This is a genomic window from Affinundibacterium fentianense (assembly GCF_018139545.1).
GTDB lineage: Bacteria > Pseudomonadota > Gammaproteobacteria > Burkholderiales > Burkholderiaceae_D > Undibacterium > Undibacterium fentianense.
Window position 1 is genome coordinate 288,357 of the sequence record NZ_JAGSPJ010000003.1, and the last position, 57,671, is coordinate 346,027.

Annotated in this window: 47 protein-coding genes, 1 tRNA gene and 1 other RNA gene (2 of these 49 cut by a window edge); 28 read left to right on the forward strand and 21 right to left on the reverse strand. The window is 46.5% G+C overall.

All coding sequences use genetic code 11. The annotated features are described in order from the left end of the window. Window positions 1–455: the 5' portion of a ubiquinone anaerobic biosynthesis protein UbiV gene (ubiV, locus tag KDM90_RS08990; RefSeq protein WP_212675265.1), read on the reverse strand. Its footprint begins 454 nt before the window's first position; the window shows 455 of its 909 coding nt (coding positions 1–455); the start codon lies at window positions 453–455; its stop codon lies beyond the left edge, outside the window. A 74-nt stretch (window positions 456–529) separates the two neighbouring features. Further along, a complete protein-coding gene (gene ubiU / locus KDM90_RS08995; protein ID WP_212675266.1) occupies window positions 530–1,534 on the reverse strand; it encodes a ubiquinone anaerobic biosynthesis protein UbiU in 1,005 nt (334 codons plus the stop codon). A 230-nt stretch (window positions 1,535–1,764) separates the two neighbouring features. Between ubiU and KDM90_RS09000 the strand changes: the two genes are divergently transcribed. From KDM90_RS09000 to KDM90_RS09010, 3 genes are all read left to right on the forward strand, one after another. After that, on the forward strand, window positions 1,765–3,159 hold the full coding sequence (locus KDM90_RS09000; protein ID WP_212675267.1) for a hypothetical protein: 1,395 nt from the start codon (window positions 1,765–1,767) through the stop codon (window positions 3,157–3,159). A 170-nt stretch (window positions 3,160–3,329) separates the two neighbouring features. Further along, on the forward strand, window positions 3,330–4,307 hold the full coding sequence (locus KDM90_RS09005) for an MBL fold metallo-hydrolase (RefSeq protein ID WP_212675268.1): 978 nt from the start codon (window positions 3,330–3,332) through the stop codon (window positions 4,305–4,307). Between the two features lie 255 nt (window positions 4,308–4,562). Further along, complete coding sequence (locus KDM90_RS09010; RefSeq protein ID WP_212675269.1) at window positions 4,563–5,108, forward strand: GNAT family N-acetyltransferase; 546 nt, start codon at window positions 4,563–4,565, stop codon at window positions 5,106–5,108. A gap of 75 nt (window positions 5,109–5,183) precedes the next feature. On the opposite strand, the gene KDM90_RS09015 is transcribed toward KDM90_RS09010, so the two are convergent. Both KDM90_RS09015 and KDM90_RS09020 read right to left on the reverse strand, forming a co-directional pair. Further along, window positions 5,184–5,855, reverse strand: a complete 672-nt coding sequence (locus KDM90_RS09015; protein ID WP_212675270.1) for a sensor histidine kinase — start codon at window positions 5,853–5,855, stop codon at window positions 5,184–5,186. After that, window positions 5,852–7,498 (reverse strand): tetratricopeptide repeat protein, encoded by a 1,647-nt coding sequence (locus KDM90_RS09020; protein WP_212675271.1) that lies wholly within the window; start codon window positions 7,496–7,498, stop codon window positions 5,852–5,854. Before KDM90_RS09020 ends, KDM90_RS09015 begins: the two co-directional genes overlap by 4 nt. A 389-nt stretch (window positions 7,499–7,887) precedes the next feature. On the opposite strand from KDM90_RS09020, the gene KDM90_RS09025 reads away from it, so the two are divergent. Genes KDM90_RS09025 through KDM90_RS09035 form a run of 3 tightly spaced genes read left to right on the forward strand, consistent with a single transcriptional unit; the run spans window position 7,888 to window position 11,197 of the window. After that, on the forward strand, window positions 7,888–9,828 hold the full coding sequence (locus KDM90_RS09025) for an ATP-binding protein (RefSeq protein ID WP_212675272.1): 1,941 nt from the start codon (window positions 7,888–7,890) through the stop codon (window positions 9,826–9,828). 13 nt (window positions 9,829–9,841) lie between these two features. Then, window positions 9,842–10,588, forward strand: coding sequence for a class I SAM-dependent methyltransferase (locus KDM90_RS09030; protein ID WP_212675273.1), 747 nt, complete (start codon window positions 9,842–9,844; stop codon window positions 10,586–10,588). 39 nt (window positions 10,589–10,627) lie between these two features. Further along, window positions 10,628–11,197, forward strand: a complete 570-nt coding sequence (locus KDM90_RS09035; RefSeq protein WP_212675274.1) for a hypothetical protein — start codon at window positions 10,628–10,630, stop codon at window positions 11,195–11,197. A 390-nt stretch (window positions 11,198–11,587) separates the two neighbouring features. Here the strand turns inward: KDM90_RS09035 and KDM90_RS09040 are convergent. From KDM90_RS09040 to KDM90_RS09050, 3 genes are all read right to left on the reverse strand, one after another. After that, window positions 11,588–11,672: transfer RNA gene (locus tag KDM90_RS09040), tRNA-Leu, on the reverse strand. Window positions 11,673–11,742: 70 nt separating this feature from the next. Beyond that, window positions 11,743–13,518 carry an ArnT family glycosyltransferase gene (locus tag KDM90_RS09045; RefSeq protein ID WP_212675275.1) on the reverse strand — a complete coding sequence of 592 codons (1,776 nt, stop codon included), beginning with the start codon at window positions 13,516–13,518 and terminating at the stop codon, window positions 11,743–11,745. Between the two features lie 95 nt (window positions 13,519–13,613). Further along, a complete protein-coding gene (locus KDM90_RS09050) occupies window positions 13,614–13,886 on the reverse strand; it encodes a type B 50S ribosomal protein L31 (RefSeq protein WP_212675276.1) in 273 nt (90 codons plus the stop codon). A gap of 262 nt (window positions 13,887–14,148) precedes the next feature. Here KDM90_RS09050 and KDM90_RS09055 point away from each other — a divergent pair, with 262 nt between their 5' ends. Next, the gene (locus KDM90_RS09055) at window positions 14,149–14,781 is read left to right on the forward strand and encodes a trimeric intracellular cation channel family protein (RefSeq protein ID WP_230409703.1); all 633 of its coding nucleotides are present in this window, start codon (window positions 14,149–14,151) and stop codon (window positions 14,779–14,781) included. A gap of 41 nt (window positions 14,782–14,822) precedes the next feature. Here the strand turns inward: KDM90_RS09055 and KDM90_RS09060 are convergent, their stop codons facing one another. Then, window positions 14,823–15,449: a TetR family transcriptional regulator gene (locus KDM90_RS09060; RefSeq protein WP_212675277.1), complete on the reverse strand. Its 627-nt coding sequence runs from the start codon at window positions 15,447–15,449 to the stop codon at window positions 14,823–14,825. A gap of 148 nt (window positions 15,450–15,597) precedes the next feature. Between KDM90_RS09060 and KDM90_RS09065 the strand changes: the two genes are divergently transcribed. The 3 genes from KDM90_RS09065 to KDM90_RS09075 are packed head-to-tail and all read left to right on the forward strand — an operon-like array spanning window position 15,598 to window position 21,610. Next, window positions 15,598–16,914, forward strand: a complete 1,317-nt coding sequence (locus tag KDM90_RS09065; RefSeq protein ID WP_212675278.1) for an efflux RND transporter periplasmic adaptor subunit — start codon at window positions 15,598–15,600, stop codon at window positions 16,912–16,914. 47 nt (window positions 16,915–16,961) lie between these two features. Further along, on the forward strand, window positions 16,962–20,165 hold the full coding sequence (locus KDM90_RS09070; RefSeq protein WP_212675279.1) for an efflux RND transporter permease subunit: 3,204 nt from the start codon (window positions 16,962–16,964) through the stop codon (window positions 20,163–20,165). After that, the gene (locus KDM90_RS09075) at window positions 20,162–21,610 is read left to right on the forward strand and encodes an efflux transporter outer membrane subunit (RefSeq protein ID WP_212675280.1); all 1,449 of its coding nucleotides are present in this window, start codon (window positions 20,162–20,164) and stop codon (window positions 21,608–21,610) included. Before KDM90_RS09070 ends, KDM90_RS09075 begins: the two co-directional genes overlap by 4 nt. A gap of 303 nt (window positions 21,611–21,913) precedes the next feature. On the opposite strand, the gene rho is transcribed toward KDM90_RS09075, so the two are convergent. Together rho and trxA are read right to left on the reverse strand one after the other, a co-directional pair. After that, window positions 21,914–23,176, reverse strand: a complete 1,263-nt coding sequence (gene rho, locus KDM90_RS09080) for a transcription termination factor Rho (protein ID WP_212675281.1) — start codon at window positions 23,174–23,176, stop codon at window positions 21,914–21,916. 229 nt (window positions 23,177–23,405) lie between these two features. Then, window positions 23,406–23,732: a thioredoxin TrxA gene (gene trxA / locus KDM90_RS09085; protein ID WP_212675282.1), complete on the reverse strand. Its 327-nt coding sequence runs from the start codon at window positions 23,730–23,732 to the stop codon at window positions 23,406–23,408. 339 nt (window positions 23,733–24,071) lie between these two features. On the opposite strand from trxA, the gene KDM90_RS09090 reads away from it, so the two are divergent. The 8 genes from KDM90_RS09090 (at window position 24,072) to KDM90_RS09125 (ending at window position 34,317) form a co-directional block, all read left to right on the forward strand. After that, window positions 24,072–26,966 (forward strand): PD-(D/E)XK nuclease family protein, encoded by a 2,895-nt coding sequence (locus KDM90_RS09090; RefSeq protein ID WP_212675283.1) that lies wholly within the window; start codon window positions 24,072–24,074, stop codon window positions 26,964–26,966. Then, entirely contained in the window at window positions 26,966–30,382 is a 3,417-nt protein-coding gene (locus KDM90_RS09095) for a UvrD-helicase domain-containing protein (protein ID WP_212675284.1), read from the forward strand. The genes KDM90_RS09090 and KDM90_RS09095 overlap by 1 nt, the downstream gene beginning before the upstream one ends. A 272-nt stretch (window positions 30,383–30,654) precedes the next feature. Next, window positions 30,655–30,867 (forward strand): DUF904 domain-containing protein, encoded by a 213-nt coding sequence (locus KDM90_RS09100; protein WP_212675285.1) that lies wholly within the window; start codon window positions 30,655–30,657, stop codon window positions 30,865–30,867. Then, complete coding sequence (locus tag KDM90_RS09105) at window positions 30,864–31,190, forward strand: cell division protein ZapA (protein WP_212675286.1); 327 nt, start codon at window positions 30,864–30,866, stop codon at window positions 31,188–31,190. Before KDM90_RS09100 ends, KDM90_RS09105 begins: the two co-directional genes overlap by 4 nt. A gap of 78 nt (window positions 31,191–31,268) precedes the next feature. Further along, a non-coding RNA gene (ssrS, locus tag KDM90_RS09110) (6S RNA) lies at window positions 31,269–31,447 on the forward strand. Window positions 31,448–31,561: 114 nt separating this feature from the next. Continuing rightward, window positions 31,562–32,152 (forward strand): acyl carrier protein phosphodiesterase, encoded by a 591-nt coding sequence (locus KDM90_RS09115; protein ID WP_212675287.1) that lies wholly within the window; start codon window positions 31,562–31,564, stop codon window positions 32,150–32,152. Between the two features lie 159 nt (window positions 32,153–32,311). After that, on the forward strand, window positions 32,312–33,544 hold the full coding sequence (locus KDM90_RS09120) for an MFS transporter (RefSeq protein WP_212675288.1): 1,233 nt from the start codon (window positions 32,312–32,314) through the stop codon (window positions 33,542–33,544). A 320-nt stretch (window positions 33,545–33,864) separates the two neighbouring features. Beyond that, window positions 33,865–34,317: an EVE domain-containing protein gene (locus tag KDM90_RS09125; RefSeq protein WP_212675289.1), complete on the forward strand. Its 453-nt coding sequence runs from the start codon at window positions 33,865–33,867 to the stop codon at window positions 34,315–34,317. Between the two features lie 30 nt (window positions 34,318–34,347). On the opposite strand, the gene KDM90_RS09130 is transcribed toward KDM90_RS09125, so the two are convergent. Genes KDM90_RS09130 through KDM90_RS09150 form a run of 5 tightly spaced genes read right to left on the reverse strand, consistent with a single transcriptional unit; the run spans window position 34,348 to window position 38,746 of the window. Continuing rightward, on the reverse strand, window positions 34,348–35,868 hold the full coding sequence (locus tag KDM90_RS09130) for a malonate--CoA ligase (protein ID WP_212675290.1): 1,521 nt from the start codon (window positions 35,866–35,868) through the stop codon (window positions 34,348–34,350). Window positions 35,869–35,884: 16 nt separating this feature from the next. Then, complete coding sequence (locus tag KDM90_RS09135) at window positions 35,885–36,658, reverse strand: enoyl-CoA hydratase/isomerase family protein (protein WP_212675291.1); 774 nt, start codon at window positions 36,656–36,658, stop codon at window positions 35,885–35,887. Between the two features lie 33 nt (window positions 36,659–36,691). After that, window positions 36,692–37,543, reverse strand: coding sequence for a prolipoprotein diacylglyceryl transferase (gene lgt / locus KDM90_RS09140; protein WP_212675292.1), 852 nt, complete (start codon window positions 37,541–37,543; stop codon window positions 36,692–36,694). Window positions 37,544–37,546: 3 nt separating this feature from the next. After that, a complete protein-coding gene (locus KDM90_RS09145; protein ID WP_212675293.1) occupies window positions 37,547–38,431 on the reverse strand; it encodes a LysR family transcriptional regulator in 885 nt (294 codons plus the stop codon). A 57-nt stretch (window positions 38,432–38,488) separates the two neighbouring features. Beyond that, window positions 38,489–38,746, reverse strand: coding sequence for a TIGR04438 family Trp-rich protein (locus KDM90_RS09150; RefSeq protein WP_230409704.1), 258 nt, complete (start codon window positions 38,744–38,746; stop codon window positions 38,489–38,491). 172 nt (window positions 38,747–38,918) lie between these two features. Between KDM90_RS09150 and KDM90_RS09155 the strand changes: the two genes are divergently transcribed. After that, entirely contained in the window at window positions 38,919–39,227 is a 309-nt protein-coding gene (locus KDM90_RS09155; protein WP_329605313.1) for a c-type cytochrome, read from the forward strand. 116 nt (window positions 39,228–39,343) lie between these two features. Further along, window positions 39,344–39,853, forward strand: coding sequence for an Lrp/AsnC family transcriptional regulator (locus tag KDM90_RS09160; RefSeq protein WP_212675295.1), 510 nt, complete (start codon window positions 39,344–39,346; stop codon window positions 39,851–39,853). 49 nt (window positions 39,854–39,902) lie between these two features. Here KDM90_RS09160 and KDM90_RS09165 read toward each other — a convergent pair whose 3' ends face one another. The 5 genes from KDM90_RS09165 to folD form a co-directional block, all read right to left on the reverse strand. Continuing rightward, the gene (locus tag KDM90_RS09165) at window positions 39,903–40,400 is read right to left on the reverse strand and encodes a hypothetical protein (protein WP_212675296.1); all 498 of its coding nucleotides are present in this window, start codon (window positions 40,398–40,400) and stop codon (window positions 39,903–39,905) included. Next, the gene (locus KDM90_RS09170) at window positions 40,397–40,834 is read right to left on the reverse strand and encodes a DNA polymerase III subunit chi (protein WP_212675297.1); all 438 of its coding nucleotides are present in this window, start codon (window positions 40,832–40,834) and stop codon (window positions 40,397–40,399) included. The genes KDM90_RS09165 and KDM90_RS09170 overlap by 4 nt, the downstream gene beginning before the upstream one ends. Window positions 40,835–40,906: 72 nt before the next feature. Then, on the reverse strand, window positions 40,907–41,557 hold the full coding sequence (locus tag KDM90_RS09175; RefSeq protein ID WP_212675298.1) for a glutaredoxin family protein: 651 nt from the start codon (window positions 41,555–41,557) through the stop codon (window positions 40,907–40,909). A gap of 27 nt (window positions 41,558–41,584) precedes the next feature. Beyond that, window positions 41,585–43,663, reverse strand: a complete 2,079-nt coding sequence (locus KDM90_RS09180) for a M3 family metallopeptidase (protein WP_212675299.1) — start codon at window positions 43,661–43,663, stop codon at window positions 41,585–41,587. A 13-nt stretch (window positions 43,664–43,676) separates the two neighbouring features. Continuing rightward, window positions 43,677–44,522 carry a bifunctional methylenetetrahydrofolate dehydrogenase/methenyltetrahydrofolate cyclohydrolase FolD gene (gene folD / locus KDM90_RS09185; RefSeq protein WP_212675300.1) on the reverse strand — a complete coding sequence of 282 codons (846 nt, stop codon included), beginning with the start codon at window positions 44,520–44,522 and terminating at the stop codon, window positions 43,677–43,679. Here folD and KDM90_RS09190 point away from each other — a divergent pair. The 5 genes from KDM90_RS09190 (at window position 44,521) to KDM90_RS09210 (ending at window position 52,304) form a co-directional block, all read left to right on the forward strand. Continuing rightward, window positions 44,521–44,829 (forward strand): hypothetical protein, encoded by a 309-nt coding sequence (locus KDM90_RS09190; protein WP_212675301.1) that lies wholly within the window; start codon window positions 44,521–44,523, stop codon window positions 44,827–44,829. The genes folD and KDM90_RS09190 overlap by 2 nt on opposite strands. 292 nt (window positions 44,830–45,121) lie before the next feature. Then, window positions 45,122–47,815, forward strand: a complete 2,694-nt coding sequence (aceE, locus tag KDM90_RS09195) for a pyruvate dehydrogenase (acetyl-transferring), homodimeric type (protein WP_212675302.1) — start codon at window positions 45,122–45,124, stop codon at window positions 47,813–47,815. Between the two features lie 177 nt (window positions 47,816–47,992). Further along, complete coding sequence (aceF, locus tag KDM90_RS09200) at window positions 47,993–49,324, forward strand: dihydrolipoyllysine-residue acetyltransferase (RefSeq protein WP_212675452.1); 1,332 nt, start codon at window positions 47,993–47,995, stop codon at window positions 49,322–49,324. Between the two features lie 15 nt (window positions 49,325–49,339). Continuing rightward, window positions 49,340–51,448: a dihydrolipoyl dehydrogenase gene (lpdA, locus tag KDM90_RS09205; protein ID WP_212675303.1), complete on the forward strand. Its 2,109-nt coding sequence runs from the start codon at window positions 49,340–49,342 to the stop codon at window positions 51,446–51,448. A 229-nt stretch (window positions 51,449–51,677) separates the two neighbouring features. Continuing rightward, window positions 51,678–52,304 carry a DUF4395 domain-containing protein gene (locus tag KDM90_RS09210; RefSeq protein WP_212675304.1) on the forward strand — a complete coding sequence of 209 codons (627 nt, stop codon included), beginning with the start codon at window positions 51,678–51,680 and terminating at the stop codon, window positions 52,302–52,304. A 21-nt stretch (window positions 52,305–52,325) separates the two neighbouring features. Here the strand turns inward: KDM90_RS09210 and KDM90_RS18295 are convergent, their stop codons facing one another. Further along, complete coding sequence (locus KDM90_RS18295; RefSeq protein ID WP_212675305.1) at window positions 52,326–54,782, reverse strand: sensor histidine kinase; 2,457 nt, start codon at window positions 54,780–54,782, stop codon at window positions 52,326–52,328. A gap of 303 nt (window positions 54,783–55,085) precedes the next feature. On the opposite strand from KDM90_RS18295, the gene KDM90_RS09220 reads away from it, so the two are divergent. The 3 genes from KDM90_RS09220 to KDM90_RS09230 all read left to right on the forward strand — a co-directional run. Continuing rightward, window positions 55,086–56,045 (forward strand): sulfite exporter TauE/SafE family protein, encoded by a 960-nt coding sequence (locus KDM90_RS09220; protein WP_212675306.1) that lies wholly within the window; start codon window positions 55,086–55,088, stop codon window positions 56,043–56,045. A gap of 411 nt (window positions 56,046–56,456) precedes the next feature. Beyond that, complete coding sequence (locus KDM90_RS09225) at window positions 56,457–57,602, forward strand: efflux RND transporter periplasmic adaptor subunit (protein WP_212675307.1); 1,146 nt, start codon at window positions 56,457–56,459, stop codon at window positions 57,600–57,602. A gap of 9 nt (window positions 57,603–57,611) precedes the next feature. After that, window positions 57,612–57,671: the 5' portion of an efflux RND transporter permease subunit gene (locus KDM90_RS09230; protein ID WP_212675308.1), read on the forward strand. The gene runs 3,057 nt beyond the window's last position; 60 of the gene's 3,117 nt are visible here — the first part of the coding sequence; its start codon is at window positions 57,612–57,614; its stop codon lies beyond the right edge, outside the window.

Sequence of the window (57,671 nt, forward strand, 5' to 3'; positions counted from 1 at the left end):
GCTTGTAAAGCGCTGAGATCGTCTGCGCTCAATTCGATCGGCGGAATGAAACGTCGCGCGCCAAGGTCATACAGCCAATTCAAGGTGCCATCGTGGTACACATTTAAGTGGGAACCTGCGACAAAGTCGTGGCCACGGCAAGCGCGTACGGCACTAAAATCATTGGCTTCGACCATGATATTTTCTGCTGCAGCAGCATCGACCAGCTTGTGCATGGCGCGGCGGTCGCTGTCGCTATCGATTAAGGTCAATGTAGATAAGATCACCTCTTTTCCAGCGTCGCGACAGGCTTTGGCGAGACTAACCCAGTCAGCCAAACGCATCTCATGGCGACGTGAACATACGGTTTCCCCAAGATAGATGGTGTCGACTGGCCAATGCATCGCTTCAACATAAAAACGCATCGTGTCTTCTTTGCTCCAATAATAGGAAAGTGGTGCAAGTGATAGTTTCATCTTTGTTGACTCCATCAAATTGTTATGGTCTTCGCCTCACTACAATCTGTTGCGAAATATTTTTGTGATATTGATTATTTCCATGGGCGTTCAAAAGCCCCTTGCGTGACTTGAGCCCCTTCCGCATGACGGGCAAGTTTGGCTAGCCAGTCAGGACGTGCGGTATAGCGGTCTGGTTCGCGGCTCGCAGAGTCGAGTGCGGCACGTAAGGTGGAGACCACCTGGGCAACATAGTTAGGGCTACGCTGTCGACCTTCAATTTTGATGGCTTTGACGCCCATTTGGATTAATTGTGGCAGCAGGCCGATTGCATTTAAGCTTGTTGGTTCTTCCAGTGCGTAGTCGGTTTCACCGTTAATTTCAAAACGGCCTTTGCAAAGCGTGGGGTAGCCAGTCGCTTCATTTGGTGCATAACGATCGATTAACGTTCCGTTTAAGCGTGCCGAGAGGACATGATCTGTCTCTTCCCAACTTACTGCATGACCAGGTGAACAGACACCTTTGTTATTGGGTGAATCCCCGGTCACGTAACTTGAGAGCAAACAGCGACCTTCAGCCATCACGCATAGACTACCAAATCCGAATACTTCAATTTCGACGCTGGTTTGGCGGATGATTTTTTCAATTTCCGTTAAGGTGAGAACGCGGGGTAAGACGGCACGGCGAATTCCAAAATTCTCTTTCATCAATTCAATCGCATCGACGGTCGTTGCCGAGCCTTGTACTGATAAATGTAAGCGTAGGTCGGGATAGCGTTGACGCGCATAGGCCATTAATCCCGGATCGGCGAGGATCACGGCGTCTGCACCAAGCTTGACAGCAGTGTCCACTGCGGTACGCCATTCCTGTGCCCTTTGTGCTTGCGGATAGGTATTGATCGCGAATAAGACTTGGCGATGCCGTTGGTGTGCATACTCAACCCCAGCGCGTATATCTGATTCATTGAAGTTTAATCCACCGAAGTTCCGTGCATTGGTGGCATTGCGAAGGCCGAGATAGACGGCATCGGCACCTTGATCGATTGCTGCTTTCAGTGCGACCAGACTGCCAGCAGGTGCTACTAAGTCGAGTGTTTTCATGCGCAAGATGTTAGCGATTCCATTTCTGAGCGTCTTTGTCTTAGGTCAATGAAATGGTGACTCTTGTTGCATTGCGGAATTAAATTAAAATTTATTCAAGGGGGACGGATATCGCAGATTGCCTTGCCTAATTTTTGGGCTATTATGAAAAATGTTCCTGCCTTGTATCTCTTTATTCTGGTCATTTCGTTTGACTTGTTTCTGTGTGTCTCACTTAGAAGGAGCATCACATGTCTTTACCTCATGCGCGTCGTTTTAACACCTCTAGCGTTTCTTTTCATTGTTTTTTTTGCGTTGGTCTATTGGGGGCGCCGCTTGTACCCACCGCGCAGGCTCAGGCACAAACCTCAAATCCGCCAAAGTCGAAGTCGAGCGCGCTAGCAAAGCCAACCACGATCAAAGATGTCACGCAAATCGTCAAACCTCCTGTTGCTTTAGCCTTTATTGATGTCGCGACGAGTGCGAGTGATATACCTGGTGGGAACCTGATGGCTGGTGCTACGCAAGGAACGCAGTCGGGTGGAGGATTATTTGGCGCACTGACAGGCATGGCGAAAGGAGCAATGGGGGCGACAAATGATCGCGGTAATGTATTTGGCAATACACATCATTTGGGATTTGTCAGTGGCAAATACTTGGATGTATCTGTCCATACAAATCGTAACCCTAGTCTCAGTGATGCGAAGCAAATTGTGCCGGTTAGCATGAATTTGGGTGAAAGCTTGCAATTGAATGCGCCTATCCCTGAGAAACCGGTGCCTGCCTTGATCGACGAGGAGCCGATGGAGCCGAGCTATGAAAAGCCGAAGGGGAAAATCTCTCTGTATTGGGGGTGCGGCGACACGATTCGTCCTGGTCAACCGCGCACCTTAGATGTGGCGAGTGCGTCCATTGATGACTATGCTAAATTTTTTGTGATGCGTGGTAAAACAAGTAAAGGTGCACGTTGGCAAGCTGGCCACCCTGCATGGCCGAATAAGATCGATGACCGCAAGCTTCCCGATAATGCATCTATCGTTGGACAACATCAATTTTTAGGAAATGGCATTCCTGATAGCTTTAAAGTCAATCTTGGTGCGGCGCAGGATCTCATGCCTCCAATCGAATTAACGCAGACAAAAAAAGACGGTACCGTTCTGATGGAGTGGAAATCGATTCCCCATGTTCGAGGCTATTTTCTTTCGGCCATGGGGGGCAAGCGAGAGAATGACGATAGTGGTGAAATGATCGTCTGGACATCCAGTGAATTAGCCGATTTCGGCTTTGGTTTAGTTGATTATCAATCGAACGCGGACATTGATCGATGGATTAAAGAGCAGGTTGTTTTACCAGCGAGCGCGACGCATTGTGCTGTACCAAAAGGCATATTTGCCGAAGGTGCTGGGATGCTAAGAATGATTGCCTATGGATCAGACGCCTTTTTCTCCTATCCACCACGTCCGGAAGATCCCAAAATCGCTTGGGAGCCTGAATGGCAAGCGAAGCTACGCGTGAAATCGGTATTCAGTTCCATACTCGGCGGATTTGGGGAGATGACTGGCAAAGGCTCGGATCGACAATCTCCGAAGAAGGATGAAAAGAAAAGCAAAGCGACGGAGCTTTTGAAAAGCTTATGGGGCAATTGATTGAAATAGATCGAAGAGAGGTCGGATTTTTTTTCGGGCAGGGTATCAGCAAGAATTGTTGAACTCTTGCATAATTGCGGCATGTTTGCAGGAGGCGAATGTCCAGGTCGCTTGCGAACACATCGATGTCAAACCCAAAAACAGTTTTTATCTCATCAGGAGAAATGCTTATGAAAGTTCGATTCAATCGTGTTGCCGCCGCTTTGGTGTCGGCAAGTTTAGGCGTGGCGAGTTTGAGCTTGGTTTCTGCCACTGCTGTCGCTGGTGCACCGATCAGTCAAGCTGTCGCACCTGGCTATTACCGCGTGATGTTAGGTGACTTTGAAGTGACCGCATTATCGGATGGCACAGTCGCACTGCCTATCGATAAATTATTAACAAATATTAAACCTGAACAAACGCTCAAAGCCTTAAAAAAACATCACCTAGGGACCCCGACCGAAACTTCTGTGAATGGCTATTTGATCAATACAGGCAGTAAATTAGTCTTGATCGACACCGGCGCAGCGAGTTTATTTGGGCCGACTTTAGGGCGTTTGGCGAATAGCTTGAAGGCTGCCGGTTATACGCCAGATCAAGTGGATGAGATTTATATCACGCATATGCATGGCGATCACGTCGGTGGTTTGATGAATGGTGAGCAAATGGCATTTCCCAACGCTGTGGTTCGAGCTGATCAACATGATGCAGAGTTTTGGCTGAGTCAAAGCAATTTGGAAAAGGCGAAACCCGAAGATAAAGGTGGTTTTCAAGGAGCAATGGCCTCCTTAAATGCGTATGTGAAGGCGGGGAAATTTAAGCCATTTAATGGTGATACTGAGCTAGTGCCGGGCGTTAAGGCGGTCGCAGCACGCGGACATACACCAGGACATAGCATTTATTTGGTGGAAAGTAAGGGGCAAAAATTGATGCTTTGGGGGGACTTAATGCACGTCGCCGCAGTACAGTTTGAAAATCCTTCCGTGACTATTGCGTTTGATAGTGATAGTCAGTCTGCGATGGCTCAACGCAAAAAAGCCTATGCGGATGCCGCTAAGCAAGGCTACATGGTAGGCGCGACCCACCTGTCTTTCCCTGGTCTAGGATATATTCGTAGCGAGGGCAAAGGCTATGCTTGGACTCCAGTCAACTATTCTCCTGTGAAATGATTTTCGGTTTTGCATATTCACTAAGCTGCTAACACATGGGATTGGAGAGGGGCGACGCCTCTCTCCCTGTCGGACTGGATAGGATCTTCGTTTTGGTGGCACTCCACAATCTCATTCTTCTCATTGTAAATTGCTTTCTCGATTCTTATAGACTTTTCGAATATGACTACTTTTCACCAAACGGATTCCATAGTAAATGCTAGGCCTACCGCCCGAGCATCAAATGCGACCTTGAATTAGATGATGAGTGAGACTATGAGTGAGACTATGATTGAGACCTTGAATGTCGCAGAAATACCCTCCAATTCTCGTTTGTCGGATGTTGTCATCCGACCGATTGCTGAGGGCGATAATTTGTGCATAGCGAGTTTAATTCGTGCCGTGTTGGAGGAAATGAATGTTCCAAAGGTTGGCTCGGCCGCCGCTGATCCTTCGCTCGACTTTATGTACCAACATTATACGCGTGATCGCGGCGCATATTTCGTGGTCGAATATCGAGGTGACATCGTCGCAGGCGGAGGGATTGGTAGCTTGCCAGGCGCACCGGAAGATTTCTGTGAATTGCAAAAAATGTATATGCTGCCATCAACGCGTGGCATGGGGATTGGCAATGCCTTGATACAACGTTGTCTCGATGAAGCCAAGCAGCGAGGTTATCGCCAGTGCTATCTAGAGACACTACCAACTATGCTAGCCGCACAAAAGCTCTACCAGAAAATGGGTTTTACGTATATCGATTACGCAATCGGAGACACAGGACACAGCGCATGCCAAGTTCGTATGTTATTGCGATTTGACTGAAACTTTTTTACGCAAGACGCGAGCACGGATCGGTATTTTTCAATGTCATTGTGAAATTGATCCAAGCGCTTTTGCTTAAGGAATCGTGATTTGAAAAACAGCGCCGCCGTTTGAGGTACGATTAAACAAGTCCAGTTGGCCGCAGTCGTTTCCATTGTGATGTTTCTTCAGAATTTCTCGTGCTAGATTCAATCCTAAGCCTGTTCCGTCTCGCGTGATGGGAGAGTTGGTCGGTAAGGTTTCTTGATTTTGCCCGAGCATCGTTGCAGGAAACCCTGCACCATCATCTTCAATTTGTATTTGTAATCCTTCCTTTGTTGGATCGTCTTTTTGCGCCACAGTTGCGACGCGTATGGTTATCTTGTTTTTGGCGAATCTTAGTGCATTTTGGAGAGCATTGGCGAGTAGCATTTGGAGCAAGATCTTGTCGTAAAACCATACTGATGGTGCTAAAGCAAGCTCGGTTTCGATTCGAATATGTGGCCGTGATCGTAAGTGGCTGGCATGCTGTGCGAGCAGATCGGCGACCAGCTCTTGGGGAGCTTGATCGACTAATTCCAAATGCAGTTGTCCAGTCTGAGATTTATAAAAACACAGTAATCGCGTTAAAGTCTCAGAGGAACGCATCGCCATTTCTTGTGCAATTGCGTCTTGGCGACGTTCAGCATCTGCCGCTAATTGTGCCAGATCGTTTTTGACATCATGGATGCACAAGGCGGCGATAACAGAAAAGTCCTGTGCACTCATGCTTTGATTTCCAATTTGTATTTCGCCTGGATTTTGATTTGGAACGCATTGATTTCGGCTAGCTTCGGATACAAATTGTTTTGTTTAAATACGGCGTCCTGAAACTGCTTTGCGCGGATGGATTTTTCACTGTCATAACCATTCGTAAAGATATCCATCAAAATGGAGAGCGCGGCATTAGAAACGATCTGTAAATTATTTGGCAATCTCAATGCAGCCTCGGTCAACATGGATGACGCTTCTGCATAGTGGCCAGCACGTGCTTTCTGTACTGCTTCGTTATTGAGATTGATGACTTCCTTGACCGATGATTCGATCAAATGTTGCGCAATTTCGTCGCCGCCGTGGTCTTTGTAGATGCTCGCAATTTCTGCTTGTACTTTATTCGAGTCCGGGTTGTTTTGGACCACTGATTTTAAAATTTCGCGCGCTTCTTCAGCACGATTTTGCGCCAAGCAGGCTTTAGCTAATGCAAGCTTGCTGGCTTCAGAAAGATTATCGCCATCGTCAGCAAGCGCGAGATCTAAGGCTTTCTTTGCGAGTTCCTTGTTTCCCAAGTGACTTTGTGCAACCGCCTCATACGCTGCTAACATTTTGACTTCTGCATTTTCTTTAAAATGTTCTTTGGCTTCTTTAAGGACGTCAACAGCGCGTTCTAGCTCACCTGTCTCGGTCAGAGCGTTGGTAAGTTTTGCAAAATCGATTGGATCACGTAGAGGGGAATTTCGGGTTTGTTTGACGACCACGCTGAGTGCTTTGTCGACGCGTTCATAATCGCCCGTTGATTCGGCAAGGCTGGCGATAGAACGCTGCCGTGCCAGTGAATGAGGGGCAATTTTGCAGGCGTTATCGAGCACGTGTAGCGCCTTTTCGGCGTCGCCGGCATCAGAATGAATTTTTCCTAAGAGATCATAAGCTGCGAGTAGGCGCGGGTTATCATCGATGATGTTTTCGAGTAAATGACTTGCTTGTTCATCCTCACCTTTAAATTTTAAGGCTCGCGCTAATCCCAATTTTGCCCATGGCATGTCGCGCATTTTTAGGGCGTTCTGATAGAAATTGATGGCCTGTTCGGTCTGTTGTAGCATCAGTAGGGCATTGCCTTTGATACGCATTGCGTCTACCACGTACTTATCCTTGCTCGCGATTATGTCATCACATGCCTTGATAATTTCAGGCCAGGCACCTTGATCTTGTAAACGATCAATAGCCGCGAGACGCGCTTTGCGTTCGAGTAGTCGTTCTAAGCGTATTTTTAAGGTTTCGCCTGTAAATGGCTTCAGCAGATAATCGTCCGGCATGCATTCAGCCGCCGTGATGACACTATTAAATCCTGTCTCGGCGGTGATCATAATAAACAAGGTGGCGCGGCTAATCGCGTTGCTTGTCCTTAAATATTCGAGAAATTGTTGACCATCGGTAGAGCCGCCAAGGTAGTAGTCACACAAAATCACATCGTAAGTTCGTTGGCTGATATAAGACAAGGCTTCCCGTACATTTGAGGCTAGGCTCACGTTCATGATACCTAGAGCCTGCATTTGATTGCGCATGGTTGTACGCATATCGGGCATGTCGTCAATGACCAAAATTTTGCGGTCAGTGAAGGAAATAGGCGCAGCAACTTTGGTACTTGGTATAGCCATAGATTTCACCGATCCTCTAGTAAGCAACGACAAACGGCTTTCGATAAAGTAATAGTATCCATTTGCTTTTCGAATGACAAATAAAAAATGCAATTGGGAAAAACTTAGTCTGATTGGATTAGTAAACTTGCGTTGGTCATGTCAAAAGGCTAGATACGCGAATGACGTGCTCGGCAAATGTTGTGTTGATTCGATACCGCACAAGGTGGGCCACTGGGACTTTGCCATAGTGAGGGACTGCGCCAGAATTTGTTGACGGGATAAGCCAGAAATGGGTCGAAATAGAAACAAATTTGTAGCAATTTGTCTCCGAGATGTGATTCTTCCGTGACTTTATAGAACCCTTGCAGGCAAAATCATAGTACTGAACACATAGAGCAAAATTTGACATGTCAAATCAAATGGTCATTGCACAAGATTGGCGAACTATCCTTGGAAACGCGTTTGGCTTCAATCAATCAGTACTCACGGGAACGTTGGTATTGCCGCAGGAAACGTTGGCACATGCGCGATTACTTCATGAGGTTCTGGTCGCGATCTTTGCGACGCCCCAATTTAATCCCGTGATGCCGACCTCGAATCTTGAACTCAGTCATTTCATTTTATTGTCTTGTCGCGAGATACAGAAAAGAGCACGATTGTCAGTGTTTGAGACGGGGCGAGTCATTCAAATAAAACACGATGTAGCGGGCATTCATGCGCAGTTGGCGCTACCTTTTTCGCACGCTAGTTCGGCATTCAATGCTCTGCGATGGGTTGTTGAAGTCATGAATATGCTGGGACGTAAACCAAAACGCAGTCCTACTTTGATTGGAAAACTTCAAAATTCGCTAAAGAAGCTCGTTGAGGACTTGAAGCCGTTTTCGAATAGCGGCGTGAATATTGGCCGCATGATCCCGGTAGCGATGGAGCTTGGGATACCAGTTCGTCATATAGAAAATCAAATTTTTCTTTTGGGTGTTGGTAAGAATGGTCGAATTTTTAATTCCACGATTACCGAATCGACTACCTCGCATGGAGTGCAATTCGCGAAGTCAAAAGTCAGCACCGCACACTTGTTGCGTTTGGCTGGTTTGCCAGCTGTTATGCATGAGCTTGTCAACAGTGCAGATCAGGCGGTGATGGTGGCCAACAAATTTGGCTATCCGGTTGTCATTAAGCCCGCCGATAAAGATGGTGGCGAGGGGGTCTATGCGGGATTGAAGAATGAGCAGGAAGTACTACAATCCTTTGAATTGAGTCATCAAATTTCGAACCGAATCTTATTAGAAAAATTTGTCGATGGACAAGACTATCGTATTACCGTGGCGAACGGTAAAGTCATTAAAGCAATCGTTAGGAAGCCAGGTGGTGTTGTGGGAGATGGTCAACATACCATCGCGGAATTGATTCAACTTGCAAGCCAACAAGAGCAAGCTGTGATACGAGCGCGCGAACGTGGTAAACAGTTGTTGTCACTGGATGACGAGGCGTTGGGCATTTTGACGGAGCATCGCTTGACTCCTGCCACAGTTTTGGCGCCAGACCAACAGCTGGCTTTACGTAAGCGGGCGAATATTTCGACTGGGGGCACGACGGAAAATGTGATTAATATGATGCATCCCGACAACGTGGAATTAGCGATTCGAGCAGCACAAGTGCTACGGCTCGATTTGGCTGGGATTGATCTATTGATGCCAGATATTCGCGTTTCTTGGATGGAGAGTAGTGGTGCTATTTGCGAGGTGAATGCGCAGCCGCAAATCAGTACAGAATATGTGCCAACCATCTACCATGAACTGTTACTAGACTCGGTTCCTTGCCAAGGCAGAATTCCCTTGGTTTTATTGGTATACAGAGAAACCCCACTGGTGACCGTCGAGAGATTATCAGGTCTGATTGCTGACTATTTTGCCCAGATTGGATTAAAGACATTTCATACAGATCAAACAGGAAGTTTTCTCAATGCGCGTCGCTTGAGTCAAGCATTGCCTCATCATATGCAATATGCTAAAGCACTACAGGTGAATCAATCAGTTGATGCTGCAGTGTTGATGGTGAGCGAACAAGATTTGTTAGTTCACGGCTTGCCATTTGTTTATTGCGATTTACTCTATTGGGTCGATAGCCTTGATATAACGCAAAGCTCCGCGCTTAGCGATTTGCTTACAATGACAATTCCGCATATTCGCGGCGCATTGTGCGTCGATCAGCCTGATCTGATTCCAAGCCTGAGCACGGTTCCGATTGACGGACTTAGGGTCTGTGCATTGCCAAAGACCGACCTAGCACAAGACACCTACCAGCAGGCTCTAGTCGGTGTACTGCAATGTCACGTCAAAATTAATTAAATACAGGAAGATAATGATGGTCAATGTCACGCGACGTACAGCAAACACGTATCAGGCTGCCATGCAGGCTTGTCCATTTGCGAGAGTGCACGAATTTATGTTGCCCTTGCAGTTGGCGAATCTCCAGCCAAAAGAGACCTTGGTTGATTTTCCGAGTGGTGGTGGTTATCTGCGACCTTTTATCGCGAAGATTAATGCCGAGATTGGTTATGTTCCGGTTGAAAATGTCGCTGGTTATGCTGAATACAATCCCGAGATCATTGGCGGGACATGGACCAATTTACCTTTTACCGATGGTCAAGTTGACGTCGTGTTTACCTTGGCAGCGATTCATCATATGCTGGATTGTCGTGCGGAGTTTTATCAAGAATGTTTTCGGGTGTTAAGCAATCAAGGGCGCTTTATTATTGCCGATGTGCTGGCAGGGAGTGCACCAGCGCGCTTCTTGGATGAGTTTGTCGGAAGTTATAGCTCGCAAGGACATCGAGCTCGTTTTATTGACTTAAAGACGGATAGCGCGGAAATTGAAGTGGCGGGTTTATTCAAAGTCAGCGATGCGTATAGTCAGCGGTTTGCTTGGGAATTTAAAGATGTAGACTCGCTCGTGACTTATTGTAGAAATTTATTTCGCATTGATCTCGCGAGCGATCGGCAGATCGAAGAGGGTTTGCGACATTATTTAGGGATCCATCAGGTTGACCATGGTTTTGATTTGCAGTGGGAGTTGGCATTTATTCGCGCGAACAAACTTCCTGCGTAATTGTAAAAATCTTGAAAACAATCAAACATCCTCATACTAATGAAAAATCTCACGATAGCAATACTTTTTTGTTACTCCTTGGTGAGTCCGACTAGCGGTGTCGCGTATGCGGCACAGACGGAGGTTGGATCGAGTTCAGCGCTACCGCAAATTGGAACACGAGCTGTAGTTGGAGAGCGACTTTTTGATGAAGATCTGCTGAAAATTTCAGGAAAGCTTTGGCGTGGGCAATTAAGCTATCTAGACTACAGCGCAAATGTGCTGCGCAGTATTCCATCCAATTTGTTGGTGACTCGATCGAGTGAGAAATCATCGGTTTGGCTATGGAGTTATGGCTACGACAAAGAGCCTCATGCAAACGCAAGCAATGGCATTGAGTTGAGTGAGGATGGTCGTCGATTTGGCAATGAGAATGTGCTACAGAGACAGGTCGCTGAAGATGGAACTTTAACGGTGATAACTAGTATGGTTGGTGAAGACGATAATCGGCCTGCGGAATTTCGATTCACTTATACAGTGACAGAAAATACATTCACTCGCCAAAAAGAAGTTAAGTTGAAAAGTGGTGGTGACTTCTTCACTCGCCATACCTACAGATGGACTCGATGAATCGTTTGTCGAATTAGTCCTTGCCGCAAAAAGGCATTTTGGTCATAAATTGAACTGATGTCTTTCTCAATGACGCCAGAGTACGCACGGCGCAAGAGCCTATCCAACATCGGTAGTCAAGCTATCGATTTCCTATTTCAAAGCACCCAATTCGTTTCTGTATATGCAGGTAAGGGCCTTTGCTTTTTCTGTATGCTAATTACATATGGATGCCGCAAATGTAGTCGACTCGTTTTTGTCTTACGCTACAGTACGATTAGGGCGCTGATTGGAAGGGGAGTTTGATCGCCATTCTTGAGCTGAGTTGTGACACTCATTTGTGCCACCTCACAAAAAACAAGCTTAGAAAAGCAAAAAGCCTCTTGATTTCTCAAGAGGCTTAAATACTGTTGGTGCCGAGAGCCGGAATCGAACCGGCACGCCTTGCGGCGCCAGATTTTGAGTCTGGTGCGTCTACCAATTCCGCCATCTCGGCAACGCATGAACAGAATTATGACAGGGTGCTCCGATTTTTGCAAGCACTTGGCTTAATTTGCTGTTATATTTTATGGTTCTGCAGTTTGATTGAATTGTTTCGCTTCATTTTTCAGCAGCGTATTTTTTTCGATTTTTCGGTAAAGTGTGAAATATTCATCTTTATCCGCTGCACGTTGTCCTTCCCAAATCATCTCCCAAGTTCCAGGAAAGTCTTTGTCGACTGGGCCTTTGATTTTTCCTTGAAAGCGACGATTGGCTTGGGTTAAGAGTAAATCACAATTTTGCTCACTCAATCCAGCGAAGTGCACTTTACTAAAATACGCGAAAGAAGCCCGTTGTGATGCGCCTAGCTTACTGTCAATGCAACGATAGGTAGTCGGAAGCTTGGCGGCCATTTCTTGCGCAACTTCGGAATAACTGACGCGGTGATTAATTAAGGGCATCCATAGACTCATAATTAAAAACCAGCACAAGATGACGCCACCGCTTGAAAGTACGACCGCCCGCCAAAGGACGGATGGCTGCCTGGAAATTCGCCAATAAACAATCCGAAACCAGATGACACTGATCGCAATAGCAAGAATAAAGACGAGAAAATGAAATTCGGGTGTGTAGCCTGGTGCCCAGCTCAGGATTTTCTTACTAGTACGTTGTGGCCATCCTGATTGGAATGCAATCCAACCAAACCAGAAAAGGCCCGCTGCGCCTGTCATGACCATCACAGCGAACCAATCAACTGCATTGATTGCACTGCGCTTCATTGTCGGCAAACCAAATGCCGCGAGGATGGCAAGTGGTGGCAGAAGTGGAAGTAAGTAACCTTCCTCGTGGGTACGATTCAATAAAGCTAAACTCGAAAAACAAATTAAAAAAGCGAGTGGTAGTGAAATGTGCAGCGACCTCTCTTGTTTGCGCCAAGCATAGATCGCCCAAGCTGCAAATGGCCATGCTGGCCATGCAAACCAGATTCCATAGCGTAAGAAGTGGATGGCATTGTCGAATATTGGTGCACCTAATTGACGATAGTTCCATTCCATCCAAGCTTGGTACGGTGAGCTGGTGAATGGTTGAACTTGTTGTAGTGTGAATAGCCACGCACCGACGACTAGCAGGGCGATTGGAGTGCTGACAAAAAGTAACCAAGTCTCTAAGTTTTGTTTTCGGTAACGGCAAAGAATCAATAGAGATATGAGGATGCCGAGCGGAATTACCCAACCTCTGGTTAAGACTAGCAATCCAAGCACTAGCCCAATTTTTAATGCGCCGACTTTATTTGGGGCATCGAAAAAGCGTATGCTGAGATACAACAGGAATCCAATTAATGCGATGAAAAGTGGGCCGCTGCTGGTCGTATGGCTTGGGAGAAGCAAACCGAGACAGCCTAAATAAATTAATAGTGCACCATCAGCAAGAGTGCGCCCAAAGTCGCGCGGTTCTGGTTGTCCGCCGAATGCAAGCTTCAGGGGTTGTGCTTCAGTACGTCGACCAAGTAAATAAGTACTATACCAAACAGAAATCGATCCCAATAGGAATGCAAGTCCAGTTGCAATGCGTGCGGCCATAGGGTCGCCAATAAGACTGCCAAATAATTTGATGCAGAGCGCGCCAAGCCAAAACGCGAGGGGACCTTCTTCTGGCACTGGCAGGCCAACGACATGTGGCCACAACCAATCTTGCAAGTTGCCATGCGCCATTGTCCACATTACACCGAAGCCCGCTGCATCAGCTCCTTTCCATGGATCCCGTCCAATTAGACCGGGAAGAATATAGAGTAAACAAAGGGCAAAAATGCTCCAACGTGGTAAGGCAATTGTGGCAGAGGCGGGAAGGCGGACTGGCTTCATGGTTTTTTTATTTGATAAAACTCGATGATACAAAAAAGGCAGCCGTAGCTGCCTTTTTTCTTAATACTGATGTACTAAACGTACCAGTTCGTTGCTTATTCGCCAGTAGATACAGACGTTTTAGAACCAACGGAACCGAATTTCTTACGGAATTTGTCAACGCGACCAGCGGTATCAACGATTTTGTGCTTACCTGTGTAGAAAGGATGAGATTCAGCAGAAACCTCGATCTTTACCAATGGCATAGTTTTACCGTCAACTTCGATAGAGTCTTTAGTTTGGATTGTGGAACGTGTGATGAATTTGAAATCGTTAGAAACGTCGTGGAACATCACTTCGCGATAATTTGGGTGGATACCGTCTTTCATACTTGCCTCAAAAATAGTTTGGTAGCCAATATGCACTTCGTCGGTCGCCCAGCTTCTTGACCCGATTGCTTATCACTTGCCAGAGTTTAAATCACTTAAAAAGTTTCTTAGCGTCAAGCTAAGCCCGTGATTATACAATAAAATCATGGACTGACGTCGTCGTGTCTTTGATTATGCAGTAATTTTATCGTCGACTTGCGAAGTCTCAATTCCAACATTCAGTCAATCGGCAAGAAATTAAGGCCTGTTGAAAAGGAAATTTATGTCGAGCAATATTCATGCGGGTATGAGCAGTCTTTTACACGTTGTGGAAGTCGTTGGTGTTTTTGTTTTTGCTAGCTCCGGCTTGGTTGAGGCGAGACGTAAAAAAATGGATTTGGTGGGCGTTTTCACAGTTGCTTTTATCACAGCGTTTGGTGGCGGCACCGTCCGTGATATTTTGTTGGATAGGCGACCTCTGTTTTGGATAGAAAATTACGAATATCCCACCTTGATTTTTGTTTTTTGTGCACTGGTGTCACCATTTTTTCGACAGTTACGGCAAGTTGTCACAGAACGCGTGATTTTATATGCGGATGCACTTGGTCTAGGATTATTTAGCGTCGGCGGTGCTTCGCTAGCATTTGGGATGAAAATGCCCTTGTTTGTTTGCGTCATGATGGGTGTAATCACGGGAATTTTTGGTGGAGTATTGCGCGATATTATTTGCAATGAAATTCCGATGGTGTTTCGAAGGGGGCAGTTATACGCTACTTGTGCATTTCTTGGATGTTGGATTTACTTGGTTTTAGCCTTGTATGGTGCGAGTGAAATCATTGCTGTCGTATCGGGAATTGCCGTCACTCTGATCCTTCGTCTTTTCGCCGTAAGATATGATTGGAAGCTGCCTGGTTAATCGCGCTTGGATTTCTTGCGGTGATCGATCATGACTGCGATTTACTTACGAGGTGGTCTATTGATCAGTCCAAATAACACAGCATCGATCATGGTTTCTGCATGGGCGGCCAAGTCGTAAGCGGTCGGATCAATTAGCCATTCATGGACCAAACCGATGAGGAAAGCATGATTAATTTGTACGGCAATGGGAATATTTGTATCCAAGGGCAATTCGCCCTTTGCTACGGCTGCCCGAAAAATATCACCAATTTTATCCATGCATTCATTGCGGCTCTCGCGTTCTTGAATAAATGACTGCATTTCCGCGGTCTTTTCACAGCGATGAAAAATGATATCAAATACCTTGGTTTGTCTTGTATTTGCTGTGACTTGCGCTATAAAGTGTAAATTGAGTTGCCGCAGTGCCGCGATTGGATCGTCAATTGTATTGCTGGTGATTTCATTGAGTAGGATTTCGATAGGCAAAAATGCGCGATCACACAAAGCGTGGAATAATTCCTTCTTATCTTTAAAGTGCCAGTAAATCGCTCCCCGTGTCATACCTGCTGCACAAGCAACATCGTTTAAAGTCGTATTGGCAACACCTTTTTCACAAAATACTAATTCCGCTGCATTCAGCAGGGCTTCATAAGTTTGTTGCGTATCTTCTTTGGTTTTTCTGGCCATCGCAGAACTCCTCATCTTCGCCGTGAAAGCGCGACCTGCTGAAAATTAAATTTTTTTTATATTTCACGAATTTTACAATTTTAAACTATACAAACATTCGTGTATGTATATAATAGCATACTGCGAACTTCAATTAAAGAGGAAATTTATGAGCAAGATATATGATCAAGAACTTAAGGATAGCCATTTGAAATCCGCTTTTCCATTTAAATTCAATCGCTTAGCTTTAGTTCTTGCGTTGGCATTGCCAGTTTTTGCGTTGTCAGCATGCAATAAGAACGCGGGTGGAAATGCTGCACAAGGTGGCGCGATGCCACCGCCAGAAGTGAATGTCATCACTTTGCAAGGCCGCGACTTACCCATTGATTTCGAATTTGTCGGACAAACAGCAGGTATACGTGAAACTGAAGTGCGCGCTCGCATTAGCGGTATTTTGGAGCAGCGTGTCTATGAAGAAGGCGCCAAAGTCAAAGCAGGTCAGGTGTTATTTCAAATTGATCCAGGCTCCTATCAAACACAATTAGCGTCGGCGGAAGCGGCGCTTGGCGTGAGTGAAGCAAAGTTAAATCAAGCAAAACGCGAATTTGCTCGATTGACGCCATTGGCAGCCGAGAAAGCAATCAGTCAACGTGAATACGATGATGCGAAATCGGCGTTGGAAATGGCTGAAGCAAGCCACAAGCAAGTGCGTGCGCAAGTGAATGAGGCGAAATTGAATTTGAGCTATACCAAAGTGGTAGCACCGATTTCCGGTGTGACTGGTGTAGCGAGCAAACCAAACGGTAGCTTAGTGACACCGGCCGATAGTTTGTTGACCACCATCGTGCAAACTGACCCTATCTATGTCAATTTCAGCGTGAGTGAGGCAGATTATTTGAAGTTGAATGCTGATTTGGCTAACGGTAAATTGCATTTGCCAGGTAAGCGTGCAAGCAATGGTGGCTTAGATTTTGAGGTTAAGTTAAAAATGGCTAACGGTGACATCTTCCCAACCGCAGGCAAGATGAATTTCTTAAGTGAAAAAGTCAACACGACAACAGGTGGGTTCGATGCGCGTGCGCAAATCGCGAATCCCGATGGTGCCTTGCGTCCAGGTCAATTTGTACGTGTGATGTTGCAAGGTGCAACACGTCAAGCAGCGATTGCTGTGCCACAACGTGCTGTGATTGATAGCCCGATGGGGAAACTGGTATTTGGTGTGTCGCCAGATAACAAATTGGTGCCACGTCCAGTTCAGTTGGATGGATGGTCACGTGGTGAATGGATCGTGACAAAAGGCTTGCAAGCTGGCGAGCGTGTTTTGGTGGATGGTTTTATCAAGGCACATGATCCAGGCATGACCGTTAAACCAGTAGCGATTGACGCCAAAGCTGCGGCCAACCCTAATTCTGCTGCGCCGACGGCCGCACCAACGGCTGCGCCAGCGGCAGCTTCGGCTTCTGCAAGTGCGAAAGCTGCGCACTAAGTCCGTTTAGGATGGGTGTTCATTTCAGTCGAATTTAAGGACTCACTATGTTTTCCAAATTTTTTATTAATCGACCGATTTTCGCGACGGTAGTGTCGTTGATTATCGTGATCGCTGGTTTGGCCGCTTTGCGTGTCTTACCAGTTGAGCGTTACCCAGAAATTTCACCACCAGTTGTCAATGTGGTTGCTTTCTACCCAGGAGCTTCAGCAGAGGTTTTGGAGCGAACTGTGGCGGCACCGATTGAGGAACAAATCAATGGTGTTGAAAATATGTTGTACATGGATTCGGTATCGGCGGCGGATGGTCGCGTATCGATTAACGTGACTTTTGAGGTCGGTACCGATCTCGATATCGCCGCGGTCAACGTCAATAACCGTGTTCGTCAGGCAGAAGCAAAGTTACCGCAAGAAGTGCGTCGACAAGGCGTAACGGTATCAAAGAGTTCGTCGAACTTCTTGGTTGTTGCGGCGTTTTATTCTGAAGACAATCGTTACGACAGTTTGTACTTATCCAATTATGTAACGCAAAACGTATTGGATGCGATTAAACGTATTCCAGGTACTACCAACGTACAAGTGTTTGGTGCAAAAGACTATGCAATGCGTATTTGGATGCGACCTGATCGTATGGCGCAATTAGGCGTGACGGTGAGTGATATCGCCAGTGCTGTCGGCGAACAGAATGCACAATATGCGGCAGGTAAGATTGGTGCACCACCGAACAACACTGAAGAATTGACGATGACGGTGACCGCCAAAGGTCGTCTATTAGAACCCTCTGAGTTCGCCAATATCATTATCAAAGCAGGTAAGGGCGGTAGCACCATACGTTTGAGTGATGTCGCACGCGTTGAGTTGGGCTCAAAAGATTACAACTTGTATGGTCGTATCAATGGACATCCCTCAGCAAACGTTGGTATTTTCTTGCAGACCGGCGCGAATGCTTTGGACACTCGTGAAGCAGTAGAAAAAACTCTGCGGGAGTTGAAAGCGAAATTCCCAGAGGGAATGACTTATAAAACACCGTACGATACGACGCCGTTCGTTACGGAATCAATCCATGAAGTGTTAAAGACACTGGCCGAAGCGATGGTCTTAGTCTTTATCGTCGTGTATTTATTCCTGCAAAGTTGGCGCGCGACGATTATTCCTACATTGGCTGTACCTGTTTCATTGGTCGGTACGATGGCTGGATTGCACATGCTTGGCTACAGCATTAACACATTAACGCTTTTCGGTATGGTGCTAGCGATTGGTATTGTGGTGGATGATGCGATCGTTGTGTTAGAGAACGTCGAGCGATTGATGAATGAAGAGGGCATGTCACCAAAAGAAGCAGCGATTGAAGCGATGCAAGAAGTGACAGGGCCGGTCATTGCGATTGTATTGGTATTGGTTGCTGCGTTTGGACCGATCGCATTCTTGGGTGGCTTGGCTGGTGAGTTATATCGTCAATTCTCTGTCACGATTTCGATTGCGGTGATTTTGTCAGGTATCGTTGCACTGACTTTAACGCCTGCTTTGTGTGCAATTTTATTGAAACCCGGTGCGGAAAACCATAATCGTTTCTTCGATTGGTTTAACCATGCGTTCGCACATTTAACCAAGCGTTATACCTCTGGCGTGACTTTCTTCTTGAAGCGTGCCGTGCTCGGTGTGAGCTTATTCGTTGGCATGATTTTGATGGCTGGCTTGTTGTGGAAAACTGTTCCCGGTGGTTTGGTTCCAGATGAAGATCAAGGTTACTTCATTGGCGCCGCGATCTTGCCGGAAGGTGCATCTCTAGAGCGCACCAATATGATGGTTAAGCAAATGGAAACAGCGCTTGAATCGAATAAAGATATCGACACACGTTTCGCGTTGATCGGTTTGGATTTCTTAGGTGGTGGCGGTTTGAAATCTTCTGCTGCGACGATGTTCTTCCCATTACGTTCTTGGGATGAACGCAATAAGTCTGCGAAAGAATTGGTGGGTGAATCGTTCATGCGCACTGGCAATATCAAAGAAGGCTTGCCATTATTCTTCAGCCCACCTGCAATTCAAGGCTTAGGTCAAACTGGTGGCTTTGAGTTTTATTTGCAAAACAAAGGTGAAGGCGGCGTGAAACGCTTGGCAGAGTTGTTGCCTGTTTTGATTGCCGAAGCAAATAAACAGCCTGAACTAGCTGGAGTAAAAACCTTATGGCAAGCTAACTCACCGCAATTGTTTGTTGATGTCGATAATGAAAAAGCACGCGCGATGGGCGTAGTTTTATCAGATGTCTACAATACTTTAGCCGCAACTTTAGGTAGTTACTATGTGAACGACTTTAATAAAAATGGTCGCGTCTACACTGTGCAATTGCAAGCGGAAGGACAGTATCGCGCTAAGCCTGAAGATATTGGTAATTTGTATGTACGTTCGATTAGCGGTCAAATGATCCCTATCCGAGCCTTCGCAACGACCAAGTTCATTACGGGCCCAGATTCCGTGCAACGATTTAATGCCTTGCCGTCGATAAAGTTATTGGGTGATGCAAAACCTGGCTTTAGTTCAGGCCAAGCGATTGCAGCGATGGAACGCGCAGCAAAAAATGTATTGCCATCGGATGTGACTTATGACTGGGGCGGCGCATCCTTCCAAGAAAAACGTAGCAGCAGTGCGGGCGGTTTGGCACTTGCCGCAGGTGTATTAATGATCTTTTTGATCTTGGCTGCACAGTATGAAAAATGGTCACTGCCATTCTCTGTTTTGTTGGCTATGCCGTTTGGTATTTTCGGTGCGTTGCTTGCCGTGTATTTACGTCACTTTAATAATGATGTGTACTTCCAAATTGGTTTGGTGACCTTGCTTGGCTTGTCAGCAAAAAATGCGATCTTGATTGTGGAATTTGCGGTGATGAAAGTGCATGAAGGCTATGCACCTGTTGCTGCTGCAGTTGAGGCTGCACGTCTGCGTTTCCGTCCTATTTTGATGACATCGTTGGCATTTATTTTAGGCGTGGTGCCATTGGCATTCTCAAGTGGTGCGGGTGCGGCGGCACGTCAATCTTTAGGAACGGGTGTATTGGGAGGCATGATCGCAGCAACCTTCTTGGCGATCTTCTTGGTACCACTATTCTTTAAATTAATTTATGACCGTCGTTTCAAAACTTTAGATAGTGACTTTGATCATCCAGAGCATCACTACGCGAATGATCCGTTCGAGAATCCATTTAGAAAAGTTGAGAGTACGGATGCAGTTAAAGAAAATAATGAGGTGAAATCATGAAATTAGGGAAGATTTTTCCTCAAGCTACAGGCGTGAAATTGTTACCTTTAGTGTTCAGTCTCAGTCTTGCTGGATGTATTTCAGTTGGACCTGATTACCAACGGCCACAGTTAGATTTGCCACAAGCAAGTCAATCGAGTCAAGCTAGTGGTGCACAGCAGGCGCAACATGCTGCGTTAAAGACGTGGTGGAAGGGTTTGCAAGATCCTGTGCTCGATCAATTGATTGAAGATGCGCTCAAGCAAAATCAAGATTTGTTGATTGCGACTGCCCGTATGGAGGAAGCTAAAGCCACAGCGGGAATCGCATTAGCAAATCGCTTTCCAACTGTGGACGCGAACTTGGCAGTGAGTCGCTCACGTACCAGTGAAAATTCTGGCAAGTTGCCAGCGAATGCAAATTTGATTGGCGAAAATTATCAATTTGGTTTGAGTGCGGCATACGAGCTAGATTTGTTTGGTAAATTGAGTCGCGCTGATGAAGCTGCAAAAGCACGTTTATTGTCGCAACAGGCGAACCGTGACGCGGTGCAAATTAGTTTGATTGCGAACGTTGCACAAAGCTATTTTTCTTTGCGCGCTTTTGATGCACAGTTGGCTTTTGCTGAAACCACATTAAAGAGCCGTCAAGAATATCTGGCATTGCAGCGTAAGCGTCATGCAGCGGGCGCGATTGGTGACATCGATTTGCATTATGCAGAATCCGAACTCGCAGCAGGTGAAGTCGCTTTTACGCAAGCGAAGCAGGCATTGCGAAATGTAGAATCTAGCCTCGCGGTATTGATAGGACGCTCACCAAAGCAGGTGATGAATCCTGACATTCCACGTGGTTTGACGATACAGCAATTGGTAAAAAATTTACCAACGCCTGCTGAGCTACCGTCTGACTTGTTAGCACGACGTCCTGATCTGGTTGCTGCTGAACAGGTACTGGTTGCTGCCAATGCAGATGTGGGACAAGCAAAATCAGCATACTTCCCAAGCGTGCGATTAACGACGTCTTTAGGTCGCGAGTCACGTGCATTGGAAGATCTATTTAACCCAGCTTCTTTGTTGTGGAATGTCGCTTCGAGCATCGTACAACCGGTGTTCCGTGCGGGTGCAGTCGGCGCCGTAGTTGATGGTGCCGAAGCGCGCAAGCGTCAAGCATTGGGGCAATATGTGCAGACTGTTCAAAATGCTTTCCGCGATGTTCACGATAGTTTGAACAATGCGATCAGCAATGCAGCGATTGATGCCTCAACACAATCACGTTTAACTGCCGTTCGTGAAACCTATCGCTTGTCGAACCTGCGCTACCAAAGTGGCTACAGTGCGTATGTTGAAGTCTTGAATGCGCAACGAGACTTGATGCAAGCAGAGATCGCCGCGATTGATAGTCAACGTGCGAAGCTGAGTTCTGGTGTGGCTTTGTATAAGGCTGTTGGGGGCGGTTGGGGACAGTAGTTTTTTTTTTGATTGCTCGTGAGTTTTATGGAAGCCGGACTGTAAAAGGTTCGGCTTTTTTCTTTTGCTAATTTGATTTCTGATGTACGCATCGTCTGTAGGTCGGTCCACTCCCGATCTGTGCACGATATGCTCGCGTAGAAATAAATTTAGTCAATCACCGCAAGTCGTGCACCCGTTTATTGCAATCCAGCGATTGGTGAATCTGAAAATACACTTCAAAAGCTACATTCCAAAAAACAAAAAAGCCGAACAATATGTTCGGCCTTCTTTTGTGAAGCAAACTAAGCGTAGATAATTGATTTATCCACCACGACGCATCATTTCAAAAAACTCCGCGTTGTTCTTCGTTGCTTTCATCTTATCCAGGATGAATTCCATTGCCTCGATTTCATCCATACCGTATAAGAGTTTGCGCAGAATCCAGATTTTTTGTAGTTGATCAGGTTTGATCAACAACTCTTCACGTCGTGTGCCTGATTTGTTCAAGTTGATCGCTGGGTAAGTACGTTTTTCAGCCAAGCGACGTTCCAAATGCACTTCCATGTTACCCGTGCCTTTGAATTCCTCGTAAATGACGTCATCCATACGACTACCAGTTTCGATCAAGGCAGTCGCGATAATCGTTAAGGAGCCGCCTTCTTCTACATTACGTGCTGCACCGAAGAAGCGTTTAGGACGTTGCAACGCGTTGGCATCGACACCACCAGTCAAGACTTTGCCTGATGCAGGAATTACCGTGTTATACGCACGAGCCAAACGGGTGATAGAGTCTAACAAAATCACCACATCTTTTTTCATCTCTACTAGGCGCTTGGCTTTTTCCAAGACCATTTCAGCGACTTGAACGTGACGGGTTGCAGGTTCATCGAACGTTGATGCGACCACTTCACCACGCACCGAGCGTTGCATCTCGGTGACTTCTTCTGGGCGTTCATCAATCAATAAAACGATCATCGTGACGTCTGGGTGATTCGTAGTGATTGCATGAGCGATGTGCTGCAGCATCACGGATTTACCCGATTTTGGCGAAGCAACTAGTAAGCCGCGTTGACCTTTACCGATAGGCGCAATCAAATCGATGATCCGGCCAGTGGTATTTTCTTCACCGCGCATATCACGCTCAAGATGTAAGAGCTTGCTCGGATGCAGGGGTGTTAAGTTTTCAAACAGAATGCGGTGTTTCGACATTTCTGGTGGTTCACCATTGACCTTGTCGACTTTGACTAAAGCGAAGTAACGTTCACCATCTTTTGGTGTACGCACTTCACCTTCGATCGAATCACCTGTGTGCAAATTGAACCGACGGATCTGTGAAGGCGAAATATAGATATCGTCAGTCGATGCCATGTAGCTGGCATCTGGTGAGCGCAAAAAGCCAAAACCGTCCGGTAAGACTTCTAAAGCACCATCACCAAAAATTTGTTCGCCGCCTTTAGCGCGCTTTTTTAGGATCGCGAACATCAATTCTTGCTTACGCATACGCGCAGCATTATCGATATCGAGTCCGATGGCCATTTCTAACAACGCTGAGACGTGTAAGGCCTTTAATTCAGATAAATGCATAGTTGTGAGTGTCCCGAGATGGGAAATGAGGTGGGGGAGTGAACAGAGGTGAAAAAACGTTTAACTGGAACTTAATAAGGGTAAGGCAGGAAGGCTTTGGGGCTTGCTGCGATTGGCCAGTTGTAACGAGTAAGTTATAGCTAATTTTGCGTATTGTAAATCTTAATTCAGGCAATGTACAAATTTTCTTGTAACATTGCCTGCAATTAGATTGCCGTGCCTGTTTGGTTCAGATGTTACTATCGATGAAGGCAGTCAGCTGTCCTTTTGCTAAAGCGCCAACTTTTTGCGCTGCTGCTTCGCCATTTTTGAACAGGATCAGAGTCGGGATGCCACGAATGCCAAACTTTCCAGGCACTGCTTGATTGGCATCGACATCCATTTTAGCGATCGTAATCTTACCGCTGTATTCTTTCGCAACTTCTTCCAAAATAGGTGCAATCATTTTGCATGGACCACACCATTCGGCCCAAAAATCGACCAATACAGGTTTGTCGGATTTCAAGACATCAGCTTCGAAAGATGCATCACTTACATAGAGGATATTGTCGCTCATAGATTTCTCGTTATTCTGGTTGATCTCTCTTTTGAGAGAGGGGTGGTTATGTTGATTTGAATTTTAAACTAAGTTGGAATGAATATCTGGAGATCGTTTTGCCGAAATCAAGTAGCTTGTTTTGTCATTTCTTGCAAAATCAGCTGTCTGAGGGCGATTTGTTCTGTCGATATGTGCTTAATTTAATGCCGCTTAAAATGGATTTTTTAAATAATACCCTATTTTTTAAAAAGTGGCTTATTTCAGGTTTTTTCTCGCGAAAGTGACGGAATACAGCATTGCCCGCATAAAATACGCGTTCCATTTGCGTGCCAATGACGATTCTTATATCTGGATAGTATGTTACGTTCCCCATTCTTAATTCCCGCATCAGAATATTTTTGGCGTGATGCCGCCCGTAAGATCATTGCTTGGCATCAGCAACGATTGCCAAAGCAAGACTTGTTTAGCCCAGAGCAGCCTAGCCAATTGGATTTTTCTGCGCAACGTGTCGTAGTCCCTACGTTTGAACATGCGCAACTTCTGACACGTGCACTCGGTGTTGAATTGGGACAGCATTTTATCCCCCCAAAAATCGAGACGATGTTTGCTTGGTTGAATATGCAAACTCCGCCTGACATGTCACCGACAGCAAGTAGCGAACGCTTGATGCGTTTGTACGCTGAATTAAGGCAGCATGGATGGCTTAGAAAGCTATTCGGGGCAAGGAGCAATACTGAATTGTTGCCGCTGGCTCAGACTCTCTTAAATTTATCCGATGAGTTAACGCAAGTTTGGTTGCCTAAGGCCTTGGATAGGCGAAAATTCGATACGGAAAAATTGATGTCAGTTTGGCAGAACGCCATTGCACAATTGCCAGCGCCTGTTCAGGAACTCGCGTCGGAAGAGACGAAATTGGTATGGACATTGTGGCAGGCGCAAATCGATAACCGTGATAAAACAGTCCAGAAATTCTTACAAATGCTCAATTTGGCTGAGCACGCGAATGCCGATTTGGTGTGGATCTCACCGACTTTACCTGATCACTTAGAGCTTGCTTTTATTCAAGCGTATGCAAAACGTTGCATGGTTGACGTGATTGCGCTCGATTGGCGTGCGGATGGCTTACCTGTTTCAATAAAAAGAGCTTGGCCTAATTTGATTCAGATGGAAATGGATATTCCGAATATCCAGACATCTCCGAAATTAGTTCAACTCGCGCCACCGTTTGATTGGTCAAAGTTGCGCCTTTGTGAAGTGTCGAATCTCGAACAAGAAGCCGAACAAGCAGCACAAACGATTGTCAATTGGTTGCAAGAGGGTAAGCAGCAGGTAGCAGTTATTGCGCAAGACCGCATCATTTCAAGGCGATTACGTGCCTTACTGGAGCGCGCGGGTGTGATCGTTGCTGATGAGACTGGCTGGAAGCTCTCGACAACTAGGGCGGCAGCTTCACTTGTTGCCTGGTTTGAAGTTGTAGCAAGTCGAGCGGACACGATTGCCTTATTAGACTTCTTGAAAACGCCTTTTCTCTCTCCTGCTGAGTTTCTCGGGAAAAGCGAGGATGGCGCCAGCGATGCCGTTGACGATGGGGATTTGATCGCACAGACGATAGAATGTAAAGCAGACGCGATCATGGATATAGAACTAGCCTTGCGACGTCATAATGTGATTGGTGGTTGGGATGCCATCTTGTCGAGTCTTGGACATCATCAACAAGCCTATAACTGGATCGCTCAAATTGCGCGGCTTGCTCATCGTTATGGAAGTGGCCATGGTGCCGCAAAGCGAAGTGTAAAGGAATGGACACTAACAAGTTTACAAACCTTGACAGACCTAGGCCTGCTCGTCGGCTTACAAGCTGATATTGCGGGATCACAAATTATACAAATGCTGCAAGCGCTCAGTACGGATTGTGAGGGGCTCGATACTTACTTTAACTTTAACGAGTGGCGTGCATTCATCAATCTACAAATGGAAGAGACGCCGTTTAAACAAGATCAAACCGATCAGCGTGTGTTGATGTTGCCATTGAATGGCGCACGTTTGCGGCGATTTGATGCGGTGTATTTGATTGGTGGCGATGCTAGTCATTTGCCCTCGAAGCCTCAAGAGACTTTGTTTTTTACAAATGCCGTCAGACGTGAATGTGGTCTGATTACGCGGGAAGAGCGACAGCGGCAGCAATTACGAGACTTGGCTGAACTGCTCATGTCGAACGCGGAAGTGGTGGTTTCATGGCAGTCTCAAATCAATGGAGAATTTAATGCATTGAGTCCTTGGTTAGAACAAGTCCAATTGTCTTTGGCTCGGCAAAAGTTACCCCCACTGCGGACGAATAGAGTCCCGCTGCAGACGAGGGAGTTACAGCCTGCGGTGACTGTTCAGCCCAAACCGGTAGCCACAGAGTTGATGCCGAAGACTTTATCCGCCAGCGGATTTACTAGCTTGATGGCATGTCCTTATCAATTTTTTGCTGGAAGGATGTTGAAGTTATCTGCAATCGATGAATTGTCTGATATGCCGGAGAAACGTGACTACGGTGATTGGCTACATGCCATTCTTAAAAATTATCACGATCGCCTGCTCGCTGAGAAAATTAGCTTAGAGAGTAATAGAGAACAGATATTAATTGAAATTTCTGAAGCTTGGTTTCAGCGCGTGTTGAAGCAAAGTCCAGCCGCATTGGGCTATAGCATACGATGGCGTAAAGTGATTCCAGCTTATGTGGCATGGGCAAATGCAAGAGAAGCAGACGGTTGGCAGTTTGCATTTGGTGAGGTTTGGGCTGAGGCGCAGCTCGAGTGGGAAAACGGTGGCATACAATTACGTGGTCGCTTAGATAGGATAGATGAGCGGCACTTAGATAGCGGTGGATTAGAACGTGCCGTTCTTGACTACAAAACCAAAAAGAAATCAGAGCTTCGCAGTCGAATTAAGGCGATGGCAGATCACCAGCTCGCATTTTATGGTCTGCTACGCGTCAAAATTGAACCGGAAAAAGATTCATTGGATGTTGCTACCTATTTCCTCGATCCTGTAGATAGCGCGAATTACGTGGCTTTGGAACTCGAGCGAGATCAAACAGGTGAAGTCGAGGCGATTGATTACACAAACTGGAAGAACGCATTGGAACATTCAATTTCTCAAAATATGCAAGCGATACAGCAAGGTGCAAGTTTGCCAGCACACGGGGTCGATTCTGTCTGCGAATATTGTGATGTACGGGGATTGTGCCGTAAGGGAGCTTGGTAATGCGCGAAATCGGAATAGAAGAGGCGCAGGCTTACCAACTAGATGGGCGAGCTATTGACGCGCAAGCATTCACTGCAACTGCTTGCAATCCCGATTTGTCTGTCGTTGTTGAAGCTTGCGCTGGAAGTGGTAAAACCTGGTTGTTGGTGGCGAGGATGTTGCGTTTATTGTTAGATGGGGCGCAACCTACCGAATTGTTGGCGATTACTTTTACGCGAAAAGCAGCGCAGGAAATGCGGCAGCGTTTGATGGAATTATTGAGAGAACTAGCGCTTGCGGATGATGAGCACGCGAGCAATTTACTTTTGGAACGTGGCGTACCAGCGGAACAAGTAATGGCACGTTTGCCTCAAGCGCGAGGTTTATATGAAGACTTGTTGGCGCATCCTCAGGGCTTGTCAATGGACACTTTCCACAGTTGGTTTGGGCGTCTATTGCAATTGGCGCCGTTGGCCTCAGGTGTTCCACAAGCATTTAATTTAGTCGAATCGACCAGTATTATTCAGCGTGAAGCATGGGGCGCTTTGATGCAATTGGTCGAGAGTCGACAGGCGACAGAATCGTCAGTCGATCGATATGCGCAGTTTGTAAGAGAACATTTACTGTTTTTGTATGATTCTTTAGGAGATTTTACAAGTCAAAGCATGTTAAATGCGTTTTTAGATAAACGTGCGGAGTGGTGGGCAATCAGTGAACAAGACAATCTCGATGAAAGCGACCCATTGAATTCGCCAGTTTGGGAGAAAGTAGTAGAGCATTTAGGTTTGTTGATGGGCGAGGATGCGCATCGCGATGCGAGATTGCGTTTGTGGGAAAACCAAGCATTGCTCGATCGCATACAAGAAATTGCAGTTTGTCTTGGCAAGGGAAGCCCCGAGAATCAAAAACGAGGAACAAAAATCGAAATGGTGTTAACCGAAGTTCGACACCAACTCGCCCAAGATGCGCCGCTCCATGTTGAATATTTTGAACGTTTGGCGACGGAATTTTACGACGCCGAGGGGAAAAATCGAAAAAATCGCAAAACAAATGCCTTGCGGGCAGCGATTGAAGCTTGGTTGGGGCAAGACAATGAAATGGCGTTTCATGACGAATTTGATGCGATAGCGGAAACCATCAAAGTGTTTGAAAGACGTAGTCAGGAAATGAACGTCTTAAAGCTCAACGAATCGCTATTTATTGTGGGACAAGCTTACGTTGAGTGCTATCAGAAGCTTAAGGCTGCGCAGGGCGCGCTCGATTTCGCAGACTTAGAATGGCAGGCATATCGATTATTACATCACCCCGAATATGCTGCGTATTTGCATGGGCGCCTCGATACACGGTTTAAACATATTTTGCTTGATGAATTTCAAGACACGAATCCTTTGCAGTGGAATATCGTCCAATCTTGGTTGGATGCGTATGGAAGTGATGATGAGCGGCCCTCCGTGTTTATCGTTGGCGATCCAAAACAGTCCATTTATCGGTTTCGGCGTGCTGATCCCCGCGTATTTGCCGCGGCAAAAAAAATGCTCGTAGCACAAGGTGCTGTCACACTCAAAACCAATCAAACTCGTCGCAATGCGACAAGTGTCGTTGCGAGCTTAAATCAGGCCATGTTGGGCAATCCGCTGTATGCACCACAGACCACTGTGTCTACCGTTGACGGTTCCGTGATCCGTCTGCCACTCATCCAGTCGAGTCCTGCACCTGTGAATGGGACAAGCGCTGAAGGTCAAACTGAAGAAGCATCTCCGTTCCCTTTGCGGAACCCTTTGACGACGCCTGATCAGGCGGAAGAAGATCAGCGTCGATATCATGAAGGATGTCAGGTAGCTCAGTTGTTGAAGCATTTAAGAAGTCAATCGGCTGACGATTGGCGTTGGACCGATGTGATGTTGTTGGTCCGTCGGCGGAGTTATTTGTCTGCTTATGAAAGAGCATTGCGCGAAGCGGGAATACCCTTTATCTCCAACCGTCGAGGCGGCCTATTACAAACTTTGGAAATTGCAGACTTGATCGCATTATTGCAATTTTTGATGACGCCGAGTGACAATCGCGCTTTAGCCCATGTGCTCAAATCTCCGATGTTTTCGGTCACTGATGACGATCTCATCGCATTGGCTTTGTATGATGCGCAATCATGGTGGAAGCGCCTTGTCCACATCAATAAAGATGCTAACCCGTCATTGAAGCGCGCACAAAGCCTATTGACTGATTGGATGCGAGCAGCCCATGATTTACCGGTGCATGATTTGATTGATCGAATTATTGATCAGGGCGAATTAATACCTCGTTATGCACGGCTTAGTTCGACAAGTAATCGTGAACAAATTCTTGGAAATATTACCGCGTTCACAGAACTCGCGTTAAATATGGACGGAGGCAGGTATCCGAGTTTACCTAAATTTATTGCCGCGCTTAATGAGATCGAGCGGGGATCAGAAACAGATTCTCCTGATGAGTCAAATGTCGCAGGCGGACAAGATGCGTTACAGATTTTGACGATTCACAGTGCCAAAGGTCTAGAGGCGAAGGTCGTCGTTGTGATGGACAGCAATCATAGTGAGGCGGCAAAAGATAAAGTTGGCGTACTTTGCAGTTGGCCAGTGGAGGCTGATGAGCAGAAGCATTTTTCTGTGTTTGGGAAAAAAAATGAGCGAGGTGTCGCGCGCGATGCACTTTTTGAAGCAGAAGAACAACAGGCAAAGCAGGAAAATTGGAATCTCTTGTATGTCGCATTAACGCGTGCCCGTCACATGCTTATTATCAGTGGTATTCAGAGTGATGTGAGCGCTGCGGAGGAAGGTGTATTAGATAGTAGTTGGTATCAGCGTTTTGTCTCGCTCCCAATTTGGGAAGCGGCAAGCGTCGCCCAAGATGCGAGCCCATTGGTGTCAGTCGAACAAGAGCCTTTTATTCTCGAGCGTTTTTTTGCGCCAGATTTATCTTTACCCGCAATAGCAATTCAGCCGATCGCCAGCGCGGAACAGATCGAAGGGCTTGCTTTTCACGCTTTAATCGAGAGGTTGACCAATCGAATCGTCAATTGGCCAGTTTCCATTCCCTCGGCCGAAATAGTGGCAAGTTGGTTGCCCTGTGCGCTGCCAGTTGCCAAATTAATCCGAGAGCAGGTTTGTAATGTATTAACTGCCCCGCATTTGGAAAGGTTTTTTCATCCCGATGCGGTTCAATTCGCTCGAAATGAAATGGAAATTGTGTATCAAGAGCAAGTTTTACGTCTTGATCGCTTAGTGATGCAAGATGAATGTGTGTGGATTTTGGATTATAAACGACAGCTATTAGCATCAGAGCAAGCGGCATATCGGCAACAATTATCTGGATATTGTGATGCCGTGAGTGCTGTATATCGTGAGAAGCAAATTCGAGCGGGATTGATTTTAGTCGATGGAAGTTTTATTGAAATGATTTAATGAAAAGCAGGTGCATATCTTAAGAAAAGCCCTTTATAATTAAGGAGATTGAGGGCGGAGTTGAACCATTGCTTTATGTTAAAGATTGTTGAAAGCACTCGACGGTTTATTTTGTCTTGTCCATGATGCGACATAATGATCCCATAACTTAAGGGTAACTGCCGACACTCGCGTCTGATTTGAAATGATGACCAGTCGATAATGATGATGTGTTTGCGTGGATCACCACTCCCAGATTAGCCAATTAACCTTTTGCTCGATAGATAGTCACAATGATCTCAGAATTTGAACTGCTTGCCGAAAAGCTTAATCGCTTAGCCGAGATGACACATACACTGCGCTTAGAAAATGCGGCATTGCGCAGGACTGCGGTCGATCTTGCCTCGGAAAACAAGGATTTGCGTGAACGCGTGACGGAAGCACATGGACGAGTCGAGGCAATTTTGGCGCAATTGCCGAATGAAGATGTGAAGGATGCAGCATGAGTACCGCAAAATCGATTCAAATTGATGTCAACATTATGGGGCAGTCTTACAAATTGGCTTGTAAGGAAGGTGAGGATCGAGCCTTGCAAGAAGCAGCATCATTCCTGAATGAAAAAATGTGTGGCATTCGCGATGCCTCCAAGGTAAAGGGGACCGATAGAATTGCTGTGATGGCCGCCCTTGGAATGGCCATTGATTTATTATCGACAAAGGCACACGATGGTCCATTGTCGGGAATGAGTATGGGTGAAGTGAAGCAGAAAATTCAAAGTATGCACGACACGATTGATCATGCGCTAACACCACAAGAGAATCTATTCTAAGAGTGCGCGCCATTATTTAAAACAATCAAATAAAATTCAAATAGTTGCTGTGAATTTTTTCCGGAAGGAGTAAACTACAAACTCCTACCGTGTTCGCCAGTGTCATATATTCCTTGAACCATTTATGTGCATAGGCTTTGGAAATTGTTTAATGGCGTGAGCGTCGCTTATGTCCGATGAACCCGATTTGAACTGACCTTGGCCGACTTGAACCGCCGGGTTCAGGATGCCGGCACAGCGGCATCGGTGGGAACTTATTTTACAGAAGCACTTATTGTCATTGACGATAAGTGCTTTTTTATTGTTTGTTTATTTATCGTTTTTTTTGCTTGCCCATTTAGCGTGATCCTAGCGTAGGTATCTCCGTACATATGAATTATCTGGCACATATTTATCTAGCGCAACATAGCGGTGATGCTCAGTTGGGCGCGCTACTAGGTGATTTTGTGAAAGGTGATGCAAGGAAAGGGTTTCATCTTGATATTGCACGCGAGATTCATATCCATAGAAAAATTGATCAATACACCGATCAACATCCGATCGTGCGTCAAGCGCGAAATTATTTTGCGATCGAGCGGCGTCGATTCGCAGGGATATTGCTGGATATTTATTATGATCATGTGCTGGCGAAAAATTGGTCAACTTACTCCGATCTTGAACTCGATCGGTTTATCGCCGATTTTTACAAAAAAATGTTGGCGCGGCGTCAGTTTTTTACGGCGACCTTGGATCTGCTTGTACCGCGCATGATAGAGCAAGATTGGTTGGGTTCTTATCAGAATAGGGATGGTGTGAACATTGCAACACATCGCGTTTCGTCGAGATTATCAAAAAATGGGCATTTGTTGCGTGAATGTTTACTTGACCTGGAACGGCATGAACAAGTTATTGAGCTTGGATTTCACGAGTTTTTTCCGCAACTACAAACGTTTGTGGCCGACCTACGAGGGAATTTAAGTTAGGTTCACACTGTCGAAGAAGTTAGTCGCCATCACTTTTCATTTGTCGACCGAATTAGATAATTGTTGAATTTTCTACAGAAAAATGGCGATGGAGAACGACAAGAACTAATTTGCGTTAGACTTTCACACTTGCTCACCCTTCTTGTTGGAAAATTTTACATGTCCTCAACACACCAATCGATTGGCCGTCCTGATTTAACTAGCGTATTGATCGCGACCGGTTTTGTCCTAACCTTATCGATGGGAGTTCGGCATGGCTTCGGTTTCTGGTTGCAGCCAGTCTCGCAAGAATATCATTGGACCCGTGAAACTTTTTCGATGGCGATTGCCATTCAAAATTTAATGTGGGGTGTATTTGGGCCGTTTGCTGGCATGGCGGCTGATAAATTAGGTACCGCAAAAGTGATTGTGGTTGGCGCATTTTTATTTGCGTTTGGTTTGTTATGGATGGCACTGGTCAATCAGCCATTCGCTTTTATTGTAGGATCAGGAATATTCATTGGTGCCGCACTTGCCTGTACCACCTTTGGTGCGGTCAGTGGAATTATTGGGCGTACCGCTCCTGATGCGAAGCGCTCCTGGGCTTTCGGCATGTCTTCTGCGGCGAGTTCATTTGGGCAGTTTTTTATGATGCCAGTTGACCAGCAGTTGATTCAACATGCGGGTTGGCAAAATGCGCTTTATGTCCTCGCTGCATTGATGTTAGTGGTGATGTTACCGATGGCGTGGAAATTGCGTGAGCCACCACAGGTTGCGGCGGTCGGTCCGCAACAGAGCATGATGGAGGCAGTGCGGGAGGCGTTTGCACATAAGCCATTTTTATTGCTGTTAGCTGGCTATTTTGTGTGTGGATTTCAACTTGTTTTTATCGGTATGAACATGCCGGCCTATTTGAAGGACAAGGGAATAACAGATCCTAGCGTCGCGGTAATTGCATTGTCTTTAATTGGTTTGTTTAATATTGTTGGCTCTTACTCTGCAGGTAAGTTGGGTGGCTTGTTTCCTAAGCGTTTTCTGTTATCGAGCATCTATCTCAGTCGAAGCATCGTGATCGCCTTGTTTATTCTTGCTCCTTTAAGCACTTATAGCGTTTACATTTTTGCGGCGGCGATGGGTGTTCTGTGGCTGTCGACGGTACCTTTAACAAATGGTGTGATCGCAGGGATTTTTGGCCTGAAATATCTCTCGATGTTGTCGGGTTTTGTGTTCTTCTCGCATCAGCTCGGTAGTTTTATCGGCGCGTGGTTAGGCGGGTATATGTACACCAAGAATGGGAACTATGACGCAGTTTGGTTGATCGTGATTGCGCTCGGTATTTTTGCTGCCTTGGTCAATTTGCCGATTAATGAAAATGCCATTGTGCGTGATACTGACCTCGCGCCCGTTCGTTGAATTTTTTATCAGTGGATTGTCTATGGATAAACTAAGTCAGCGTAAGGTTGTATTTTTTATCTTGTTACTGATCCTAACGGGATTAGCATTGCTTGGCTATTTTCAAGTTGAATTTATTCTTGATTTAGCTAATCGATATGTATTCTGTTGAGAATAGAATTCGGCTCAGTTGACGATTTAAGACTATCGTATGATTGATTCTTGATCAGCGTCTTGTTTGAACTTCCCCCGCTTATCAATGTGAGTTGGCTCAAGTGTGAAGAAAAGATTGAGCCTATGTTGAGCTGGATACAAAAATATTTTCATTCGAAAGGTAAATAATGAACTTTTGGCTGATGAAATCGGAACCCAATGAAGTCAGTATTGACGATGCATTGCGCCTTGGTGCAGCGCCTTGGTTTGGTGTACGGAACTATCAAGCGCGAAACTTCATGCGAGATCAGATGAGGGTCGGTGACGGCGTTTTATTTTATCATTCGAGCTGTGCCGAACCTGGAGTAGCGGGAGTTGCTGAAGTTGCTAGCACTGCTTATCCAGATGCGACACAATTTGATCCCGATAGCCATTATTTCGATCCAAAATCAACTCTGGAAAATCCTAGGTGGATGTTGGTCGACGTTAAAGCGACGAGAAAAACGCGGCTGTTGAGTCTAGCGGAAATGCGCGAAAATCCCTCGTTGTCATCCATGGTGGTTTTACAAAAAGGGAGCCGCCTGTCGATCACGCCCGTCACGCCTGCTGAGTGGAAAACGATCATGCAACTTCTTGCCTAAGTAGGCATAGACCGCATTTTCACTCCAATTTTAGTCTGACTGATACAGATTCCTAAGTATGTTTTTTTGCACTTTTCCCATCGTATTTCGGGGTAACTCTTTTAAGAAAAACACCTGCTTGGGCACTTTAAAATTGGCGATGTTTGCCCTTAAATAGGCGATTACCGTATTGGCTTCCAGTTGGGTTTGCTCGTTTAAAACGATGACCGCGCAGACTGCTTCACCAAAATCCGTGTGTGGCAGGCCAATCACAGCTGATTCTGCAACCTCTGGCATGGCATCGATGATGCTTTCGATTTCTTTGGGGTACACGTTGTAGCCGCCAGTAATAATGAGATCTTTACTTCTGCCAACGATCGTGAGATAGCCATCATCATCAAATTTGCCGACGTCGCCAGTGCGAAAAAAGCCGTCAGGAGTGAACTCTTCCGCTGTTTTTTCAGGCATACGCCAATAGCCGCAGAAAACATTTGGACCTTTGACTTGAATATCCCCAATTTGGTCGTTTTCACAATGTTGCGATTGCGCGTTGACGATACGGACGTCTACTCCGGGCAGGGGAAGTCCAACTGTGCCGGCTTTCCTTTCTCCTTCGTAGGGATTCGAAACTAGGATGTTAGTTTCACTCATGCCATAGCGTTCGAGGATGGTTTTCCCAGTTCTCTCCTGAAAATTCTTAAAGGTCTCCTGCAGCAATGGAGCTGAACCGGAGACGACAAGACGCAGGTTCTTGCACAGCAAATGATTCAATCGTTGATCCTGAAGAAGACGCACATAGTAGGTCGGCACACCCATCATGATGCTTGCCTCAGGCAAGTGTTGTATGACCTGTTCAACATCGAATTTCGGCAGGAAGATCATTTTGCTACCATTGAGTAGCGCGCAATGTGATGCGACAAATAGGCCGTGTACGTGAAAGAGGGGGAGTGCATGTAAAAGTACATCATCACTTTGCCAGGCCCATGCTTCGTGCAGTGCCAACGCGTTTGAGGCGAGATTGGCGTGGGTGAGCATTGCCCCTTTACTTCGCCCCGTTGTCCCAGAGGTGTATACAATGGCGGCTAAATCCTCAGGTTGACTCGTTACTGTTACGAACTGATCAGACATGGGGGTTGCCCGATCTAATAAACTTCCGCTGTTGTTGCCGTGAAGCGGCGCATCCAAGGTAAATACGTGGCGAGTCCCGGCATGAAAAGCGATTTGCGATACCCAACCGAAGTGACTTGGTGCGCACACGACCACTTCTGGTTCTGCATTTTCGATGAAGTAAGCGATTTCTGTGCGTTGATAGGCCGTATTAAGCGGCAAAAAAACGAATCCAGCACGTAAACATGCGAGATAGAGTATTAGTGCCTCAGGCGATTTTTCAACTTGCACTGCAATTCTTGCGCCAGCACTTAAGTGTAAACTTGTGAGTAAATTGGCGATCTTGGCGCTCGCACGTTCGATATCGAGCCATGTGTAGTAGCGGTCATCCGGGGTTTGAATGCAACAGCGCGATAGATCTTTGGGAAATTTCGAGGAAAAAAGTGCGTAGAGATTGGCGTTCATATCAAAGAGGAGAAAACTATTTACCTGTAAAAACGGGTACTTTTTTTGCGAGAAATCCGAGCACCCCTTCTTGGTAGTCATCGGTTTCGAGAAACGAGAAGGCTTCCAGTTGCTCGGCATCACTCAGCGGTTCGGGCATAAAACTAAGGCGTCGAATAAATTTTTTATTTAGGCGTGCCGCTAAAGGGGCTCCCATAGCGATGCGCTTTGCTGTTTCTAAGGCTTCAAGCGATACATCGTCGGATAGCCGTTGTACTAAACCTTTTTGTTTTGCCTCGATGGCGTTGAGGATACGGCCCTCCAATAATATTTCTAAGGCAACTGCTTTGCCAACGAGACCTAGTAAGCTTTTCAGTTCTTTGGGGGCTAAGGGAAATCCCAACTTGTTGATCGGAATTCCAAATCGAGCGTTGGGTGATGCGATGCGTATATCACTAGAAATTGCAATTTCTAAACCGCCGCCAACGCACACACCTTCGATCGCGGCAACGACCGGATGTTGACATTCACTGATCGCTTTAAGTGCGCTTGCAATGACCTGATTGTGGTAGCGCATGCCGTCAGCTAAAGTGTTTCTGACCGTGGCGAATTCTTGTACATCTGCACCCGCTGCAAAATGACCGTCCGCACCTCGAATGATGATGCAACGAAGGTTCGTATTCTTGTTCAACTCAGTGAAATGCATGGCAAGCGCATTCCACATTTCCATGTTTAGAGCATTGAGCTTGCCGGGATTGGAAATCGTTATAAAGGCTATGACATCATCGATTTCGCAACGAATATTCTCCATGTTGATATCCTCGCTTAATTGATAGAACACATATTACTTATTCTTCTTTTTGTTTTTGACGATGGTTTCGCTTGGCGTCTTTGACGTGGGCGATTGGAAAAAACCCTTGTAGGAAAGGAGTAAGAGGGTTGCACCGCCTATGATCATGGGTAATGAAAGCATTTGTCCTGCTGAAATGGTGATGCCCGCAAAGTGCACTTCGTAATCGGGTGTTCGGAAATATTCAGTGAAAAAACGTGCGCAACCATATAGCATCACGAACAAAGCTCCCACTGCCAATGTTGGACGAGCTTTGCGGGCAAAAATCCAGACCACAATGAATAACATTAGGCCATCCACGAGTGCTTGGTAAATGGGGGATGGGTGAACAGGTTCTGCAAGTCCAGGCCATTTCATCGCCCAAGGTAAATCGCTTGCGGCAATTCGCCCAGGTAACTCATGATTGATAAAATTTCCTATGCGGCCAGCGGCATAGCCAAGCGGCACAAGAGGAGCAATGAAATCATAGACTATTGGTAGGGGCATTTTTGCGTGCCTGGACCACAATCCCATTGCAATTAAAACACCAATAAATCCGCCATGGAATGACATACCGCCTTTCCAAACCATGACTATTTCTAAGGGATTGTGGAAGAAATAAACGGGTTGGTAGAAGAGTACCTCGCCAAGTCTACCGCCTAAAATGACGCCTAAGACACCGTAAAATAACATATCGTCGATGTGTTCTTTGGTCCAGCCTAAGGCCGCGATGTGAGGTAAGCGCAGCCTCAGTCGTCCAAGAATGACAAATTGTGCGAATGCGACCAAATACATGATGCCGTACCAATGGATTTTCCATCCAAAAATAGAAATCGCCACAGGGTCAAAGTTTGGATGTTCTAGCATGAATTATTTTTCTAAGAGATTTAAAAAAGCTTGCAAAACAGGCGAGGGATTGTCCCTGCGCCAAGCAACGCCGATTTCAACAGTGGGGCATGGGTTCTGCATCGCTTGGTAGCGTACTCCAGCCCGCTTCAAGTTTGCCATCGATTCCGGCACTAAAGCCATACCCATTCCCGCAGACACCAATGCGACGATTGTTTGCATTTGAATCGCTTCTTGTTCGATGTTCGGCGTGATACCCGCACTGCGGAAGCTACCTAAAATCGTGTCGTGAAACGCTGGCGCAATTTTGCGCGGAAAGAGAATTAATGGCAAATTTTTATAACTTGCAAGTGAGTCGGGTTTTGCCCGATTAGGAGAGTTCTCCGGCAGGGCAATTAATAACTTCTCGCTTCGCAAGCGTTGAAATTCCAGCAAATGCCGCAAATGTTCTGGGATAGGTGGGATCAGTAAACCTGCGTCAATCTCGCCACGCTCAAGCAAGTTGAATTGTTGATCACTCGTTCGTTCTTGTAGTTCAATTTTGACGCTTCCATGCTGATGCCGAAATTCTCTCAAAACCGGAGGCAAAATGCTGTAATCGGCGATCGAGATAAACGCCAGTCTCAGCTCACCCGTTTCGCCCGAAGCGGCACGTAGCGCAATGGATGGAAGTTGGTGTGCCTGTGCGATCAGCCGATTGGCTTCGGGTAGTAAAGCATTTCCTGCCGCAGTCAGCTGTGTATTGCGCGTATTCCGTAAAAACAGCGGTGTTCCGATTTCAGCTTCTAAAGCTAGGATCGCTTGGGAAAGGGGGGGCTGCGTCATGTGCAATTTTTGCGCAGCGCGTCCGAAATGTTTTTCTTCAGCGACGGCTACAAAATAGCGAAGCTGACGTAATTCAATTGGCATTATTCATATATCGGGGATTGGAGTACCACTACTCAGACTCAGTGAAGTAGAAGGATACTATTTTTTGCCTTCCTTGAAATTGCGTTTTAGGCGTTCTTTTCGCATTTTTTCATGGAGAAGTTCGTCTTTACGTTTGTCTAGGCCCAACATCCGTTCAAAAAATTCAAACCATAAGAACGCAAAAAAAGCGAACCCATTGATCCACCACCATGAAACATTTTCCATGAAACTTAATTCGGCAAATTTCAGCGCATATAACGCAACGACGGCAATAAGCAAGAACATATTTGGTGTGGATAGGTAAGGGTTAGACATTGATGAACAGACCGATCTAGAAGCGAAGGAAGTCTTCGCCTGCAAGATGGACTTTATCATAGGGGTTAAGATGATCAAGGTCAACTAAAGTCATTCCATTGCGTTTGTCGATGCAGTAGTGTCAAAAAAAGCGGTAAAATGAGAGCATGCAAATTTTTAACGGGAGATGGAAATGAAAGCGACTTTATTGTTTGTAGCGAGTTTAAGTTTGATGGCCTCTGGCTCAGCATTAGCAAATGCTGATTTGGCGAAGGCAAAAAATTGTATGAGTTGTCATAGTGTTGACAATAAAATTTTGGGCCCGGCATTTAAAGATGTCGCAAAAAAATATGCTGGCGACAAAACAGCTGAGGCAAAATTGGCGACTAAAGTCGTGAAGGGTGGAAGTGGTGTTTGGGGCGCAATCCCTATGCCAGCAAATGCACAAGTGTCTGAAGCTGAAGCAAAAACACTCGTTAAATGGGTGTTGAGCCTGAAATAACTAGAAAAATGAGGATCTAAGTTTCAGAATTTGTTTCTAAAATTGTTGATTCCACTGAAGAAGCCCGGTCAAGTTCGGGCTTTTTTTGTATTCTCCGGTTCTTTGCATGTCACCTTATGGCCAAATTTCATACTCTCGATAAAATTGACAGAAAGTTGTTGAATCTTTTGCAGAAGGACAATCAAATTCCCACGAGGATTTTGGCTGAAAAATTGCACATCTCTCAGCCGACTTGTTTGCGAAGGATTAAGAGTTTGCGGGATGCTGGCGTCATTAGCGCTGACGTGTCGATGGTCGATCCATTCTCTCTCGGGTATGGAATGTTGGCTTTTCTTGAGATTTCTTTGTCGAACCAGTCCGATGAACACATGCGTGATTTTGAAGCATGCATGAGTCACGAGCCAGAGGTCATGCAATGTTATTTTGTTTCGGGAGAAATTGACTATTTCTTAGTGATCCACGTGGTGGACATGGAGGCATACTATCAGTTTGTCAGACGTGCCATTTCTGGATCGGGAAATGTTCGGCATTTTCATTCACGTTTTCCAATGAAACGTGCAAAATTCTCCACTCGAATCGCGTTTGATGAAAAGGGGCCTGAGCTGAACGTACGCATCAGTAAATAGCATAGACTTGGATGCCCCTCCAATGCTTGAATGCTAGCCACTCGTGGATTTAGCGGCGTCCTTGAATTTTATTGATTTCGTGAGTGATCGCCCTCGTCACGACTTCCTCGACGCTAAGGCGCAGGCCAGCCCGAATCTCTTGGGCAAGACGGTCGACCGCTGTTTGTAAGACATCTGCCAAGCTGTCGCTCACCCTGTGTTCAAGTACGAAGTCGACGCGTGCCAACACTTGGCGTAGGACATTTTCCCGAATGGTTTGTTCGAGGTTCGCCCATTCTTCAGGACTTATACGTTCAGATTGCAATAACTCTTTGCTTTTTTCTTGTTCCTCAGTAAACAGATCTGGCCGCGCCAACACCTCTTTTGCAGCCGCTATCGCAGCGTTGATGGGTTTTTGTATTGGAGCCGTAGCCTGAGCGCTCGAGCTACTCAATGGAAAATGCACATCGTGCGATTTCTGTTTTGTCTTTGGGCTAGCGTTGGTGTCGTTTTGATCTGAAATGATTTCTGTCAGAACTGGAATGCTTTCATCAATCTGATCATTCATGTTGTACTCGCTATGGTGTGTGACGGTTTGACGCCGAATTGTTGGTACTGACGGAAACGTAGTCGCGCTTCGGCCGCGTCGCGTTCCTCTTTTGCAACGACTTCAATGACACGATTAAATTCGGCGAAATTGACGGGAACTTGATGGCTTAAATTGAGCAGTAAATCCCGATGCGGTAACTCTTGATCTTGATTGATCTCAGTGGCGATTAATATTGGAGTGTGTCGCGCAAGAGGATCGTTCAACATCAGATGAGGTAGGAAGTCTGCATCCGAAAGACTCCACAGTGCTTGATCTAAAATTTTGGCTTGTTCTTGATTATCGATTAAAACGATGATCCGACAATTGGCAGCACGGGCTTTTCGAATCAGGCGGCAACTGTAATGAATCTTGTCATTTACTTGCGTATGGAAATCGACGCGGGTCGCAGTCATATTGATTTAATCTCTGTTCTTCAGGTGTTGAACTTGAATTCAACAGTCTGGGTAGGAAGTGGTGCGAAATTTTTAAAAACGAATGCCAGTTGGTGAAGTGGACTTGGGTCTCGGCACTTCTTTGGGCGTGTCATCGGTTTTTTTTGCAGTACTTGGAGCCGGAGGCGCTGCAGGTTCTGGGTCTGGGTATCGGTAGTCCTTAGGCAATATACTTTGTTCTGGGTAACCCGCTGAGCTGAGCGCACTTCGCCATTCCGTGCTTTCGAATCCGGCGAATTTTGCTTTGTTGATCAACATAAATGGCAATTGAGTATCGCCGCTAACTTGCTTGAGTTTTTCAAGGTCCTCTGGATTGCTAATTGTTTTCTCGAAGAATGGAATGCCATTTTTCTTCAGCATATTGCGTGCTTCGTTGCAAACACCGCACGACGCAGTCGCGTAAAAAGTCACTGGATTTTTAGCGACTGCAGCTGCTAAGTCGGGTGGAAGCTTGATGTTAGAAATTGAAGCGGATTGATCAAACGCCTTGGTTCCTAGTTTTTTTGCATTTGCAGGAGGCGGAGTATCGCTGTAGACGATTTTGCCATTAGGTCCGACCCATTTGTACATTTGTGCATGCGCGGAAGGTACAAAGTTGAATAAACTTACTGCTGCGATCAATGAACAAAGCATTGGCAAGTAAGTCGGTAATTTATCACCTGTACTTTTCTGTGCTACGAACATGTTTCACTTCTCCATCTGCATAATTGTTTATTGAATCATGCCATTATGGCGCAATAATGCGTCGATAGCCGGTTTTCTGCCACGAAATGCAACAAAGGAGTCGAGTGCAGGGCGTGAGCCTCCCATTTCTAATATCTCAGTCTGAAAGGTGATACCGACTCGCCGAGACAAAGTGCTGCCCTCGTTTTTTGCTGCTTCTTCAAATGCGCTGTAGGCGTCAGCGGATAACACTTCGGCCCATTTGTAACTAAAATAGCCAGCCGCATATCCGCCCGCAAAAATATGGCTAAAAGAATGCTGAAAGCGATTAAATGATGGTGGTTGAATGACAGCGACTTGATCTCGTACTGCTTGCAAGATTCTTGCGACTTCTTGTTTCGATGATTTGTCGCTCGGACTATGCAAGCGCATATCAAATAGCGCAAATTCCACCTGACGCAAGGTTTGTAAGCCAGATTGGAAATTTTTTGCAGCGATCATTTTGTCGTACAAGCTGCGCGGTAAGTAGGCGCCCGTTTCAACATGCGCGGTCATTTGTTGCAAGACATCCCATTCCCAGCAGAAATTTTCCATAAATTGAGACGGCAATTCCACCGCATCCCACTCGACGCCAGAGATTCCCGAAACCGAAATGTCATCGACCTTGGTCAGTAATTGATGCAATCCGTGCCCAAATTCATGGAATAGGGTAATCACTTCATCGTGGGTGAATGTTGCTGGTTTGGTGACGCCATCCACCACCACTGGGGCATTGAAGTTGCAGGTTAGATAAACCACGGGCGTCTGAATGCCGCTCGCTTTGCGGCAGCGTGCGCGGGCATCATCCATCCAAGCGCCACCTTGTTTGGCGGCGCGGGCATACAGGTCAAGATAAAATTGTCCAACCAATTCACCATCGCGCTCGACACGATAAAACTTCACATCAGGATGCCAAGTGGCGGCGCTATCGCTTTGGATATTCACGGCAAACAAAGTTTGAATCACATTGAATAAACCAGCGACCACTTTGTGCTCAGGGAAATATTGTTTTACTTCTTGTTCAGAAAACGCGTAACGTTGTTCGCGGAGTTTTTCTGAAACAAAAGTGGTGTCCCACGCTTGCAAGTCGCTGATGCCAAATTGCTCTTGGGCAAATTGGCGTAGCTCCGTCAAATCTTTTTCGGCAAACGGTTTCGCTTTGTGTGCTAAATCGAGCAAGAAGCTTTCGACTTGGGTGGCGCTCTCCGCCATTTTGGGTAAAAGCGAGACTTCGGCGAAATTTTGATAGCCAAGTAGTTCCGCTTCTTCTTGGCGTAGACTCAATAACTCATCGATGATTGCCGTGTTATCCCACTCAGGATGTCCGCCTAGTTCCGATGCCTTGGTCGCGTTTGCGCGATAAATCGTTTCGCGTAGCTGGCGGTTTTCGGCGTATTGCAAAAGTGGGAAATACGAAGGGAAATGCAGGCTGAATTGATAGCCCGTTTTGCCATCTTGTTCGGCAGCGTGTTGTGCTGCCTGTAAAACTTCTTCCGGCAAACCTTTGAGTTCGGCCACATCCGTGACGAGCAATTTGTAATCATTGGTCGCGTCCAACACATTCTCAGAGAATTTGGTGGAGAGGGCAGCTAATTTTTCTTGCACTTCTGCGTAGCGTTTCTTTTTGTCGTCAGCTAATTCTGCGCCGCCGAGTTTAAAGTCACGCAAGGCATTGCTGATGATTTTTTTACGCGCGGCACTCAGCGTCGCGTAGGCAGCGCTCGCACTTAATGCTTTGTAGTGTTCGTATAAATGCAGATTTTGTCCAAGCTCAGTCCAAAATTCGGTGACCTTGGGTTGGTTTTCGTTATAGGCTGCACGTAGTTCTGGTGTATCGCGCACCGAGTTGAGGTGACTCACAATACCCCAAGCACGGCCGAGTTTTTCGGTAACGGTTTCTAATGGCGTGACGAAATTGTCCCATTCAATGTTTGCTATTGGTGCTTCTAATTGCGTTACCACTTTACGGCATTCCGCTAATAATTGATCCATCGCGGGGCTGACATGCTCTGGCGAGATAGCATCAAAGCGTGGCAGGTCGCTAAAGTCGAGTAGCGGATTGGTGGTCGTTATTGATTGGGTCGTCATGTCACTCATCGTATTAAATTCTTTCAGCAGCTTCTATCGTATTAACTAATAACATCGTGATCGTCATTGGACCGACGCCGCCTGGTACTGGCGTAATGTAGCTAGCGACTTCTTTGACATTCGCGTAATCCACATCGCCGCACAATTTGCCTTCATCGTCGCGATTCATGCCGACGTCGAGTACGACCGCACCCGGTTTCACCATGTCGGCAGTGACGATATTGCGCTTACCTGTGGCGACCACGAGGATGTCGGCATTGCGTGTATGGGCGCCCAAATCACGTGTCTTGGAATTACATATGGTGACGGTTGCGCCTGCTTGCAAGAGCAACATGGCTTGCGGTTTGCCGACAATATTTGAAGCACCAACCACCACCGCATTCGCGCCACGTACTGGGTAGTCGATAGATTCCAGCATCTTCATCACGCCATACGGTGTGCAAGGGCGGAATAAAGGCTGACCTGTCATTAGCAAACCAGCATTGCTGATATGAAAGCCATCTACATCTTTTTCAGCGGCAATTGCTTCAATCACTTTATTCGCATTGATGTGCGCAGGTAAAGGCAATTGCACCAGAATACCATTGATCTTTGGATCATTATTGAGGCGATCGATGTGTGCCAAAAGGTCAACTTCGCTTAAGGATGCATCATATTTTTCAAGGACTGAGTAAAAGCCGCAGTCCTCGCATGCTTTGACTTTGTTGCGTACATAGACTTGTGAGGCGGGATTGTCGCCAACCAAAATGACCGCGAGGCCTGGTTGTTTTCCTTTTGCAGTTAAGTTTGCTGCGCGTTTGGTCACGTCTTCGCGGATTTGCTGAGAAAGTTGGGTGCCACTGATGATTTGTGCTGTCATGGTATTTGTGCTCGAAAAGAGGCGGACACTTGAAAAAAATACGACAAGGTCGGCGGATGGCAAAAAATGGATCAAGCGTGATTATAAAGGATGGCGACCAGACGTATTAATAGTTGCTAACTTTCTTGATCAAACTCGGCGAAAAAAAGTTAAAAATTCTGACTTCAGAGGTGAATCTGCTTATCCAGATCGACGTGGCTTTTTTGTGACTTCGAAAGTGTTTCTTTTTATTACCAAAATTGTTGGTTGGGCTATGAAATGTGTTCCGAAATTCGCCAAGCATTCTGCTATTTTAGGAAATAAATGAGCAGGTTTGACTTCACAAATCATAGCAATTTACATAGAAGCTTGTATGTTGCATTGCATCACGAATATCACAATATGAAATCACATATCGTAATTTGAAATTTGAGAAAAGTGCTGTTAGAATGTCCCCGATGCAAAAAATCGAGAGTCGTTTTCGCCTTGAAAAAGGCTTGAGAATTTTTCACATTTCGCACAAGCTTGCGTAAAACTAAACAGTGTAAAGGCGGTACTAGCTCTGCACGACGTGAGCAGTCGCCACCAGAACACATGACCTTTATCCATGAGGAGACCGTATGTCACAGATAGACCAAATTTTGGCGCAAGCCGTGAATGATCCCGACGTGATCGAAACCAATGAATGGCTTGATGCGCTAGAGTCTGTGATTGATACGGAAGGCCCAGATCGCGCTCACTATTTGATGGAACGTATGATGGATTTGGCACGCCGTCGCGGTGCAAATATCCCATTCTCCAGTAATACGGCCTATGTGAATACGATTCCTGCCGATAAAGGTGCACATTGCCCAGGTAATTTGGAAATCGAAGAGCGCCTGCGTTCCTACATGCGTTGGAATGCGATGGCGATGGTGGTGAAAGCGAATCGTCTCGATGGTGATTTAGGTGGTCACTTATCGAGCTTCGCTTCTTTGGCTAACATGTTGGGTATCGGCTTTAACCACTTCTGGCATGCGCCGACAGCTGATCACGGTGGTGACTTGCTGTACATCCAAGGTCACTCTTCTCCAGGTATTTATGCTCGCGCTTTCCTCGAAGGTCGCTTGAGCGAAGATCAGTTGTTGCACTTCCGTCGTGAAGTCGATGGCAAAGGTCTGTCTTCTTACCCACATCCAAAATTGATGCCAGATTTCTGGCAATTCCCAACGGTCTCTATGGGCTTGGGCCCATTGATGGCCATCTACCAAGCACGCTTTTTGAAATATCTCCACGCACGTGGCATCGCTGATACGGAAAAACGTAAGGTCTGGGCATTCTGCGGCGACGGTGAAATGGATGAACCAGAATCCATGGGCGCGATTGGTATGGCCGGTCGTGAAAAGTTGAATAACCTTGTGATCGTGGTGAACTGTAATTTGCAACGTCTGGACGGCCCAGTGCGCGGCAATGGCAAAATCATTCAAGAACTCGAATCTGATTTCCGTGGCGCAGGCTGGAATGTGGTTAAAGTGATCTGGGGTTCTGGTTGGGATGAATTGCTGGCGAAAGACAAAGAAGGCGCGTTGCGTAAGATCATGATGGAAACCGTGGACGGTGAATATCAGAATTACAAAGCGAAAGATGGCGCCTATGTGCGTTCCCACTTCTTCGGCAAAGATCCACGTACTTTGGCGATGGTCGCGCATATGTCGGACGACGATATCTGGCGTTTGACACGCGGTGGTCACGATCCACACAAAATTTACGCAGCATTTAAGGTCGCACAAGAAAGCGTTGACCAACCAACGGTGATCTTGGCCAAGAGTATTAAAGGTTACGGCTTCGGTAAAGCAGGTGAAGCGCGTAACACGGCACATAATACGAAGAAACTCGACGACGAAACGATTAAGTCAGTACGTGATCGCTTCCAGTTGCCGATCGCGGATGAGAAGTTGGCAGATATCCCATTTTACAAACCAGCTGACGACACGCCAGAAATGAAGTACCTGCACGAACGTCGTGCAGCACTCGGTGGTTATTTACCACAACGCCGTCAACAGGCGGATGAGCAATTAGTCGTGCCGCCATTGTCTGCATTCCAAGCAATGTTGGAACCAACCGCAGAAGGGCGTGAGATTTCAACGACAGCTTCTTATGTACGCGTATTGACGTCTTTGCTGCGTGATAGCAGTTTGGGACAACGCGTTGTGCCTATCATGGTTGATGAGTCTCGTACATTTGGTATGGAAGGCTTGTTCCGTCAAATCGGTATCTTCAGTCAAGTTGGTCAGTTATACGAACCAGTTGATAAAGATCAGGTCATGTACTACCGCGAAGATAAAGCCGGTCAGATTTTGCAAGAAGGGATTAATGAAGCCGGTGGTATGAGTTCATGGATCGCAGCAGCGACTTCTTACTCGACCAACAACCGCGTGATGATTCCGTTCTACACGTATTACTCAATGTTCGGTCTGCAACGTATCGGCGATTTGGCATGGGCCGCAGCGGATATGCGTGCACGTGGCTTCTTGATCGGTGGTACTGCGGGTCGTACGACACTGAACGGTGAAGGCTTGCAACATGAAGATGGTCATAGCCATGTGATGGCATCGACGATTCCAAACTGCGTACCCTACGATCCTACATTTGCGCATGAAGTCGCAGTCATTATTCATGATGGTTTGCGTCGTATGGTCACGAACCAAGAAGACGTGTTCTACTACATCACGGTGATGAACGAGAACTACGCTCATCCTGGTTTGGTTGCTGGTCAAGAAGAAGGCATTATCAAAGGTCTGTACTCCTTCAAGAAATCGGAAGCGCAAACCAAACATCGCGTGCAACTCTTGGGTTCTGGAACGATCTTGCGTGAAGTGATCGCCGCCGCTGATTTGTTGCAAAACGATTGGGGCATTGCAGCCGATATTTGGTCTGCACCATCCTTCACATTATTGGCGCGTGACGGTCAAGATGCAGAACGTTGGAATATGTTGCACCCAACCGAAACACCACGCGTCCCTTATATTGCTGAATGCTTGAAAGATACAGCCGGTCCTATCGTTGTATCTACTGACTACATGCGTGTCTATGCAGAACAAGTGCGTGCATTCATTCCTAAAGATCGTAGCTACAAAGTCTTGGGTACGGATGGTTTCGGTCGCTCCGATAGCCGTGCGAAATTGCGTGAATTCTTTGAAGTTAATCGTTATTTCGTGACGATCGCAGCATTGAAATCCTTAGCAGACGAGGGCGCGATTTCTGCTTCAGTGGTGGCGCAAGCAATTGAGAAATACGGTATCAATCCAAACAAACCCAATCCGGTGACTGTTTAGTTTTTGTTAGGTTCGGTGCGAGATCGTAGGGCGGGTGGAACCCGCGTCGCCCACAGATTGAGCACCTTAGCAGCGCGGGTTGCACCCGCCCTACAAGAGCTACGAGAGCGCTTAGTTAATTAGCCTTGACCCCAGCCTTCCCCCTATTGAAGGGAGAGGGAATAAATGGAGAAAATGATGAGTACAGTAGAAGTCAAAGTGCCGGATATCGGTGATTTTAAAGAAGTTGAAGTGATTGAATTGATGGTCAAAGTGGGTGACACCATCAAGGTCGATCAATCCTTGATCACTGTTGAATCAGATAAAGCCAGTATGGAAATTCCATCGAGTCATGCTGGTGTAGTAAAAGAAGTCAAAGTTAAAGTCGGTGATAAAGTGGCCCTAGGCTCCTTAGTGGTGATCGTTGACGCTGACGGTGCAGCGGCACCAGCATCTACGCCAGCAGCGCCAGCTCCAGCTGCGGTTGCTCCGACCCCTGCCGCAGTAGCAGCGCCAGTAGCACCTGCACCTGTTGCCGCACCAGTTTCCGTTGCACCCGTAGTCGCAAGCGCGGCTGCAGTGGCAACGGCGCCGGCAGGTAAAGCGCACGCATCGCCTTCGATCCGTAAATTTGCACGTGAACTCGGCGTTGATTTGAGCAAAGTTCCAGGCACTGCACCGAAAGGTCGTATTACGCAGCAAGACGTGCAAAACTATGTTAAGGGAGTGATCGCTGGATCTGCGAGTGCGCCAGTTGCTAGCGCTGCAAGTACAAATGGTAGCGGCGCAGGTTTGAATCTCTTAGCATGGCCATCGCTCGATTTCTCTAAGTTTGGTGCGACTGAAACGCATCCATTGTCACGTATTAAGAAACTCAGCGGCCCGAATTTGCACCGCAATTGGGTCATGATTCCTCATGTCACGCAATTTGACGAAGCAGATATTTCTGATCTCGAAGAATTCCGTAAATCTTCGAACGCGGCCTTGGCTAAGTCGGGCGTGAAATTGACGATGTTGGCCTTCGTGATCAAGGCGAGTGTTTCTGCGTTGAAGAAGTTCCCAGCGTTTAATTCATCACTCGATGCTACTGGCGAAAACTTGATTTTGAAGCAGTACTACAACATCGGTTTCGCAGCTGATACGCCGAACGGTTTGGTGGTGCCAGTGGTTAAAAACGCAGATCAAAAAACATTATCGCAAATCGCCAATGAAATGGGCGAGCTCTCTGCACAAGCGCGTGATGGCAAATTGAAGCCTGCTGACATGCAAGGCGCGACCTTCACGATTTCGTCTTTGGGCGGTATCGGCGGTACCGCGTTTACACCAATCATTAATGCACCGGAAGTCGCGATTCTTGGCTTGTCCAAATCGTCGATGAAACCAGTATGGGATGGCAAACAATTCGCTCCACGTTTGATGTTGCCATTGTCTTTGTCCTACGACCATCGCGTGATCGATGGTGCGATGGCGGCGAAGTTCACAGCCTATTTGGCGGATGTTCTCGCTGATTTGCGTAAAACCATGTTGTAATCAGGAGCCAAGACGATGAGTACAATTGAAGTCAAAGTCCCTGATATCGGTGACTTTAAAGAAGTCGAAATTATCGAGGTCATGGTTAAGGTTGGTGATACGATCAAAGTTGATCAGTCCTTAATTACCGTTGAGTCTGACAAGGCGAGTATGGAGATCCCGTCTAGTCACGCGGGTGTCGTCAAAGAGCTGAAAGTGAAAGTGGGCGATAAGATTGCAGAAGGTAGCATCGTTCTCGTAGTCGAAGCGGCCGGTGCTGCAGCACCCGCATCTGCACCGGCATCTGCACCGGCGGCGTCAGCTCCAGCCTCCGCTGCGGCCCCAGTTGCTGCTGCCGCGGCTCCCGCCGTTTCTAGTGGCCCAATCGACGTCAAAGTGCCCGATATCGGCGATTTTAAAGAAGTCGAAGTCATCGAAGTGATGGTGAAAGTAGGCGATACGGTCAAAGTCGATCAGTCTTTGGTGACGGTTGAGTCGGACAAGGCGAGTATGGAAATTCCATCGAGCCATGCTGGTGTCGTGAAAGAATTAAAAGTCAAAGTGGGTGATAAAGTTGCCGAAGGTAGTTTGCTGATCGTGGTGGAAGGCGTTGCTTCCGCGCCAGTTGGACAGGCAGTTGCTGCAGCGCCTGTAGCGCCTGCACCTACAGTAAACGCACCTGCCGTCGCTGCGCCACTGGCATCAAGCTATGCTGGCACCGTCGATATCGAATGCGACATGATGGTGTTGGGTGCGGGGCCTGGTGGTTATTCTGCGGCCTTCCGCTCTGCGGATCTTGGTATGAGTACGGTATTGGTCGAGCGTTATTCGACCTTGGGCGGCGTGTGCTTAAATGTTGGCTGTATTCCATCCAAAGCCTTGTTACACGTAGCCGCAGTAATTGATGAAACCGCGGCGATGTCAGGTCATGGCGTAACATTCGCCAAGCCGCAAATTGATCTTGATGCTTTGCGTGCGCACAAAGATGGTGTCATCAAACAAATGACGGGTGGTTTAGCGGGTATGGCTAAGGCACGTAAAGTAAACGTTGTGCAAGGACTCGGACAATTCGTGAGCCCACATCACATCGAAGTGACAGCGGCTGATGGCAGTAAGAAAGTCGTGCAGTTCAAACAGGCGATTATTTCTGCTGGCTCCTCTGTGGTGAAGCTGCCTTTCGTACCAGAAGATCCACGTATCGTTGACAGTACTGGCGCATTGGAATTGCGCCAAATCCCGAAGCGTATGTTGGTCATCGGTGGCGGTATCATTGGTTTAGAAATGGCGACGGTATATTCCACTTTGGGTGCTCGCATTGATGTCGTCGAAATGATGGATGGTTTGATGCAAGGTGCTGACCGCGATATGGTCAAGGTCTGGCAGAAGCATAATCAGCATCGCTTCGATAATGTAATGACCAAAACTAAGACTGTCGGTGTCGAGGCACTGCCTGAGGGAATCAAAGTCACGTTTGAAGCAGCGGAAGCCGGTGCAACTGCACCCGCGCCACAGCTCTACGATTTGGTTTTGGTGGCGGTGGGGCGTAGTCCGAACGGTAAGAAAATCGCCGCCGACAAAGCTGGCGTGGCAGTGACAGATCGTGGTTTCATTCATGTCGACAAGCAAATGCGCACCAACGTGCCGCATATTTTTGCGATCGGCGATTTAGTTGGCCAGCCGATGCTGGCTCACAAAGCTGTGCATGAAGCGCACGTGGCAGCGGAAGCAGCGGCCGGACACAAAGCATTCTTTGATGCGACCGTGATTCCTTCTGTGGCTTACACCGATCCTGAAGTAGCTTGGGTTGGTGTCACCGAAGACGAAGCGAAAGCCAAAGGCATGGCGATCGAGAAAGGCGTTTTCCCATGGGCCGCTTCTGGTCGCGCTGTCGCGAATGGCCGCGCTGAAGGCTTCACCAAGTTGATTTTCGATGCCGAAAGCAAACGCATTATTGGTGGCGGTATCGTCGGTACACATGCTGGCGATATGATCGGTGAAGTCGCAGTGGCGATTGAGATGGGGGCTGATGCGGTGGATATCGGCAAAACCATTCATCCCCATCCAACCTTGGGTGAGTCGATTGGTATGGCAGCCGAAGTTTACAAAGGCGTCTGTACCGATTTGCCGCCGCAGCGCAAGAAGTAATCGATACGGTCCAATTACAGTTGTGACGTAATTTAACCCTGATGTCGTAAGGCATCAGGGTTTTTTATTTTGATTTTTGTAGCAAAGAACTATTGGTTTGGCGCTCTTTAATTGACGAGAAAACGAAAAGAAATATCAGCAATTTATTTTAATTTTCAGTAATATTCGAGTCTTGAAAATTGGTGCGTTTGGTTTAGGCCACAATTATGACAAGAGACATTGAGACAAAATGCTAAAACAGTTTTTTACCAATCCAAGTTATGGCTACCAGAGAGATTTGCTAAAGTATTCGGGCAAGTTGTACGAGCTTAAAACATTTCGTCAAGATCCATATTTATCCAATGCGATTGCGCATGCAGAATTGATACAACAGGGCGTTGTCGATGAGCGAGCGGTTCGTGCGTCCGCTGGATTGACAATGATGTTGGCGATGTTGGTTTTTTGTGCCGCGTTTTTCTATGGCATGTTTTTGCCGATTACTTTATTCGCGAGTTACTCATTTTTAGATTTTGTTTTGCGGGTATGTGCTGGTGTACAGTTTTCACCGACGCTCGTGCTCTCAAATTGGATTACACAAAGTGTTTTGGGAATGCAAGCTGAGTGGGTTTCTGCTATCCCTAAGCGTTTTGCTTGGACAATCGGAATTATTCTTTCTGGTGTCGTTGCAACATTATTCTGGACAGAAAAAAATGGCTTAACGACGCAACTCATTTGTGGTGTATGTGTTCTATTTACTTGGATGGAGTCTACTTTTAGCTATTGTGCTGGCTGCCACATTTATAAATTACTTGATTTGAAATCTGATATGTGTGCGGGTGCAAGTTGCGAAGTGCGACGTCCTGATAACTTAGTTTGAGTTTAAAAAAACGATAAAAAGTCATTCAGGATTGAGAGTTTGCCAAGACCTTGTTTGTGCATTGAAAAAACCACATTCACTCAGGGCTTGCGTCAGACTGTGTGCTTGTTTGCGCCGTTTTAACTCGGGAAAAACGTGCTCAGCAATTGCCTGCCCCTGTATGGTTTTGCTACTTGCAAAGTGTCGGGAGCCATGAAGCGCAATGCGTAAGTCTGGGATAGGAAGTAGTTCGCAATTATCTAAACTAATTTTCATGGATGTATGGAGAGTGAAGGGCGATAGAAGAGCGTCGACCTCGCCACTGCTCACCATATATACCATCTGACGCCATGTTTTTACATCAAGACAATGCTTAATCCCAAGTTGTTCTAGTGTCTTCCAATCTGCGCTCCAATCACGATTTGATACTAATCGTAGGTTTTGCAGGTCTGCTAGAGACTTACATTCGAGGGCGTGAATATTGTGTGCCTGAGTGTAGATGCCGACTAATGATTCACCTTCATCAATCATCGCATCGGAAATGCAAATTTCTGTAGAGTAGATCTCAAGATCTGAAAGCCAACAAGTCGTGGCGAGGGCCGCGATACTTGCGACACGTAATTGTTCTATCCCGTTTGCATAACTATCGACTGGGATTATTTCAAACTGTGCGTCTGGCCAGACAGTATTCAAAGCCTGAATAAAAAATGCTAGTTCTACGACATCGCGTCGACTATTGGGTCCAGAAAATTCTGTGATTACGTTGATATCTCGACCATCTAAGAAAAGTTGGTAATCCTCCAGTACATCCTTTGGGACCCCAATCTTTAGCAAGCTTTGGCTAACTTGAGGCGCAACTAAAGGCAGGTGCATTTGTATGCTTGTTCCTTCGCCCGGAATCGATTCGATGTCGATCTTCCCGCCAAATATCTGCGTAACGACAGTGTGGGCTAAATGCATTCCAAGGCCACTTCCTCCTTTTCCCAATTTTGTTGTGAAGAAGGGCTCGAATACGCGACGTAAGATCGCTGCTGGGATGCCATTTCCATCGTCGCTGAAACGAATTTCGACATGGGTTTGATTGAGGAGTCGTGCCCGCAAGATCATGTTGCCGTGTTCAATGTTCTCAAATGCATGTAGTAAAGCATTATTGATAAGATTCATAAAGATCTGGCTCAATGGACCCGGATACGCATCCATCTGAATCCCTTTATCGATGTCAATTCGTATCGTATGTCCGGTTTGCTTGATAGTCGGTAACATCGCCAGCAAAGTTTCTTCAGCAACGTCTGCAAGATTAAATTGACGGCGTTGTTCCGAATGCTGGTCGGCGGATAATTGTTTAAAACTACTGATGAGTGAGGCCGCTCGCTCTAAATTTTGTTGCAAAATTGCGGTTCCGCGAAACGCGTCAGTAAAAAAGTCGTTCAGGGCTTTCCGCGTAAATCGGGTCTCACTGATGATTTCTAATTCTTTCAATTTATCCGACAAGGTACTACTGACAAGAAGTGCATTACCAATTGGTGTATTCAATTCATGTGCGACGCCGGAAACTAAAGCACCCAAGGCTGCATTTTTTTCATTTTGTACCAATTCATAGCGTGTTCCTTCCAGACTCTGTAGTGATTCGATCAGTCGAGAGTTACTTGCTGCGAGGGCGCGAGTCCGTTCTTCAACGCGGCTTTCTAGTATTTCATTGCTGCGAGCAAGTTCGCGTTTTAATCGATCGGATTCTCGTAGTTCAATACGTGATTGTCGCCAGCCCCAAATAAGATAGAGTGCTATCCCTGTTAGCCACGCGAATATAACGAATAAGCGAAAGCTCTCGGTTGAAATCCATTGCCCGACAAACTCCACAGATTTGACACGAATTTTGTATTTTCCGGCGACGACGTTGCCACCAGTGATGAAACTCAGTGTCGTGACATTCTCAAGTTGCGGCCCGAGGTGGGCAATATCAGTTGGATTTTGTTGAGTCCACCACGAAGCGACCATAAATTGATTGAGGCGAAATTCAACTGTTCCAGCGGACTGGCTAGGATCGAACACGACCTCATGTGGCTTCAAACTTCGAGCAGAATTAGCTTGTGAATAGGCTGGATCAAAGTTACGTAGAAAAACGCGAACGGAGCGACTTGAGGCAGGCCCTTCACTTTGAATTTGTAACTTAACGGTATCGTATTGATTGAGATTAATTCCTTGGTCATTACCGCTCAATTCAAATGCAAGTTCACAAAATGGCCATTGATAGACCATTGAGATTTGGCATTCAAGTTCGTATCCCTCCTGAGTTTGTTCAAACTTCGCGATGCTTTCCCCGCCTTCCGGCCTATCATCGATCACGGATACGGGATAGGTGGAATTGGCGCCAATCGTCAGATAGCGTTTCATCCAGTGCTCATTCGCATACAGCGCCATCAAACTAAATAAGATCAGGCCAAGAACAACTTGACGTGAAAGGCGATGAGAAGTGGCTTCGGAGCTGAGTGAGTCGGTCACGATAAATTCTCAAGATAGCTGCATTGATTATTTCGATTCTACTCGTATTTTTTCACACTGAATTGTGGTTTCGGTGGTGCACTCACAAGAAATTCGCGGTTTGTTGCAAGTTCCGTTCAAATAGCGGAAAGCACTTGCATTTGAAATGCGCTGCATGGATACTCGCACATATTTTATAGATATATTAAAGTGGTGTAGCTTGCAATTAGCTGACCCTTGGTCAGAACATTTTATCGGTGCTCACATTTCCTAAATTATTCGCTTCGCTTGCTATCTTGGCCGAGCTCAATGAAAAAGTATCCAATGAAACAAATCCTACTCACTATCGGGCTGTTGAATTTGTCCGGCTGCACAGTCCAAAAAAGTGAGTTACGACTCGCATTGTTGATTGTATTTGCGAGCTCTGCAATTGGTTTTATTTTGGTCTGGGGCTGGCGTTTAAGACAGATGCGCAAACTCAATATCGCTTGGTCGATCCCACGTCCAATTGAAATCGTGATTGGTGCAGTGACGGATTTCTTTGATACTTTGGGGATTGGATCATTTGCTCCGAGCACAGCTTTTTTTCGCCTAGGGAAATTAGTGCCAGATGAATTAATTCCGGGCACTTTGAACGTTGGACATACGCTAGGAACCATAACGCAAGCATTAATTTTTATCCAGATTGTCGATGTCGCGCCGGGTACGCTATTACCCATGATCGTTGCTGCTGGTGGTGGCGCGTGGCTCGGAACATCAATAGTCGGAGGTCTACCACGATTCCATATTCGGCTGGGGATGGGGGCTGCCATGTTGCTCGCTGCCTTAATCATGCTGAGTTCCCTGCTAGGTCTGCTGCCGACTGGCTTAGACGCACTTGAGCTAACGGGGTGGCGCTGGTGGGTTGGTGTCGTTGGTAACTTTGCCTTGGGTCTGCTGATGCCTTTGGGAATAGGGCTCTATGCACCCTGCATGATCATGGTAAGCCTATTGGGTATGAGTCCGCTGGCAGCCTTTCCAATCATGATGGGATCGTGCGCTTTCTTAATGCCGATAAGCAGCTTGGGATTTATCAATAATCAAAAGTATCAAGTATCGACAGCCCTTGGTATTGCCCTTGGCGGAGTGCCAGCAGTGCTGATAGCAGCTTACCTTGTTAAATCTTTGCCTTTAGATTATGTTCGATGGATTGTAGTGCTCGTTGTTTTCGGTGTTGCACTCAGTCTAATTTGGTCAGCTTGGACAGAACGATTCAAATCAATCCATTCTGGTCAAAAGGAGTGATTTTCTCAAATCAATAAGTAATATATTTTTCTGGTTTTTTCTATCAGGTCGAAACAGCTATTTGAATTGCTGTTAGCATAGCGACTAGGAAAAAAGTTCGTCACATCGCTGTACGCATCACAAACTTAGTTGAAATTCTAAGGCGACTGCCATTGCGAATGACAGTTTTGTGCTGGTGTGATGCGACTAGACTTGCTAGCGCTTAATCGTCAGTGACACAGATACGCTCTAATGGGACATCTGATGAATGATGTCGACTTCAAGCAGTTTCTTCTTAAACTTTGCTTTCCACTTAGTTCATTCTGATTGAGCGATGGCGTTCTGCTGTGTTGCGAGTGACGCATGCGTCTAACTCCATACTGAGATATTGCAAAAATGAAGCAATTGATTATTTGAATAAAGGAAGTGCTTATGAACATGAAATGGATTGCAGTTGGATTGGCTGGATTTACTTTAAGTTTCATTCATCATGGTGCAGACGCGCAAAATGCAAGCTCGGCCAAAGTCGGTCCTGTTACCTCCTCAAAACCTGCATTGACAGTGACGGCGGTTAAAATTGGTCAAGCAAATTTGGAAACCAAGTTAGCCGCGCATGGCAATATCGCGGCTTGGCAAGAAGCCAGCATTGGTTCTGAATCGAGTGGCCTGCGGATCGCAGAGGTACTCGTGAATGTCGGCGATATGGTGAGTAAAGGGCAGTTGTTGGCACGTTTTGCCAATGAGTCGGTTTTAGCGGACATCGCTCAGGCAAAAGCAGCACTAGCAGAGGCCGAGGCGACTGCCTTAGAAGCAAGCAATAACGCAGACAGAGCGCGCGGACTTCAGGCGAGTGGTGCGATCAGTAAACAACAAATTGGCCAATATTTGACGTCGGAACAAACTGCGAAAGCAAGAGTCTCTGCCGCTAAAGCAGTTCTCGATGTTCAACAACTACGTTTAAAGTACACGCAAGTCTTGGCACCTGATAGCGGTTTAATCTCAGCCCGCAGTGCGACTGTCGGTGCGGTGATAGGGAATGGCACAGAGTTGTTCAAACTCATTCGACAAGCACGCCTTGAATGGCGAGCTGAAGTGACATCTGCTGAACTAAGTAAAATCACAAAGGGAATGCGTGTCAATTTAATTGCGCCAAATGGTGAATTGGCAAATGGGAGAGTGCGTGTGATCGGGCCAACCGTTGAAGTCAGCAATCGTACCGGTTTGGTTTATGTGGATATAGTTCCTTCGAAAGATAAAAAGTCGGATCAGGCGTTCAAAGCTGGAATGTTTGCTCGAGGCGAATTCATTTTAGGAAGTGCTGCAGCATTCATCGTGCCACAACAGGCTGTGGTCGTGCGAGATGGATTTAGCTTTGTTTTTAAAATCAATCCAGATCGCCGCGTAACGCAAGTTAAAGTGCAGACTGGACAAAGAAGTCTAGTAAATGGTGTCGAGCAAATTGAGATTGTCAACGGCATCAGCGTCGGCTCGCAAATTGCTGCCAGTGGCGTTGGTTTTCTCAATGATGGTGATTTGGTGCAATTGGTTGAAACACCTGTTTCTGGTCAAAAGAAATAGAGGCGTAACATGAATTTTTCTACGCTTTCTATCAAGAATCCAATTCCTGCAATTATGTTGTTTGCCTTA

What these genes read in the sequence shown, in the direction of transcription:
- ubiU (WP_212675266.1), bottom strand. Translation starts at nt 1,534, where the DNA reads ATGAAAACACTCGACTTAGTAGCACCTGCTGGCAGTCTGGTCGCACTG.
- KDM90_RS09000 (WP_212675267.1), top strand. Translation starts at nt 1,765, where the DNA reads ATGTCTTTACCTCATGCGCGTCGTTTTAACACCTCTAGCGTTTCTTTT.
- KDM90_RS09005 (WP_212675268.1), top strand. Translation starts at nt 3,330, where the DNA reads ATGAAAGTTCGATTCAATCGTGTTGCCGCCGCTTTGGTGTCGGCAAGT.
- KDM90_RS09010 (WP_212675269.1), top strand. Translation starts at nt 4,563, where the DNA reads ATGAGTGAGACTATGATTGAGACCTTGAATGTCGCAGAAATACCCTCC.
- KDM90_RS09015 (WP_212675270.1), bottom strand. Translation starts at nt 5,855, where the DNA reads ATGAGTGCACAGGACTTTTCTGTTATCGCCGCCTTGTGCATCCATGAT.
- KDM90_RS09020 (WP_212675271.1), bottom strand. Translation starts at nt 7,498, where the DNA reads ATGGCTATACCAAGTACCAAAGTTGCTGCGCCTATTTCCTTCACTGAC.
- KDM90_RS09025 (WP_212675272.1), top strand. Translation starts at nt 7,888, where the DNA reads ATGTCAAATCAAATGGTCATTGCACAAGATTGGCGAACTATCCTTGGA.
- KDM90_RS09030 (WP_212675273.1), top strand. Translation starts at nt 9,842, where the DNA reads ATGATGGTCAATGTCACGCGACGTACAGCAAACACGTATCAGGCTGCC.
- KDM90_RS09035 (WP_212675274.1), top strand. Translation starts at nt 10,628, where the DNA reads ATGAAAAATCTCACGATAGCAATACTTTTTTGTTACTCCTTGGTGAGT.
- KDM90_RS09045 (WP_212675275.1), bottom strand. Translation starts at nt 13,518, where the DNA reads ATGAAGCCAGTCCGCCTTCCCGCCTCTGCCACAATTGCCTTACCACGT.
- KDM90_RS09050 (WP_212675276.1), bottom strand. Translation starts at nt 13,886, where the DNA reads ATGAAAGACGGTATCCACCCAAATTATCGCGAAGTGATGTTCCACGAC.
- KDM90_RS09055 (WP_230409703.1), top strand. Translation starts at nt 14,149, where the DNA reads ATGTCGAGCAATATTCATGCGGGTATGAGCAGTCTTTTACACGTTGTG.
- KDM90_RS09060 (WP_212675277.1), bottom strand. Translation starts at nt 15,449, where the DNA reads ATGGCCAGAAAAACCAAAGAAGATACGCAACAAACTTATGAAGCCCTG.
- KDM90_RS09065 (WP_212675278.1), top strand. Translation starts at nt 15,598, where the DNA reads ATGAGCAAGATATATGATCAAGAACTTAAGGATAGCCATTTGAAATCC.
- KDM90_RS09070 (WP_212675279.1), top strand. Translation starts at nt 16,962, where the DNA reads ATGTTTTCCAAATTTTTTATTAATCGACCGATTTTCGCGACGGTAGTG.
- KDM90_RS09075 (WP_212675280.1), top strand. Translation starts at nt 20,162, where the DNA reads ATGAAATTAGGGAAGATTTTTCCTCAAGCTACAGGCGTGAAATTGTTA.
- rho (WP_212675281.1), bottom strand. Translation starts at nt 23,176, where the DNA reads ATGCATTTATCTGAATTAAAGGCCTTACACGTCTCAGCGTTGTTAGAA.
- trxA (WP_212675282.1), bottom strand. Translation starts at nt 23,732, where the DNA reads ATGAGCGACAATATCCTCTATGTAAGTGATGCATCTTTCGAAGCTGAT.
- KDM90_RS09090 (WP_212675283.1), top strand. Translation starts at nt 24,072, where the DNA reads ATGTTACGTTCCCCATTCTTAATTCCCGCATCAGAATATTTTTGGCGT.
- KDM90_RS09095 (WP_212675284.1), top strand. Translation starts at nt 26,966, where the DNA reads ATGCGCGAAATCGGAATAGAAGAGGCGCAGGCTTACCAACTAGATGGG.
- KDM90_RS09100 (WP_212675285.1), top strand. Translation starts at nt 30,655, where the DNA reads ATGATCTCAGAATTTGAACTGCTTGCCGAAAAGCTTAATCGCTTAGCC.
- KDM90_RS09105 (WP_212675286.1), top strand. Translation starts at nt 30,864, where the DNA reads ATGAGTACCGCAAAATCGATTCAAATTGATGTCAACATTATGGGGCAG.
- KDM90_RS09115 (WP_212675287.1), top strand. Translation starts at nt 31,562, where the DNA reads ATGAATTATCTGGCACATATTTATCTAGCGCAACATAGCGGTGATGCT.
- KDM90_RS09120 (WP_212675288.1), top strand. Translation starts at nt 32,312, where the DNA reads ATGTCCTCAACACACCAATCGATTGGCCGTCCTGATTTAACTAGCGTA.
- KDM90_RS09125 (WP_212675289.1), top strand. Translation starts at nt 33,865, where the DNA reads ATGAACTTTTGGCTGATGAAATCGGAACCCAATGAAGTCAGTATTGAC.
- KDM90_RS09130 (WP_212675290.1), bottom strand. Translation starts at nt 35,868, where the DNA reads ATGAACGCCAATCTCTACGCACTTTTTTCCTCGAAATTTCCCAAAGAT.
- KDM90_RS09135 (WP_212675291.1), bottom strand. Translation starts at nt 36,658, where the DNA reads ATGGAGAATATTCGTTGCGAAATCGATGATGTCATAGCCTTTATAACG.
- lgt (WP_212675292.1), bottom strand. Translation starts at nt 37,543, where the DNA reads ATGCTAGAACATCCAAACTTTGACCCTGTGGCGATTTCTATTTTTGGA.
- KDM90_RS09145 (WP_212675293.1), bottom strand. Translation starts at nt 38,431, where the DNA reads ATGCCAATTGAATTACGTCAGCTTCGCTATTTTGTAGCCGTCGCTGAA.
- KDM90_RS09150 (WP_230409704.1), bottom strand. Translation starts at nt 38,746, where the DNA reads ATGTCTAACCCTTACCTATCCACACCAAATATGTTCTTGCTTATTGCC.
- KDM90_RS09155 (WP_329605313.1), top strand. Translation starts at nt 38,919, where the DNA reads ATGAAAGCGACTTTATTGTTTGTAGCGAGTTTAAGTTTGATGGCCTCT.
- KDM90_RS09160 (WP_212675295.1), top strand. Translation starts at nt 39,344, where the DNA reads ATGGCCAAATTTCATACTCTCGATAAAATTGACAGAAAGTTGTTGAAT.
- KDM90_RS09165 (WP_212675296.1), bottom strand. Translation starts at nt 40,400, where the DNA reads ATGAATGATCAGATTGATGAAAGCATTCCAGTTCTGACAGAAATCATT.
- KDM90_RS09170 (WP_212675297.1), bottom strand. Translation starts at nt 40,834, where the DNA reads ATGACTGCGACCCGCGTCGATTTCCATACGCAAGTAAATGACAAGATT.
- KDM90_RS09175 (WP_212675298.1), bottom strand. Translation starts at nt 41,557, where the DNA reads ATGTTCGTAGCACAGAAAAGTACAGGTGATAAATTACCGACTTACTTG.
- KDM90_RS09180 (WP_212675299.1), bottom strand. Translation starts at nt 43,663, where the DNA reads ATGACGACCCAATCAATAACGACCACCAATCCGCTACTCGACTTTAGC.
- KDM90_RS09190 (WP_212675301.1), top strand. Translation starts at nt 44,521, where the DNA reads ATGGTATTTGTGCTCGAAAAGAGGCGGACACTTGAAAAAAATACGACA.
- folD (WP_212675300.1), bottom strand. Translation starts at nt 44,522, where the DNA reads ATGACAGCACAAATCATCAGTGGCACCCAACTTTCTCAGCAAATCCGC.
- aceE (WP_212675302.1), top strand. Translation starts at nt 45,122, where the DNA reads ATGTCACAGATAGACCAAATTTTGGCGCAAGCCGTGAATGATCCCGAC.
- aceF (WP_212675452.1), top strand. Translation starts at nt 47,993, where the DNA reads ATGAGTACAGTAGAAGTCAAAGTGCCGGATATCGGTGATTTTAAAGAA.
- lpdA (WP_212675303.1), top strand. Translation starts at nt 49,340, where the DNA reads ATGAGTACAATTGAAGTCAAAGTCCCTGATATCGGTGACTTTAAAGAA.
- KDM90_RS09210 (WP_212675304.1), top strand. Translation starts at nt 51,678, where the DNA reads ATGCTAAAACAGTTTTTTACCAATCCAAGTTATGGCTACCAGAGAGAT.
- KDM90_RS09220 (WP_212675306.1), top strand. Translation starts at nt 55,086, where the DNA reads ATGAAACAAATCCTACTCACTATCGGGCTGTTGAATTTGTCCGGCTGC.
- KDM90_RS09225 (WP_212675307.1), top strand. Translation starts at nt 56,457, where the DNA reads ATGAACATGAAATGGATTGCAGTTGGATTGGCTGGATTTACTTTAAGT.